The sequence below is a fragment of the Alicyclobacillus contaminans DSM 17975 genome (assembly GCF_000429525.1).
Taxonomy (GTDB): domain Bacteria; phylum Bacillota; class Bacilli; order Alicyclobacillales; family Alicyclobacillaceae; genus Alicyclobacillus_A; species Alicyclobacillus_A contaminans.
Genome location: NZ_AUCA01000001.1, coordinates 115,343 through 173,013, shown reverse-complemented (window position 1 = coordinate 173,013; position 57,671 = coordinate 115,343). Strand labels below are relative to the sequence as shown.

The following is a 57,671-nucleotide window of genomic DNA, read 5'->3' as shown; positions in this document are numbered from 1 at the left end:
TAGCAGCTCCCGCCGGGAACGGAGGGGTTGGTACACGTGAGGATGAGAAGGTTTCGGTTGAAAGTGATTTGGCTTTGGTTCATCCCGTTCCAGGTTGAAGTGGAAACGGAGACCACCGACCAAGCAACCGACCGTCGCCCTCAAAGCGCCGGCCGACGCCGGGGGTAACGGCCGCTTCTCTGCGAGAATACGGCCCGAGCGAGAGCTGTTGCAGGCCTAGTCCGACGTCCTCGTTCTTCGGAACGGGGACTTTTTTCTGCCTCCTGCGTCCTTGCCTCGGTCTACGCGTCCTCTTCACCATTGCGAACCAAGCCGCGCTTCCCTATGATAAAGGGATATGTGCGGATACCGGCCCTCAGCGCGACTGTCATGCCGCAGACCGCATTCCGCGCTTGTACAGCAAACTTCTTTGGAGGCAAAAAAATGGCCACGCAAGAACGCGAGATTGTGCGGACGGAAACGAACAAACGACGCACCTTTGCCATTATCTCACACCCGGATGCGGGCAAAACCACCCTGACGGAAAAACTGCTCCTGTTTGGCGGCGCCATTCGCGAAGCCGGTACCGTCAAAGGGCGCAAGGCCCGCCGGCACGCGACGTCCGACTGGATGGAGATTGAAAAGAAGCGCGGCATCAGCGTCACGTCCACCGTTCTGCAATTCACATACGAGGGCTGTCACGTCAACATTTTGGATACGCCTGGACACGAAGATTTCAGCGATGACACGTATCGCACGTTGACCGCCGCGGACAGCGCCGTGATGCTCATTGATGCCGCCAAAGGCGTGGAGCCGCAAACCATTAAGCTGTTCGAAGTCTGTCGCATGCGCGGCATTCCCATTTTCACCTTCATCAACAAATTGGACAGACAGGGCAAAGATCCGCTCGAGTTGCTGGAAGAAATCGAGGCCGTCCTCGGCATTCGTTCGTGTCCCGTCAACTGGCCTGTCGGCATGGGCGCCAGTTTCCAAGGAATCTACAATCGCATGACCCAAATCTTCGAACCGTTTGCGGGCAAGTCCGCAGAGGCGGCGGCTTCCCCCATCGTCGTTGACAGCGTCGAAAGCAGCACGCTGCGCGATGTACTCGGCGAGTCATCCCATCAAAAACTGGTCGAAGACATCACCCTGCTCGACGTCGCAGGCAACCCGTTTGACTTGGCCGCGGTCTCTGCCGGCCAGCTGACGCCGGTGTTCTTCGGCAGTGCCATCTCCAGCTTTGGCGTGCGCACCTTCCTTCAACAGTTCATCCAAATGGCGCCCCCTCCGGGACCACGGCGCACCGAGGACGGGACGCTGCGCGACATCACCGCTCCGTTCTCCGGATTCATTTTCAAGATTCAGGCGAATATGAACCCGGCCCACCGAGACCGCGTGGCGTTCCTGCGCGTCTGTTCCGGTCAGTTTGAACGCGGCATGTCGGTGCGCCATGAGCGAACGGGCAAATCCATCAATCTGTCGCAGCCGCAACAGTTTTTTGCCCAGGATCGAACCGTGACCGAGGTGGCGTATCCCGGCGATATCATCGGCATTTTCGATCCGGGACAGTTTCAAATCGGCGACACGCTGTCTGTGGATGGCGGATTTTCATTTGAATCCCTGCCACAGTTTTCCCCGGAGCACTTCGCTCGAGTGACAGTCAAGGACACCATGAAGTACAAGCAGTTTCACAAAGGATTGCAACAACTGGCGGAGGAAGGCGCGGTCCAGGTGTTCCGAATGGTCAACCGCACGGAAGATATGATCCTCGGTGTGGTCGGCCCCCTGCAGTTGGATGTCTTCGAGTACCGCCTGCAGTCCGAATACGGCGCCGAACTGCGGATTCAACACCTGCCGTACCGTTTCGCCCGTTGGCTGCAGGGGGAAGCGGTGGAAGCGATGCAGTACGATCACGCTTCCTGCTTGCTCGTCAAGGACCATCGGGATCGCCTCGTGATGCTGTTCCCGGACGAGTTCTCTCTCCGCTTTGTCGCGGACAAGAACCCAGACGTTCGCCTGTTGCCAACTTCCTACGGGCTGTAGCAACGGCCTCATTCCTTCGTGAACCAGCGATTCCACAAGGGCCTGGCGCCGTGCGCCTCGGCCTTTTTTTCACTTTCCAATCCGCATGGAACGCCTGCCGTCGTGCACACACTAGGTTGGCATCCATCGAGGGGGGATTCGGCGTGCAATACGACTGTGTCATCGTCGGCGGTGGCATCGCCGGGCTGCAGGCGGCGGTGCAACTCGGCCGCTACCGCCACCGCGTGCTGGTGATTGACGCGGGACACGGTAGGTGGAGCCTCTGTCAGGGATACCATAATGTACTCGGCTGGCCGGACGGCGTGAGCGGACAAACCCTCCGAGACCTTGGGCGCATGCAGGCGGCCGAACTGGGCGTGGCGTTCGCTGCGGACGAGGTGGTTGAGGCAACCGCGGTCGGCGACCAGTTCCGGGTTCTCTGTCAAAGTGGCAGTCTGTATCCGGCGAAAACCCTGCTGTTCGCAACCGGCATCGTGGACCGAATTCCCATCCTGCCCGTGGTCCGAGAATGTCTCGGCATCAGCGTGTACGTCTGTCCGGATTGCGACGGCTACGAGGTGACCGAGCGCCGGACGGTGGTCATCGGCGCAGGTAAAGTGGGGGCGAACATGGCGCTGACCCTGACGTATTGGACGGACGATATCGTCTACATCAACCACGAGATGACAGACCTCGACGCAGACGTGCGTGCGCAGTTCAACCAACGGTCCATCGAAATCATCGCCTCCCCCGTCACGCGGATTGACCAGACCAACGGACGGATCCAAAGCGTCGTTCTGCAAAACGGCCGGATGGTTCGGGCGGAAAGAGGATTTGTCGCCTTCGGCGGAAACACCGTGAATTCGCAGGTGGCTCGACAACTGGGCGTCACACTGCACACCAATCGCCACATTCTGGTGCATCCGAGAACCAAAATGACCAACGTTCCGAACGTGTGGGCAGCCGGGGACGTGGTTGCCCACTCAGAGCAGGTCACCGTCGCCATGGGAGAAGGGGCCCAGGCGGCCATTTGGATCCACAAGCGGCTGCTGGGAGAGGCCTGAACGTGGCGTGGTGGGCGAACCGGATGGAACGATACCCGGTTCGTCGGTTCCTCTTATCCGGTGACAGACGCACAAGTTTTTCACAAATGCCTTGACATCTCCACCCGACGGGGAGTAAAGTAAACTAAAATTTCAAACATAAAACGCTGTGATGGAGAGAGTACGCCAGTGGTTCGGCGCAGAGAGTCGGTGGTGGGTGGAAACCGACGTGAATCACGAAGCGGAAGTTCACTCCGGAGCTGTCAGGTGAACGCCTCGGGCAAGTAGTCTGGACCGGAAGCGCCAAACGCTTTCGTTATCTCAATGAAGTGAAGGTTGCAAGGATGAACCTTTCAGCAGGGTGGTACCGCGAGTCAATACCTCGTCCCTCGTCGGACGAGGTATTTTGATGTTCGGCGCGGCCATGCCGCCGAGTCCCTCGCGTTTCACCGACGGTCATCCGACCTTTCGCAGGGTGGTACCGCGAGCAACGCCTCGTCCCTCATTGGACGGGGTGTTTCGTTTTTTCCAGCCTGATCATCATGCCAAAAGCGAGGAGGAGCCAGCATGTCTCAAGCAAAAACTCTGCCGTACCGACTGGCGAGCCGCCAGAGCCGCGTGGAAAGCACCGTCGTCCGCGTCGGCAGCCATGCCATTGGCGACGGCGAGCCCACAGTCATCGCCGGCCCCTGTTCTGTGGAGAGTCGAGAGCAGATTTTGGAAAGCGCAGTCCAGGTCCAACAGGCCGGCGCCCACATGCTTCGCGGCGGCGCGTTCAAGCCGCGCAGTTCACCGTACGCCTTTCAGGGCCTGGGCGAAACCGGCTTGCGGTATCTCGCCGAAGCGCGGGAGCAGACCGGCCTGCCCGTGGTCACCGAGGTGATGGACATTGAACACCTGCCGATGGTGGCGCATTACGTCGACGTGCTGCAGATTGGCGCGCGGAACATGCAGAATTACCCGCTCCTGAAAGCCGTAGGCCAAACGACCAAACCGGTCATTCTGAAGCGGGGTCTGTCCGCCACCATTGAAGAATGGCTGCTTGCCGCCGAATACATCCTATCCGCGGGCAATCCGAACGTGATTCTGTGCGAGCGAGGGATTCGAACCTTCGAAACCGCCACGAGAAACACCCTGGACCTGAACGCGGTGCCCGTGGTCAAGCACCTCAGCCATCTGCCAATCTTGGTCGATCCGAGCCACGGCACGGGCGTCGCCCGCTACGTGCCGGCCATGAGCCTCGCCGGCCTCGCAGCGGGCGCCGACGGTCTGCTGCTCGAAGTGCACCCGAACCCCGAGAAGGCCCTGTCCGACGGCGCGCAGAGTCTGACCCCCGAGGAATTCCGCCTGCTCATGCGACGCGTGCAAACCCTGATGCAGGCGGAGTCCGCCGCGGTCTTTGCACCGACGCCGATGGCATTGCGCGGATAATGGGCGCCACCGCGCACGTTGAATGTCTCGGCACGTCTGTGGCCCCTTCACCGCCAAGCTGCCCAAAAGGGCAGCTCGGCGCCCTGCGTCGGTGAAGGCGCGAGCATCCGCCTCACCCCCGCAGCGCAGACAATTCCGCTTCAATGGCGGCGCGCACCTGTGCGAGGCACTCCTCCGGCGTCTTCGCGTGGATGTTCCGCCCATTGACCAAGGCGTACGGCCGAGCGCCACACAGCGCGCAAAAGCTCAGACATTCGCTGATGAGCACGCTCACCTCCGGGTAATCCTGCTCCAACTGCATGACGTCCAATGCCATCAGCCGATTCCCTTCACAGACTTCAACAACAATTATCCCAATCCGCGTCACTCCGTTACATATCCGGTGTCGGCAGGCTCAGATCCTGGGACGATTTCTGCTTCTCCCGGTGACGTTCCAGCGCCAGATGGATCAGCCGCTCAATCAACGCGCTGTAGGACAGACCCGTGGCTTCCCACAGCTTCGGATACATGCTGTATCGCGTGAACCCCGGCATCGTGTTGATTTCGTTCACCAGCACGCGCTGCGTGGCTTTCTCCACGAAAAAGTCGACGCGGGCCAAGCCGCTGCAGTCCACCGCCTGAAATGCCCGCACGGCCAACCGCCGCACTTCATTCGCCACCGCATCGGGCAGATTCGCCGGGATTACCAATGTCGACGCGCCGTCCACATATTTTGCATGATAGTCATAGAACTCGTTCGAGGGAATGATTTCCCCAACCACGCTCGCGACGGGGTGATCGTTTCCCAATACCGCGACCTCCACCTCGCGCACGTCAAGCCCTTGCTCAACGAGTATTTTTCTATCATAGCGTGCTGCCAGTTGGACAGCAGCATTCAATTGTGTCTCGTCTTTCACCTTTGAAATCCCGACACTCGACCCCATGTTGGCCGGCTTCACAAAACATGGAAACCCAAGGTTGTCGCGGATGTCCGCCAATACAGCCTCAGGCTCTTCCTCCCACGCGCGCCGGAGATAGTGCCTGTAACGGACCTGAGGCAGCCCCGCCTGGGCAAACAATTGCTTCATCACCACTTTGTCCATGCCCACCGCGGAAGCGAGCACGCCAGCCCCCACGTAGGGCACATCCAACACTTCCAGCAGCCCCTGCATGGTGCCGTCCTCCCCGTTGGGACCGTGCAGCACCGGAATCACCACATCCACCTGCGCGCTGAAATCGGGCGGCACGAGCGATCCGGCCGTGTCCCTCCGCACCAGCTCACCACCGGCGGCCGTCCCTTCGGCATTGGCCGCTGATTCCGCGCCCTCCGCAGGCGCGCCCAGGGCGATTTGCGCTTCGGCCATCAGCGCGGGCAGCGCGGTCGGACCCACAATCCAAGTGCCGGATCGGCGAATGCCCATGGGCACGACCTCGAATTTATCTGGACTCAAAGCGTTCATGATGGAAGTCGCGGACTGGATGGACACCTCATGCTCTCCAGACTTTCCGCCAAAGATCACACCGACGCGAATTTTCCTGTTCAATCAAGTCAACTCCTTCGTCACCTTACCCTCCCTAGCTTATGCCTAACACATAGGGATTGTCACGTACCGACCTATCCAGGCAGGCTTTCTAGCGGTAAGATGGAGAATATATGTGGTTTGGTGAAGCGAAAGGAGGAAACAGATTGGGCGTCGGCCAAAACCGCCGCACCAACGGCAGACTGCGCCCAATTCTGTGCATGGATTGATGGAGAGAACGGCAGGGGAACTTTGCGCACTCGTCGAGGGACAGTGGCTGACTGGACAGCCTCATCTGCGTGTGACAGGTCTGGCCATCGACAGCCGGCGGGTGCAGCCAGGCGACGTGTTCGTGGCCTTTGCAGGAGAGCGCGTGGATGGCCACGACCATGTGGCCGACGCCATTCAGCGCGGGGCGTGCGCAGCCATGGTGACGCGTCCGGTATCCCTGCCCGCGCAACACGACGCCGCCCTGATTCAGGTGGACGACGCCCTCGCCGCGGTGCAGCGCCTGGCAAAGGCAGAACGCCGCACATTCGATGGTCCGGTCATCGGCGTAACCGGCAGCAACGGCAAGACCACCACGAAGGATCTGCTGGCCGCCGTCATGTCCGCCGCCGGGCCGTGCCTGGCCACCACCGGCAACCACAACAACGAACTGGGTCTGCCGTTGACTTTGCTCGCCCGGCGGGACGAGCACCGGACGATGGTGCTGGAGATGGGGATGCGGGGCCTGGGACAAATCGCCGCACTGTGCGACATCGCCCGCCCGACGGCCGGAGTCATCACGAACATCGGACAGAGTCACCTCGAGCTGCTCGGCAGCCAGGAAAACATAGCGAAAGCCAAAGGCGAACTGCTCGAAGCACTGCCCGTCGACGGCCTGGCGGTGCTGACCCGGGACGATCCGTGGCTGCTTCGACTGGGCCAGAGCGCGCCGTGCCGGGTGCTTTGGCACAGCCTGGAAGATCCCGATGCAGACGGCTACGCGCACAGCATTCGCACCCATCCGCACGGCGTTTCGTTCACCGCCCGGGTGTTGGGGCAGTCCGCCACGGTGGACCTGCCGCTGGTGGGCGCGCACAACGTGCGCAATGCACTGGCGGCCCTCACGATGGGGGCGGCGCACGGCATTTCACTGGAAACGATGGCGGCCGCTCTCCGAACGGTGGAGATTACGAGCGGTCGGCTGCAGATGAGGCCGGGCCACAACGGGTGGACGGTGATTGATGATACGTACAACGCCAGCCCGCTGTCAATGGCGGCGAGCCTGTCCACCTTGCGGGATATTGCGCAGGGACGGCCAACCGCCGCCGTGTTGGGGGACATGTATGAACTGGGACAACTGGCGGAATCCGGACATCGCCAGGTCGGCGAGGCCGTGGCGGTCAACGGCGTGGAGCACCTGATTGCCGTGGGGCCCATGGCGGCTTGGATTGCCGAAGCGGCCGAAGCCGCCGGATGTCCCCGCGTCACGCACATCGCCGCGACCGAACAGGCGGTGGCGCAAGTACCTGCCCTGCTCGCGCCGAATGCTGTCGTCTTGGTGAAGGGATCGCGCGGTATGCATTTGGAAGACGTGGTACGCGCACTGTTATGACAAACAGCGGAGAACTTTTCCAGGGACGTTTCGACCGGCGTCGCCGCGATGACGGATACAATGGCGGAATGCGCGGGTGAATCCCCGGACTCGTATGCAGTTTGGAAAGGAGGAACCGCCATGTTACGTGAGTCAATAGAAAATTTGCAAAGCGCATTGAAGGAAATCGTGGACATCGACAGCGCACTGGACGAGGCGTTGATTGTCGCCATCACGGACCAGCGCGGCATCATCACGTTCGCCAATCGCAAGTTCTGCGAAATCTCCAAGTACAGCCGTGAGGAACTGATTGGGCAGGATCACCGCATCATCAACTCCGGCTACCACTCCAAGGAGTTTTTCCGGAACATGTGGCGCACCATCGCGAACGGAAAAATGTGGCGCGGAGAGATCCGCAATCGCGCCAAGGATGGCACCATCTACTGGATGGACACAACCATCGTGCCATGCCTCAACGAGCGCGGAAAGCCGTATCAATACGTGTCGTTTCGAATTGAGATCACGGAGCGGAAAAAGGCGGAGGAATACTTACGGAGAGCGGATCGGATGGAGGCCGCAGCCCAATTGGCATCCACCATTGCGCACGAGGTGCGCAATCCGTTGGCGGCCATCAAGTGGTCGCTCCTGTCCCTGGAGTCCTCCCTCGAAGACCGGCGGGACGACATTCGGCTGCTGCTGTCTGAAGTGGACCGGATTGACTCCATCATCAGTGAATTCCTGCGCTTGGCAAAGCCGCACTCGGTGCCATTCAAAGTGAAGGATGTTCGCCAACTGCTGCAGGACACTCTGTCGCTCATTCGGTTGGCGGCAAAGCAACAGAACGTGCGCCTGCGCACCGAATTCGCCGAAGGAGTTCCCCTGGTCGTCTGTGAAGAGAACCAGCTCAAACAGGTGTTCATGAACGTGCTCAACAACGCCATTGAAGCGATGCCGAACGGCGGCGAGATCCTCGTCCAGGTGGACGCCAACGACCAGGGCGGGGTGACCATCCGCGTGACCGACGAGGGCGTCGGCATTCCAACGGAACTGTTGAAGAAACTCGGTGAACCGTTTTACACCACCAAGGAGAAAGGCACCGGGCTCGGCCTGATGGTCTGTCAGCAAATCATCAATCAACACGGTGGCACTGTGACCTTCGACAGCGCGGTGGGCCAAGGCACCACCGTGGAAATCACCCTGCCCGGCAGCGACGCAGCCGCACTCGGCTCGGCGCAGTCGAACCCGCCGGGGCAATGAGCCGCCGTTCACGAATCGTGCGGCGGCTCCATCACATACCCTTCGCGAATGGCGTACGCCGCCGCCTGGACGCGGTTGCTCAGGTGCAGCTTCTCCAGGATGTTGCGGACGTGATTGCGCACCGTGTTCTCGCTGATGTACAGGGCTGCGGCGATATCGCGGTTGCTCGCGCCCACGCTCAGGTGCCGCAGCACCTGCATCTCGCGGTCCGTCAGCGGATCAACCTGCTGTCGGACGGTCGGCACCGCCGGCTTCGCAAACTCCGAGATGATCTGCATCGCCAAATTGCCGGGAATCACCGGTTCCCCTGCGTACACCCGGCGTACGCTGTCAATCACCTCATCCGGACTGGCACTCTTGAGAATGTATCCCGAAGCCCCGCATTTCACGGCGTCAAACAACATCTCCTCCGTGTCGGAGGCCGTGAGAATCAGAATCTTGACGTAGGGATGCTCCCGTTTGATGGTGCGAGTGGCTTCCAGGCCGCCGAGCACGGGCATGTGGATATCCATCAACACGACGTCCGGCAAATGCTCGCGGCACTTTTCAATGGCCTGTTGTCCATCCTCCGCCTCGTCCACCACGCGAATGCTCGGACTCCGATTCAGAATGGCGCTGACGCCATGCCGCAGCAGTTCGTGGTCGTCCACCACCAGAACGCGGATTTTTTCCTGCCCCTGTTTCGCTTCCGATGACTGTTCCATGCACTCACCCCCGGTGCTCACAGATCCCCCTATCATGATAACCTGTTCTCCCAGTCTGACGCATGGCACAATCAGGGGATATTGAACTAGTCCTTTCAGACTATGCCGGAGGCAAAGGGAAGGCGCCGTGCCGGCCCGCGACCGCAAAAGAAAGACCGCGCCCCGAACGTGTGCAGCCCAACGCCTCCGAGGTCGGTGTTGACCGCAGGCGGCAAAACTTCCACCACCTGGACGGACGTGCCTTGGAGTTGCCAACGCAAGGATTCGCTGAACGAATGCAGCCCCGCTTTGGTGGCACTGTAAATCGGAGCCCAGACCGCCACGGTGCAACGCGGGCGGCGACCTGTCGAGTTTCAACGGGATTTGTCACATTCGCTCCATCGTTGTCGTCTACTTGACAGAGACGAAAGGAGTCACCACACCATGCCTCAACCCACCAACCGCCAACACCGGTACATTGCTTCTCTGGACGGTCTGCGCGCCATCGCCGTGCTCGCCGTCATCGCCTATCATCTCAACCTTCCGTTTGCACCCGGTGGCCTGCTCGGCGTCGGCGTGTTTTTCGTCCTATCCGGCTATCTGATCACTGATCTACTCATGGCCGAGTGGCGGAACAAGCGACGCATTGACCTCACCGGCTTCTGGATGCGCCGTGCACGCAGGCTGCTGCCGGGCATGCTCGCCATGCTCGTGCTGGTGATTGCCTGGATGACGGTGTGGCACCGCACACAACTGCCCACCGTTCGGTCGGACGCCATCGCCGCGGCACTGTACGTGAGCAATTGGTGGCTCATCTTTCACCACGTGTCCTACTTCCAGAGCTTTGGCATGCCGTCCCCGCTCGGACACCTGTGGTCGCTGGCGGTGGAGGAGCAATTCTACCTGCTCTGGCCGTTTCTGCTTCTGCTGGGCCTCTTCGTGTTCCGCCGGCGCGGCAGGCTCGCCGGCGCAACTCTGGTGCTGGCCCTGTTGTCGGCGCTCTGGATGGCGGTCCTGTACCAGCCAGGAATGGATCCCAGCCGGGTCTATTACGGAACGGACACGCGCGCGTTCGCCCTGCTCATCGGTGCGGCGCTGGCCATGGTGTGGCCCAGTGACAAACTGAGCGACAGACTCCCCACAGGACACCGCACGGTTCTGGATGGCATCGGGTGTGTCGGACTGGCGGGCATTGTCTTCGCGATGGCCGGAACCAGCGAGTACAGCCCGTTTCTCTACGATGGCGGAATGGTGCTGGTGGCGGTGGCGACCGCGCTTTTGATTGCGGCGATTGTGCATCCCGATTCCTGGCTGGGACGCGCGCTCGGCCTGGGTCCGCTGCGCTGGTTGGGAGTTCGGTCATACGGCATTTACCTGTGGCACTACCCGGTGATTGTACTCACCAGCCCTGTGGTGAACACGGGTGGCATTCATCCATGGCGGTGTGCGGCACAGGCGGCGGCGAGCATCCTCCTGGCCGCGCTCTCCTGGCGTTGGCTGGAAGATCCCATCCGCCGCGGCGAGTGGGCGAAGCGATGGCCATCCCGGCCATCCAGCTCCCGCCGCGCGAAACGCCGCAGACCCTGGTTGGTGACCAGCGGGGCGTCTGTCGTGATGGGGTTGTTCTGCGTCGGCATGGTGATGCCAACGCCAAAATCGAAGAACGTGCAGCCGATGGCGGCGTCCGCAACGAGTGGCGCGACGCCCTCCAGCCCATCGAACCGTCCGACGCCATCCGCCCAGCCAAGTCCACGCAATCTGATCCCGGACGCCGTTGACACAACTGCGTCGAACCACGGTGCATCGCCCGACGCGTCGAATCCTCCGGCATCGAGCGGAGTCTCCCGGCACACGTCTTCGGGGAACCTTCGGGTCAGCGCCGTCGGGGACTCAATCATGGTGGACGTCACACCGAATTTGCAAAAACTCGTTCCCGGGATTGTCATCGATGGCAAGGTTGGCCGTCAGTTGTACCAAGCTCCGCCAGTCCTCGCCCAATGGAGGGCGGACGGGAAGCTGGGCAACATCGTGGTGATTGAACTGGGAACCAACGGTCCCTTCAGCCAACAGCAGATGACGTCCCTGTTGGCGGAAGCGGGCGACGCCAACGTGATTCTGGTCAACACCCGGGTGCCTCGTCCGTGGCAGGACGTGGTCAACCAAGCCCTGGCTTCGGTTGCCCGCAAGCGTCCACACACGGAACTGGTGGATTGGTACCGGGCCAGTGCCGGGCACGCCGAATACTTCGCCCCGGACGGCGTCCATCTCACGCTGGCCGGCGCCCGCGTCTACGCGAACCTGGTGGCGACGGCCATCCACAACTTTGAGACATCATCCGGACAATGAAAGGACGCCACCTCGCCCAATGGGCGGGCGGCGTCCTCAGCCCCTCGCTTTCGGCTCCTTCGACTCATGATACCCCCGGTTCCGTCATTACATAATTTGTCGTGTCCTCCGGGAACCAGGCGATGCCAATGCTCGGCGCTCGGCCATCGCTGGCGTTGTGCTGCACCAGTTTATCCAGAATCGGACGGCCCGCCAGTTCCAGCACCGTCCGAGCCGGGTTGGTGGTGTAAAACGTCAACCCGCGGATTTCGTCCAGCGTCGGAACATGCCGGCCAAAGACCGGATCGGCGATGGCGGTGATATCGATGTACGCCTTGCCATCCCTGTACGTCACCGAGTATCGCACGTACTGTTGCGCCACGTTGTAATTCAACAATCGGCTGGTCCTCGCCACCAGAATGCGGCCCTGGTGATACTCATTCGCCAGCAGGCGCAGGGCGTTGACCGCTTCCTTCGGCAGCGGGAACGGGGTGGTGGCGCCGTCGAGGTGTTGCGCAACCACCGAGTACTGATGCTTTTCCTCCAACGTGTGCAAATTCTGCGGCGTCAATTGTTTGTCTAGCGACCACACTGTCCAATCCCACAAGGGCCCGCCCTTGTTGTTGTAGGCGTAGTTGGTGTACCGGTTGAACCCCCACACGCGCCGTCCATCCGGAAGCCGGAGCGGATAGATGACCGAGTTCATGCCAAACGCGTCGCTCGATCCGTCCGCCCACACAAACCGAATACCGTACGGCAGCGTGACATCCGTATGGTAGTAGGGAGACCAGGGATTCGCGCCCTGCTGATAGCTGTCGAACGCCGACGCGCCATAGCGACCGAAGTTGTCCACGTTCGACTGGTTGCCGTGGTCCGTCCAGACCTCAATCTCGTCGCCGTTCTGCTTCAGGGCCTGAATCGCCTGAACGGCCAGCGTGCGGCGAAACAAGGTCTTCGACGAATTGACTTCGCTGAAGTCGCCGTATGTGTGCATGGTGTCTATCCATCCGACCTGGATGTAGTGGTTGATCACCGATGCCGCGTACGGAACGTTTGACACGCCTTTGAAATACGACAATTCGCGAGACATCGGCAGTCCGTGGATGTCCACATACCCGGACTGGTTGTTGCCGTTATACATAAAGAAGGAATCGGCGAAATCCAATCCGAGCCCCCGACCCACCGGCGTCATCGCTGTGGTGTTGATGAATTCGTGGACAAGGTTGAACTTCCGCAATGTTTCACTGTCCGCGTCGGAGGACAGGGCCAGCATGGCGTCATAGGGATACGGGAACTTCCGCTGCCCGAGCACCCGCGGCGCCGTGTCCGTGTTCCGCACAGAGACGGGTATTGGACGCGACTGCGGTGTCGCCCATGCCGTGGTGGTCGTGGGATGCTTGGGCTCCACCTCGCTGGCCTGGTTTCGGCTGCACCCCACCAACGCGGTGGACGCGGCCAGAACACTGAGGAGACACAGCATTTTCATGCGCAGGTTCTTCATACACGCGCCACACCTCCTGCATACCCAAATGGAATGCTGGAGAAATCATACGCCGTAGGTGTGGGATTCGCGTGAAAACCAGTTTACAATCTGATGAGGATATGATGTGAAATGGAAGACGCCGGTCAGGGATATGCTACGCGCTCGCCTGCTTCGGCAGCCACACCGTGAACACCGTTCCTTCGCCCACCGCGCTCTCGCACGCGATGGTTCCACCGTGCGCCTGGACGATGGCCTGCGAAATGGACAGCCCCAGCCCCGCGCCGCCGTGCTTTCTCGACCGCGCGCTGTCTACCCGGTAAAAGCGCTCAAAAATGTGCGCCATCCGGTCGGGCGGAATCCCTTCGCCATTGTCCTTTACCTCGAGTCGAATGCCTGTGTCCTCATCGCGGAGTACGATGGCGATGCGGCCAGTCTCTGCGGACGTGTGCTGTACCGCGTTCTGGAACAGATTGAGGACGACCTGCTTCAACTTGTCTTTATCCCCCAACACCGCCGCGGAAGCCGGCAGCTCCAGCGCAACCTCGCGCTCACCGGCCAAGAGGGCCAGCTGCGGCTGCATGTCGCGCAGGATGTCTGCCAGGTCACAGGGAGCGCGCAGCAGTCCCGGCGTTTGGTCGAGCCGGGCCAGCGTGAGCAAATCCTGCACCAGTTTGGTCAACCGCTGCGACTCGCCAAGCATGCTCTTCAGCGCCCGCTCCAGCTGCTCGGGCTGCTTCGCCGCACCGCGCAGCAACACTTCGAGAAAACCGTGGATGGACGTCAGAGGGGTCCTGAGCTCGTGGGACGCGTCGGCCACAAACGTGCGCATCTTTTCCTTCGCCGCCCGTTCCGCTTCGAACGCCTGCTGCAGCCGATCCAACATGTCGTTGAATGACTTGGCCAGCGTGGCCACCTCGGTCTGGGCCCCGGCGACCGTGACCCGCTCATCCAGGTTGCCCGCGTTGACCCGACTGGCGGAATGCACCACGCGCGCCAGGGGCACCAGCGTTCGCCGGACAGTGGGCAGCAGGGTGACGACCGCGGCCACCACGGCAACGGCCGCCAGAACAACAAAAATCAGCAGTTGCTGAACCAACATGTGCTGCAGTGATCGGACGGGCATCGTCACCTGCACCACACCGCTGGGCAGATCCGGCGGTCCCACGGGAACCAGCACCACCAGTTGCCGTGTTCCCGCGGCATCAGTCACCACCTGATACGACCGATCCCGCGTGTGATAGGCGAGAGCCGCCTCGTAGTCCTGCGCGGGCAGTTCAATCGGAGGGCTCTCCGTCTGGTCCATGTCCATCGGTCGATTCACCACCGAGTAATTCCCTGCCGTGTCGATGAACGACACCGTGGCATCCGGCAGTGTGAAAGACGCCGGGAAATGGGGAGAGCCGTAGGCATCACCGTCGGGAACGCGCCCGAATAGCGGGTGACTCCACATTTGTTGAGGCATGCTCCAGATTTGGGATCGAATCGTCTGGGCGGTATTTCCGTACAGGAACTTGCTCATCAACACGTATTGAAACACGCCGATCAAACACAGCAACCCGCACAGGATGAGGAGGGTGCGCGTCAACAGTTGATATTGCAGCGATTTCGGCCAGAGATTCCGCCACCCGCGCTGCAATGAGCTGCCCACTCGCCGTGCCCATGCCTGCACGGCCGGCCGAAGACGCGCCGCGTTCATAAGTCCACCCGATATCCGAGACCCCGGACCGTGCAGATGACCTGGCGGTTGGTGTCGCGGAGTTTTTCGCGCAGTGCGCGAATGTAGACCTCGACGATGTTGTCCTGGCCGCCAAAGTCGTAGCCCCACAGTTCATCGAGGATCTTGGCTTTGCTGAGGACGATGCCGTGGTTCAAGACCAGATAGCGCAGAAGATCGTACTCTTTCGAAGACAGGGACAGCAGTTCGCCGTGATAACGAATCTCCTTGCGGGCGTCATCAATGCGAAAAGGTCCCACCACCACTTCGTCCAACAGGTGCGGAAACTGGTTGCGCAGCCGGGCATGGATGCGCGCGAGCAGTTCCTGAAAACTGAACGGCTTCACCATGTAGTCATCGGCCCCCGTCATCAGACCTTTGACGCGGTCATCCACCTCATCCTTCGCCGTCAGCATAATCACCGCCAACGGCCCCTGCTTCTTCAACAAACGACACACTTCAAACCCGTCCATGCCCGGCATCATGACGTCGAGCACCGCCACGTGCGGCTGAAAGTCACGCGCCACGTTGACGGCCTGAATGCCGTCCTGAGCCGTGCGTACCTGGTATCCCTCGCCCACCAGTCCGAGTTCCAAAAACTGAAGGATACTCTCCTCGTCATCCACCAGCAAGATCTTGATGTCCTCCGGTCTGTACATCGTCCGTACCTCCTTCAGACGCTGCAGCCTCCGCAGAGGGAGGCGCTCCGTCCGAACGAAACACCCACCATTTGTTTCCCGAAAAGTTCAGGACCAGTGTCAACAGGTTGACTCCGGCCTTATCCAACCACAGCGGCGACGCGGTGTGACTCAATCCGTACAGCACCGCCGCGGAAACTGCGTACGACGCAAGGTTGACCCACACAAATCGTACCAGGTGGCGAGTTCGAAAACGAGCCCCTTCTCCAAACGTCACGCGCCGATTCCAAAGGAAGCTGTTCGCCACCCCGCAGACATACGCGATGGTCTGAGCCTCCAGCACGCCCCAGTGCATGAGCCAGAGCAGCAGCACGAACAATCCCCAGTCCACGCCGGTGTTGAGCAGCCCAACCGCGCAGAAGCGCACGAACTGACGATGGGACGGGTGTGGCAGAACGGGCGCTGGACGCCGCTTTCTCCCCATCATCAGCGGCGCCTTCATGAGTTAGATCCCCTGTGAAAACCGCGGGTGCGTTCCACAATGTACAACGGCCGCTGCAGCGCTTGCTCGTAAAGTCTCCCCACGTACAGCCCGATACAGCCAATGGCGGTCAGGATCAACGCGTCGCCGGTGAGGTTGGCGAGGCCCCACAACAGCCGTCCGCTCGCACCGTGCCAGGCCACGGCGGCCAACAGCGCGTACACCCATCCGCCCCCGCACAGCAGCAGAAGCAGAAGGCCGACGGTCAGCGCCCACCGCAGTGGTTTGTCGGAAAAGGACGTGATGGCGTCGGTGGCCAGGCGGATCATCCGGCGCAGTGGATACTTGGTCTCTCCCGCTTCCCGCGGCGCCCGCACATACTCGACAGCGGTCTGCTTGAATCCGGTCCAGGCCACCAGCCCTCGGACGAATCGATGCTTTTCAGGCAAACTCGTCAACACGCGGCAAACGGACTGATCCAGCAGGCGGAAATCCCCCGCATCGAGGGGGATCTCCACGTTGGCCATTCGGTGCAGAATTCGATAAAACGCAGCCGCTGTCCACCGCTTGAACCAGGTCTCGCCTTCGCGCTGAATGCGCCGCGCATAGACGACCGCGTAGCCCGCTTGCCACTGCCTGACCAGGTCAGGAATCACCTCCGGAGGATCCTGCAGATCTGCATCCATCACAATCACGGCTTTTCCTGAAGCGTACGCCATCCCCGCGCTGATGGCCACCTGATGGCCAAAGTTGCGGGAGAAGTGGATCACCCTCACCGCGTCGTCGCGAGCGGCCAACGCGTCGAGTTGCTCACCGCTCGCGTCGCGGCTTCCGTCGTTCACAAACACCAGTTCATACGGCTCCCCCAGTGTGTCCAACACCGCTTTGACGCGAACGTACGTCAACGGGAGCACCTCTTGCTCGTTGAACACGGGGATCACCACGCTGTAGGTCACATCCCGTGCAGACATGTTCGACGATGCGAAATCATCCTCAATCACCGGTGTATTCATACAGGGTTGCACCTCCAAAGCCCCGTCCGAAACCGGACATGCCTGTGGAATCATCGCTTGTCGATCCGTTCGATGCGGCGGCGGCAGGGTTCCACTCGCTTTCCGGAACCTGTTTGCAATGCTGCTGAATCCATTGCATGACGGCGGATTGGCCCGTTCTTCCCGGCATCCGCATTCCCTCAACCAGGAAGTACTTCAGCTTCCCGGCCTTGGTCAGGGCCTCCAACTCACTCACGGTCAGGGCTGGATCGGACCCGCTGAATCCTCCCATCGCCATCACCGGCAGACCGGTTTCAATGATGATGGGCGCTGCCGTGTTGGCGTTCTCGGTGGCCACGAGATAACTGCCCGGGCTCGCCTGATAATGCTTTTCCAGGTACTGAATGAGCGCGCTATCCACGCCACCGTCCATGCCGTTGTTTCCGAAGGACATCGCGCGACCGCCGAACCCTTGACTGGCGGTGGGGCCCGCAGCGGGCATCGAGGTGTTCACGCCGTAGAGAATCGGCGTCAGCGACCAGAAGCCTGGCCCCACCAACAGCGCCGCCAGGCTCAGCGCAATCCCGGTCTGGCTGCCGATACCGCTGCGCCACCACGACACCAGGAACAGGATTCCGAGCGCAGCCGCCACAGCGGTGCCCACGAGCAACGGGGCGCGAACCGACGGATACGCCTGCACAATCAGCAGTTCAAACGCGATATTCAGCAAGAATACGACGAGCAAGTACCAGCGCCACCGGCGTTTCACCCGCAGGTCCTTCCACATCCGCACCAGCCCGGCGCCGGTCAATGCTGCAATCCCAGGCGCCATGGTGATGAGGTAGTACTGGTGGAAGAAGCCAGCGATGCTGTAGAACGCGGCCATGGGCAACAACCACAGCCCCCAGTACAGCGCGCCGGTCTCTTTGCGCGTCAGTTTCCGCCGCCAGCGTACGCGCCGAAGCAACGGTGCCAAGGAGAGCAAGGCCATGGGCAGCAGCCAGCTGATTTGGTCTCGCAACGAACTCTGGAACAGCCGCAGCACACCGGGTTGACCCGTGTTGAACATGCCACCGCCGCGCATGCCCTGCGGGGCACGACCATTCGGGCCGCCGGTAAAGCGATACCCGTTATCCATCATCCCGCGTCCATCGCCACGCCACGGGCCGTCCCCCGGGGACATCGCGCTGTTGCCGCTGTCGGAATTCCCGGACGAATTGTTGCCGCTCGCCGCGCCCAAACGGTCCCCATTCGACCATCCTTCCGCGAAGCCCCGGCCCCCCGGCCATCCGTACCCAGGGATCTCATTCGCACCGTTGGCCACCGTCCCTGTGCCGAAACGATGCGTGCCACCCCCCATGCCCATGTTGCCCGTGAGTCGAGACAATCCGTTGTACCCGAAGATCAATTCCATTTCACTGTTTGTCTGACTGCTGCCCACATACGGTCGGTCGGCGGCCGGCGTCATGTCCACCGCCATCGGCCACGAAAACGACACAGCGGCCAGCACCACCGTGAATACGCCCAGATGAACCAGCTTGCGCCGCCAGCCACCGTGGGTGGCGAACCAGTACACGAGGTACAGGGCGGGCAGAATGAGATACGCCTCCATCATCTTGACGTTGAATCCGACGCCTTCCAACACGGCAGCATAGATCAACCACCGCAGTCGGCGCGTCTCCAAGGCGCGCCAGAAACACCAGGTGGTCAACAGCATGACCAACACCAGCAGCCCGTCGACTTCGTTGGTCCGCTGCACCGCCACGGCAATCGGCGTCAGCGCGAGGACGGCAGCGGCGATGAGGCCGGCTGACACACCGAACACCCGCCGGACGAGGACGTAGAGCACCGCCACACTACCCACGCCGGCCAACGCCTGCGGCAGCAGCAGGGCCCAGCCGTGATATCCAAACACCCACGCAAAGAGCGCCTGGATCCAGAAGTCGACCGGAGGTTTGTCAATGGTAATAAAACCGTTCGGATCGAACGAGTTGTAGAAAAAGTTGTGCCAGCTCATCAACATGCTCTTGATGGCGGCTGCGTAATACGCGTTGCCGTATCCTTCTTTCTGCAGCGCGTACAAGTTCAGAAAAGCGCTGACCGCCAGAATGATGGCCAGTACGGTATGATTCCATTGCCAACGTTTCCGTTTCACGAGATGTCCTCCCCAGTCCTCTCTTTTCCCTCCCATCCTCTCCGAAGAAACTGAAGCGGGTATAAGTCGTAGCTGAACGTTCCCTGAAAAAATCAAACAGGCAACAGGGCGGGCATCTCCATGCGCGAGTGTGAGCCACCCGTGGCCCCGGAAAGCCGAAGTCCGAGGGGAGGATAAAACGCGAGCCGCCCGCACGGCGGACGGCTCGGTAGGATGCTTCTTGAAATCGAAGACGCGCGGCTCAGGACGCGGATGCGCCGCTGGTCTTTTTCATCACACCGGCGGCTTTCGCGAGGCGCCGCGGGTTTTCCGGCATGAATGGACGCAGCAGATAATTGTACACGGCTCCGGCAATGACGGCGCCGACGATGGGGCCGACAATGGGCACCCACCAATATCCGCTCGGACCCGGAAACGCGTTGTTGCCCCAGCCAGCCAGCAGGCCGAACAAGCGCGGGCCAAAGTCGCGCGCGGGGTTGAGCGCCCACGCCTCCAACTGGCCGCCAAAACCGCCGACCATGGACACGAGCAGACCAACCATCAGCGGCGCGGTGTTCGCGCCGGGGCGATTGGAGTTGTAATTGTCGCTGATGGCGAGAATTCCGATGACGAGCGCAGCGGTCAGAATGATCTCGTCGACCAGTGCGTGTCCCGTGGTGATGCCCGTATTCGGATGTGTGAAAAAGATCCCCGACGTGGTCAGCCCTCCGAGCGCTGCCCGGGTGGTGTGGTGCGCCGCGTTGAACGCGTTGATCACGGGCGAGAAGAGTTGATAGGTCAACGCCGCACCGAGAAAACCGCCTATGACCTGAGACACAATGAAGCCGGGAACTTTCTTCCACGGGAAGCCGCCGTACATGGCAAACCCGATGGTGACGGCGGGGTTCAGGTGCGCACCGGAAATGGCCCCCGTCAGATACACCGCCATGGTGACGCCAAGCCCCCAGAGAATACAGATTCCCCAGTAATCTCCGCTGAACGCGTTGTACAGAATCGCCATGGCGGCGACACTGTCGCCAACCATCAACAGAAATGCAGTACCAATCAACTCGGCGAGGTATTCACCCCATATGGACTGCCTCATGTTCTTCCCCCCATTTCACCTATTGAATCCGCTTACCCGATTGGCCGGTGCCACTGCGGAAACCGCGTCGATGCCGTTTTCACCTCCCGAAAGACAATAAAAACCACAAGGCCAGGATGCACGCATCCGAGCAACTTGTGGTTCTCCGAGTCTCAGTGGACTTTTAACTTTTCCCTGCTGTTGCCATAGAAAGCGCATTCAAAGTTCTGATTAAGATTATTTTACGACCGAGGGAGGCCCGTGTCAACCAGCCGCCGCTGGTCTTTACACAACCTCCTTCGTTTATCCTCGGCGCCGGGCCGCCGTCCAGCGCTCCAGCGTGAATCCGAAAAACAACAGCAGAGGAATGGCGTAGAGGAGCGCCCCCATCACGGTGCGAGAATCCGTTCCTCCGAGCAGCCCGTGGAGCGTCACCGCCACGAACATCGGAAACGCCAGCAGGTGCAGCGTACGCCACACGCGAACCGTGAGCAGCGACTGCAGGTAGGAGCTGACCACCAGGACGACCACGGCATACAAACTCAAAACGCCCAATGCGGTGGCCAGCGGCGTGACGCGGGACTTCCCCGGAATCAACAGGTCCGCCAGCGTGAAGGGAACATCTGTGTCCTCATACAGGCCGAACAGGTGCAGCGCTGTGAACGGCAGGATCAACAGCGTCGCCAGTTGGTGCAGCAATCGGACATGACGTCGCAGCCCCATCCTATCCCAGACACCGGACGTCATGGAGACGCCGAGGATGGCGCTCAATGCGAGCACCTCATAGGCCACCAAACCTGCGGCTCGGTCCAGCAGCCAGAAGTCTTGGTTCACCTGGACTCGGCTGCCGACAGCCACCCCCCGGCTGAACACTTCCGCGATAAGTACCACCACCACAGCGAACACCGCCACAAACCACAGAGGAGCCCGCTGCTCTGGTTCCAGCGTCATGGTCTTACTCAGTCGCTTCGTCATCATGACGCCCCCGATTGCACATCGGGACTGCCCCCAGATGCCAGAGAAACCCCGCCGTGGCGATGGACTCGAAATCCTTCGTCTCCGCCGTAGGAACCATCGGGATTCCCGGTGCCTCCGGACCACCCCGACCAGCTGTCCGAAGCATCCCCCGTTCCTCCGCCGACGTCATCGCTGCCCCCGTTGGAACTTCCTGCAGCCGCCGATGCGGTGCCTTGGGATTCGCTCGTGGTCGCTGTCGAAGCGTTGCCTCCGGATGCGCTTGCGGTTGCAGCTGATGCGGACTGCAGCCACTCCCAGGCGCCGACAAACCCAATCACGGTGGCCAGTGATGTGATCCACGAAAAGGCAATTAACGCGCGCTTCCCCCGCATCGGTTTTCTTTGTCCATTCGGCCTCTCTTCGTTCCCACCGTCTGCCATGCCCATCAACCTCCGCAAAACGTTGTTCCGATGACCGTTCCATTCAGGATTCAAGGGTACGAACCCATCCTGCCCCCGCTAGCTGAGGTACACATGAGGCAAAGCTGAACAGTTGCTGAAGAGCTAGCGTTCCGGTCCTGCGGCACGGTGATGTTCCAAAAAGGGATGGGTGGTCAGGCGCACGCGGGGCCTCGCGCAGTGGCAGGATTTCACCTGCAGGTTGACGCGTTAAAAATCGGTATAAATGAACTTCGACTCCACACCGGAACTGCACAGCACAATGGCCGTCACCAGCACTATCCAAAAGACGCAGCTGTAGACCGCGTGCCAGAAGTTCGCCGACTGCCAGAATTTCATCCCGGTCACCCTCCCACGATACCGAACATTTTCAGTACAGCGTACGCCGCCGTGTGAACGCTCGGACAGTAAAACAAAATCCACCCGAAGCACACGAATTGGAACGTCGCGAGAATCGACAGCACATCGCGAATCCCCGCAATGTGAGGCCGTTTTAATCCCGCGGTCCCAATGGTGACTCTCGCAAGAAATTCCGGGGCTTGGCCTGATTTCTTCCAGTGCCCGTAGTATCGCATCCAAACGAGACCCAGGCCGTGGTACACGCCCCATAGCACGAAATGCCAGGCCGCGCCGTGCCAGAGACCGCTGATGGCCATGGCAATCAGACTGTTGCGCGCGGCAAACGCCACACTGCCGCGATTGCCGCCAAGGGGAATGTAGATGTAATCCCGGATCCAACTGGACAAAGACATGTGCCAGTTGTTCCAAAACGTCGCAATGTTCTTCTGCAGATACGGAAAATTGAAGTTCTCCGGCACCTGGTATCCAAACAGGCGGGCGCTGCCAATCGCGATATCCGAGTACCCGGAGAAATCGAAGTAAATTTTCATGGCGTACGCGTACATGGCCAACCACAGCTGCCCTGCTGTGGCCGCATGCGGGTTCAAAAGCGGTGCGGCATAAGGTGTCATCTGATCCGCAATGATCACCTTTTTGCCAAGGCCAATCAGGATTCGCGCCAGCCCCTCGTTCAGATACTCCATTCGGAACCGCTTCATTTCAAACATCTGGTTTACAAAAATTTGGTATCTCTTGATGGGACCCGAGACCAGCGTCGGAAAGTACATGATGAACACCGCAAATCGGAAAAAGTTCACGCGCTGCGCCTTGCCCTGGTACGCGTCGACGGCGTAGTGAATAAATTCAAAGACGAAAAACGAAATGCCGAGCGGGACCACCATCGATGGGATGGCGTAGGTTTTGTGAATGTCGGCAAGGTGAAGCAGACCGTTCAGGCTGGCGATGGCCATCTTCAGATACTTGTAATAGGACAGCGTTCCCACGCAAAAGACGATGATGGCAATCATGTACAGCTTGGGATGTTGGTACCACCGCAGTGGATCCCCTCGGCGAAGCGCGTCCCGGTATCGGAAGATGCCGAGCGACAGCGTGTACACCACCACCGTCATCCCAAAGATCAGCAGCGCATGCCACGGATAGTGATAGGTGAAAAACACGTAGCTGGCCACCAGAAGAACCGCGGATCGCCATCGGGGGGGAGAGACAAACCAATAGACGAGAAACGTCAGCGCGCAAAACGCCCCGTAAGTCCACGTATTAAAGATCATGATAAACTCCCTGTCGCAAAGTAAGGTGTCAGATCCTTCATCAGTTGGTTCGCCAAAATCTCATTGCCCGCACGGGTCGGATGCAGACTGTCGATGAAGTCATCGCTCGGGATGAGGTATTCGTAGTCCCGATAGATGGCCCCGGCGCCCAGCATGGCAGCCTTGAGACGTGCGATGTTCTGCTTGTATTTCGGCTCGTCTATCATCTGGTACTGCGCCATCATCTTCTGATTCAGAGGGATGTTGTACACGAGGATTTTGGCCCCGTGTGACCGTACATCCTGAATCATCAAGCGGTTGAACGTAAGCGCTCCGTCGTTGTCATGAAACACGTTGCTGCCGCGTTTCCACATGCCCTTCGTCTGCGCGGTCCAGTCCTTGGTGTACCACGGCGGTGGATCCGGTGCGTGCTTCGTCGAGGAAGCCGTGATGGGCGGACCTCCACCCCAGTTTGCGAGATAGGTTTTGACAATCCCGCGATACGCAAACAACTTCCAGTGGTTGTTCACGAAGCGGCGCAGCCAATCCTCGACCGGATCGACCAGCGCGGTGGATTTGGTATGCACAGGCATCGGCACGAGCATCGGCGTGATTTCGCGAAAGCGAACGGGACTGACGCCGTAATCGCCCACGTTCATGTCATACACGACGAGATCTTTTGAGGTGAGCCGCAGCGATTTGACGATGGCGTAGCAATCCCCGGGTTCCGCGCCTTCAATGCCGAAATTGTATACGTGATAAGCGTATCCGGCCCGGGATACATTCTGCTGCAGGTAATGCGAAATGGTCTCGTCGCCGTTGGCAACCCCGCCGCCCTGCGTGATGGAGTCGCCAACCAGGATGATTTTCGGGGACCGGTCCCGATTGACCTCCTCGATGAACGCCTTAATATCCGTGTAGTCCACTTTCGTCCGGTAGTCGGCATTCGGCACCACTTCATGGGCCAGAATGGGCGGTATTGCGAGTTGATCGATAACCACAAACACCGCCACGACCACCGCCAAAATCCACAGATTCAGCTTCGGTAGCAGAAACGTCCAAACTCTCGTGGGCGTCATAGTCCCTCCCTGAACTACCTTTGTTTCAATGTACGAAACAAGTCCTGTAGCGATTATACACCAGCCGCCTGTCCACGGTGAGCACGGCGCGGAAGTGCGCCGTCGAAAAGGGTCGGATGGCGCGAGTGAGACATTCCGCCCACAGACACGTCTATTCAGGCAAGGGGGGTGAGGTGGTGAAAAAACCATGAGTGCGGAAGCTTCAGCCAGACGCGTGAATTGCTGGACATCGGCGATCCGGCCCCGCCCATGGACCTAATGGTGGAGGTTGCAGCCTCGCTGCACCAACTGAACCCCAGCTATCGCCAGGTCGTGATCCTGCGGTACGTGGAAAACTTCTCCGTACCGGAGACCGCAGCGATTCTCGGTTGGTCCGAAAAAAAGGTGCGGAATTCAACGCATCGGGCCATGCTCAAACTCCGTGACCTACTGGGGGAAACATCAAAGGAGGTGCACCGGTAAGATGGCATCTGACGAAGACGTGCGCAAGAGACTGTCCATGGTCTCCGAGATTCGTATGTCTCCTCAAAAGGAGAAAGCAATTTGGCTGGCCATCGAACAGCGAATGAACCCATCCCCTCCCCCCGGTCGCCGACGCGGACGGTTCGAAACGTGGCCATCGCTTGTCGCGGCTACGGCCGCGGTCGCCTGCCTGGTGGGTGGCGTTTACGCGGTCTCCCATCGCCAAGCGCCACACGGCACACAGGCCGAAAATACGACAGCCTCGGCGCAACATGTTCTGTCATTCCCTGCGCCGTCGTCCATTCAGTCTATATCTGTGGAAACTGGTCCAGGTTTTATGCTATGGCATGCGGCAAGTCCCCAGCGTGTCGCCACGCAGGTCCTGTCGTGGCTCAACCGGGCCTCCCTGTTCCTCGGGGACATCCCCGCGTCGGATCGGAGTATTGTCCTACAGGGAAACATCGGTCCGGCACAGTTGCGCATGGTGACGGTGAACCATCAAACCATGACACTCTGTCCGACCTCGTACCTCGTGCAGGTGAGTGCGCATCAGGTCCAGATTCGGTACGTGCAGGACGTGGTGACCTGCGTCTCAGGAGATCAAACCGTGTATTTGAAGGCACCGCAGCTGTTCCATTGGCTGAAAGACGGTGATTGGGAAGGGGAGTTCACCCAGGCGCATTCGTGAACTTTCGCCGGAAAGGCCAGTCATGACGCCCCCTGAACAGGCGGGCGGCCCATGGCTTCACGGCTCAGATCCCGAGGCGAAGGTTCGCTCGAGCTCGTCCACTTTCCAGTGGCCATGCACGGATTTCAAACGCACGGTGAACTTCATCTGGTTGGTGGGTGTGACCACGCGATAGTGGTCGCCCTGCCAACCGGCCCCGGCACACCAGGCCACCCCGCGCCCGTGGAGCACCGCGGTGCCCGTGAGGACGTTGACGTGAACGTCGGACCACCGCAATTCACCGATACCGCCGTCCATCTGCAGATGATCCGGCGATTCACTGGCTACGATGCGCGGAAACATTCCGCGCGCTCGCTGCAGATACGGCCCGTCTTCCGTGAAAATCTGACGCGCGATATCGTTGAGGCGCCGGAGATGGGTGGCTCGGTCGGCGTCCGTCAGCGAAATCCTGCGCGTCAATTCGAGAGGACGGGGAAACGTCAGCACCCATCGCGCGTCGTCCGGCCCCTTCGCGGTCACAGGAAGTTCCGACGCGGGAGTCAACTTCATGTCCGCCTTTGAGGTCGCCGCTTCCATTCGAAACAGCGATGCCTGGTTCACATCAAACACGACCGCCTCACTCGCGATGGCCGTCGCCTCATCCTGTGTCACCTCGTTCGCGTACACGGCGATGTCGAACGCAAACCCGGCGATGGACAACATCAACACAGCCACCACCGTTGCCACAGCCATGCGTCGCATCGATATCCCCTCCCAGGTGTGATGCACACAAGAACCACCCCGTTCTTGGAAAAACGTTGCATTGCACCGAGAATGGTTCCACATCTGGAATGATACAGAATACTGACGATTGGGGAAACTATGTGAAACCGGCCGTGATTGGGGAGAACCGTCCGTCATCAGGGGGGGAGCCGGTGCTGAAATCACGGGAAACCTCTGCTGCTGCTTGCCTGTTTTGCTCCAAACCACCTGATGAACCCACGCAGGCCCCCGGATCTCGCAGTGGCGCCACGCGCGTGCCCATCACGTCCCGGACAAGTCCGCGTGGCGCCATTGCATCCAACGCTCAGGCCAAGACCTCCACCTCTGCTCGTTCCGAACGCGCCGAGTAGGTGTCCACCAGGCTGGTCACCGTCAGTTGATCCCGCAACTCCGACAGCGAGAGCGGCCGGCTGAGGGTCTGCTTCGACAGCAAAATCCGCCGGGTTTCTCCTGCTGATACATCAAAGTAATTGTCGCTGAACACGCCGTCTGCATCGGACAAATCCAGCTGGACGTACTTCGCGAATTGATCCGCCGATACGTCGATGACAAAATCATCCGCAGCTTCGGTCACCCGGCACCGCAGATGCGGGGATGCCAGCCGCAGGTACTTCGCCTTGCAGAACAACACGGTGCCTCCGGATACCTCGTCGCCATCCACCCAGATCCCGTACCTCAGATACACATCGCGCGCAGTCTCGCCATTCACCCAATCGGACACATCCAGCGCGGCCACCGGCCAAGCTTCCAGGGCAGGTACGTCAATCCGCACGGATCCGTCGGTCAAAACCTCGCCGTTGAACCTGCAAAGCTGCCAGCGCAGCTCCCCGACCACGCGGCGCCGCGTATCGTTGGTCACGTACAGATCCACGCGAGGGCCGTTCTCGCAGGCTGATGCGAGAACGGGCGCGAAGAAGCGGCGGGCAAAATAGTGCAGGGCTTTCCAGCGGCCGAATGCGTCGATGCTGGACCAGGAGGCCACTGGCCAACAATCGTTCAACTGCCAGTACAGCGCGCCCATGCATCGTCCCCGGTGCCGCCGCCAGTGCTCGACGCCGTAGCGAATCGCCTCCGCCTGCAGCACCTGTGAGACGTAGCTGAGCGCAGCCAGATCCTTTGGATATTGGAAGTTGTCGGAGAGATAGTAGAGAATTTTCCCGTTGGCGGCTTCGTTCTTCTGGTGCTGTTCCATCACATACGAGAAAATGTTCCTATCCTCCGGCTCAGTGAACCATTCGATGGTTTTCATCGACGGAAACGATTGAAAACCAAACTCCGAACAGAAGCGGAAATGGTACTTCCGATACTCCGTGAATGGCTTCAAGCCGTGCCACACGTCCCAGTAGTGGACATCTCCCGCGTGTTCGCTGTTCGGTTGCACAAAGCCGCCGCCGGATGACGGCGAGGCCGGCCAATAAAAAACATCGGGCGCCACCTCCCGGCACACCTCGGGCAGGTGATGCTCAAACAGTTTCAAATAGTCCACGCGCAGGGAGACGGGCTTCGGAAAGTTCCATTCCGCCCACGCGACTTCCATTTCGTTGTTCCCGCAAACCAATGCCAGTGAGGCATGGTGGCGAATACGCCGCAGGTTGTCGCGCACTTCCTCGGTAACCGTGGTCAGGAACGGATCGGTCAAACGGTACACTGCGCACGCGAACATCAGGTCCTGCCAAACCAACAGGCCGAGTTCGTCGCACAGGTCGTAGAACGCGTCGTCCGGGTAAATCCCTCCCCCCCACACGCGAATGGTGTTGAAATTCGCCGCAACGCAATCGCGAAGCAGCCGCTCGGTGCGCGCCCTGGAGGTTCGTCCCAGCAGGTTGTCCTCCGGAATGTAGTTGGCGCCGCGGGCGAACAGCTGCACTCCGTTGACGGTGAGGGCAAAGGATTCCCCCCACGCATCCGGGGTCCTCGTGACCGTCACTGTCCGCAGACCAATTCTCCGCGTCCAGTCGTCCACCGGCAGCCCGTCGCTGAGCAACGCCACGGACACCGTGTACAACGGCTGCTCCCCGAGGTCATGGGGCCACCACAAGTGTGGGTTTTCGATGGTGAGCCGCGCCTGTCCAGCGCTGTCCGCGCAGGGGACTTCCGCCTGCCACGAGAAGCCGTCCGGCGCCGTCACCCGAACCGCGAGCCTGCAGAGGGCCGCTGACTGAAACCGCTCCACCGCGGCGGTCACCGTGAGTTCAACGACTCCCTCCCGGTGTACCTGTTGGACGCGGACGTCCGTCAACCGCGCGACATGGTACGCCCGCAGCTCCACCGGCCGCCACATTCCGGCGTCCGGCAGCCTGGGCCCCCAGTCCCACCCGAACATGTAATGCGCCTTCCGCAGGTGCGGAAAGCCTGCCAGGGTATGATCCGGCCCCCACAGCGGGAACTCGCGCTGCCGGGCCGCCACGTAGGCGGCCGCCGAGTCGAACCGAACACGCAACACGTTGTCCGCCGGCCGCAACAGATGCCGGACATCCCACGCGTACGTACGGTGCATGTTGTCGGCGGTCCCCACTTTCACATCGTTCAACCAAACGGTGGCCAGGGTATCGAGCCCGTGGCACATCAATTCCACACAATCGGCGGCGAGCAGGTCCTCCGGCACGGAAAACGTCCGCGCATACTCGTACGCTGCATCCAGCACCGCAGCGACCCGGGTTTCATTGTCGCGGTAAAACGGATCTGGTACAGCACCCGCCCGCAGCAGGTCCTCAAGTACGGAACCCGGCACGCGCGCAGGCAGCCACACCTCGCTGTCCACCCGCCGCATTCTCCAGGCCCCGCCCAGGTCGAGGGTTTGCTTGGCAGTCATCTCGTCCTTCCCCCTTCCCCTCGTCCAACACCCGTCGTCATTTTCATTCGGCAGTCGGTGCCGCGTGTTGGTGGGCAATCTGCCCGCTGTACCACCTGGCGCTGTCTTTCACCGTTCGCGCCTGTGTCTCGTAATCCACATGGACGATGCCAAACCGTTTGGAATAGCCAAACGCCCACTCGTAGTTGTCAAGCAGCGACCATAGGTAGTACCCTTTCAACCGACCGCCCTCGGCGATGAAGCGCTGTGCTGCCGCCAGGTGATCCGCCACGTAGTCAATGCGCCGCACGTCGTGCACGGCGCCATCCTCCACGGCGTCGTCGAAAGCCGCCCCGTTTTCGGTGATGTACAGAGGTGTCCCCTTGGTGTAGTTGCGCTCAATCCAGTGCAGCAACCGGTACAGCGACTCGGGGTGTATCTCCCAGCCCATCTCCGTCTGCGCCTCTTTGGGCGGTGCAACATGCCGGACCTGCAGCCAGTCTCCGTTGGGCTGATGCGCCACCACATTGCGCGTGTAGTAGTTAACCCCGAGAAAATCCACCGGCGTGGAGATGACGTCCAAATCCCCCGCTTTCACGAAGTCCATGGCGCCGAAGCGCGACTCCACCAGCGCCGCGACGTCCGTCGGATACGTGCCGGAAAACACAGGCTGGATGAACCAACGGTTCGAGAACCCAGCCACGCGCTCGGCGGCCGCCACGTCCTCTGGCTGCGTGGACGCCGGGTCAATCCACGTGAAGTTCAACGTAATTCCAACCTCTCCGCTGCCGCCCGCCGCGCGGTACGCCTGCACGGCCCGACCATGGGATAACAAAATATGGTGCGCAGCCGTGAACGCCTCCCGCCAATCGGTGTGGCCAGGAGCGTGGACGCCCAAGGCGTATCCGAGAAATGAGGAGCACCACGGCTCATTATGCGTGATGACGCGCGGTATGAGGTCGCCGAGCTCGCGGTGGACCAACTCTGCGTACTCAGCGAAATGCTCCGTGACATCCCGGTTCAACCAGCCTCCCAAATCGTCCAGCCATTGCGGCAAATCCCAGTGGTACAGGGTGACCGCCGGCGTAATCTCCGCCTCGTGCAGCGCGGTGAGGAGGTGCTTGTAGAAGTCAATGCCTTGCTGGTTTTTCACCCCGCGCTCCGGAACCATCCGCGGCCAGGCAATGGACAGGCGGTAGGCCCGGATGCCCAGTTCCTTCATCAGCGCGATGTCCTTTGGATAGCGGTGGTAGTGATCGCAGGCCACATCCCCCGTGTGCCCTTTCCACGTCTTGCCCGGGGTATGAGAGAACGTGTCCCATATGGACGGGGTGCGGCCGCCTTCGTCGTGCGCCCCCTCAATTTGATAGGCTGCGGTGGCGACCCCAAACACAAAATCTCTCGGAAAATCCAGGAACGGTCTCGTCATACTTCCACGTCCTTTTTCGCTGGTTGTGACGCGGGTTTTGCGCCGCGATGGTTGTTGTGCACCATGGACGGGTGCGTGGAGAACGTCTGCTAATTCAACACTTCAGCCAAGTGACACGCCACCTGGTGATCGCTGGTCAGCGCCCGCAGCTCCGGCGTCTCCTCCCGGCACCTCGCCTCCGCAAAGGGGCAGCGATGCGCAAATGGACAGCCAATGCGACCTTCCAACAGGTTCGGTGGTTCGCTCCGCGTCTCGGGGAGCGGTGCATTCCAGCGACTGCCTGGCGTGGCGGCAAACATCAAGCGCGTGTACGGATGCAGTGGGCGTTTGAGCAGTTCCCGAGACGCTGCGGTCTCCATCACGCGGCCGCCGTACAGCACCATGATGCGATCGCCGAAGTAGCGCGCCGAGGCCAGGTCGTGCGTGATGTACAAATAGGACAGCTTGAATTCCCGCTTCAACTCATTCATCAGTTCCAGGATGCCGGCGCGAATGGAGACATCCAGCATGGAGATGGGTTCGTCCGCCACAATGAAGCGAGGATTCGCGGCCAATGCCCGCGCAATGGCCACGCGCTGCCGCTGCCCGCCGGACAGTTCATGCGGATACTTGCCGCGAAACGTCTGAACCGGCGAAAGGCCGACTCTTTCCAGCAGCCCGTCCACCGCGTCGGACAGCGCCCGGCCGCGGTAGCCCTGAAATTTTTTCAACGGCGGCGCCAGATGTTGCTCCAACGTTCGCACCGGATTCAGGCTGCCGAACGGATCTTGAAACACCATCTGCGTCACACGGCGGTACTGAGTGAGCGCGCGCCCGCGCAGATGCGTCACGTCCTGTCCCCCCACGGATACCCGCCCGCCGCTCGGCTCGAGAATGCGCACCAAGGTGCGGCCAATGGTGCTTTTGCCGCTGCCCGATTCACCCACCAGCGCGAGCACCTCGCCGTCGGCAATCTGGAAACTGACGTGATGGACCGGGGTGATGAACTGCCGTCCGCCGCGCGTTCGCACGGGAAACCGCAGAATCAGGTCGTCCACTTCGACAAAGGGGCTGGGCTGGGCCATCCGGGAGCACCTCCTTCGGTCGGATGAAATCGATGGCACGCCGCCAGGCCGTTCGGATGCGGATGCAACTCCGGCTGATGGCTGCTGCAGATGGGCGCAACGTACGGACAGCGCGGCGCGTAGGCGCAGCCGTTTGGCAAGTCCAGGAGATCCGGCGGCTGCCCCGGGATGCCCTCGATTTCCACGTCTTCGTGTGTCAACCGCGGAATGGCGCGCAACAGACCTTCGGTGTACGGATGGTGCGCAACGTCCAGGTGAAGCGATTTCGCATCGGCCACCTCCACGATGCGGCCCGCGTACATCACGGCCACCTGCCGCGCCAGTTCCGCCACCAGACTGAAGTCGTGGCTGATGAACAGAATGGCGAATCCCTGCTCCGCCTGAAGCTCCTGAATCTGCTGGAGGATGGAGCGCTGCACCACCACGTCCAGCGCCGTCGTGGGTTCATCCATAATCACCAGGGACGGCTCCAGCGCAATGGCAATTGCAATCACCACCCGCTGACGCATGCCGCCGGACAGTTCATGCGGGTAGCTGCGCAGGTGCTTCTCGTCGATGCGCACCATGTGCAGAAGCTCGCGCGCCCGCTCCCGCGCGGCACGGGTGGAGAGATGCGGGCGGTGGCTCTTTAGGGTATCCACAATCTGCTGCTCCACGGTCATCACTGGATTGAGCGCTGTCATGGCGCTCTGAAACACCATCGACATGGTGTTCCAACGGAACGTCCGCAGTTCCCGGGGACTCAGGGCGTACACATCGGTGCTCATCACGCGAATGGTGCCTTCGGCCAGCCGCGCGTTCCCGCGCAGCAACCGCATGATGGCGTTGCCGAGCGTGGACTTGCCGCACCCCGATTCCCCAATCAGCCCCATGATGGTCCCGGGATACACTTTGAGGCTGACATCGCTCACGGCCCGCACCGGCCCCGCGGACGATTCGTACACCACGGATACCCTGTCCAGTTCAAGCACCGGTTGTTCCTCCACGCCGCTTCCTCCTTTCCACCCGCAGCCGCGGATTGGTCAATTGGTCGATGCTGAAATTCATCAGGACCAGCGACAGGCCGACCAGAGCGATTCCGAGCCCGGGCGGTACAATCCAGTACCATGCGCCGTTCAGGAGCGCGCCGCCCGTCTGCGCCCAGTACAGCATCGTGCCCCAGCTGACCGAGTTGACACTTTCCAGCCCCAGGAACGCTAGGCCGGATTCCGCGAGAATCGCGCCGAGGCTGGCGAAAATCACGTTGGACGCAATCACACTGGTCATGTTCGGGAGAATTTCCGCGACCATGATTCGCAGGTGTGACGCGCCGGACAATCTTGCGGCAATCACAAATTCGCGGCCGCGCAGCGACATCGCCTGCGCCCGAAAGACGCGGGCGCCCCACGCCCATCCGGTCAACGCGATGATGAGCCCGTTGATCCAAGGGGTGGTGTTGTGAACCAAGGCCTCAATCACAATCAGCAACGCCAGACTCGGGAGCACGAGAAAGATGTTGGTGATGAAGTTGAGCACCGTGTCGACCCAGCCGCCGATGTACCCGGCGGTGACGCCGAAGGCGAGTCCCACGACCGTGGACAGCAGACCGGCGCCAATCCCGACCGCGAGCGTGGTGCGCGTGCCGTATATGAACTGCGAAAAAATGTCCTGGCCGGTCGCCGTGGTGCCAAACCAATGCGCGTGGCTCGGCGGCAGGTTCATGGGAAAATTCGTTGCCAGCGCATGATACGGCGCAATCCACGGCGCAAACAGGGCGACCAACACAAACACGAGAAACAGCCCCATCCCCACGCGGGCCCTGCCGTCCGCTGCCAGCGCCCGGAACAGCCGCGATGTCTTCGGCCGCGTCGTCCTCACCATGGGCAGCCCGGTGGCCGTCACCGATTTTTCCATCATGCGGCCACACCTCCCGTTCGCACGCGCGGATCGAGCCGGGCGTAGAGCAGGTCCACAATCAGGTTTGCCAACAACACGGACACCGCGATGATGAGAAAGGCGCTCTGAATCAGCGGATAGTCCTGCTGCAGCACGGCCGCCTGCAGCTGCAAGCCAATACCGGGATAGGAGAAGACCACTTCAGTCAGGATGGATCCGCTCACGATGTTGCCAATGGCAATGGCGAAACTGGTGATTTGCGGAAGAATCGCGTTGCGGGCGGCGTACATCAGCATCAGCCGGGATGGTCGCACGCCTTTGGCCTCCGCAAACACCACGTAGTCTTCGCCCAACGTGACCACCATGTTGTTGCGCATCCCAATCAACCAGCCACTGAACGATCCGAGGAAAATTGTGAGCGCTGGCAGAATCCCGTGGCGCAGAGCGGACAGAATGAACGCCGCGCTTGCGGACGGTTCCACCGAATCCCCGTACCCGTGGGACAAGGGAAACCAATTGAGCTTGAAGCCGAGAAAATACACAAGCAACAGCCCCGTCCACATGTACGGTGCTGCCTGCACGAACAGGGAGGCAATCGGCAGCGTGTTATCCAGCCAACCGCCTCGCCGCCAGGCGGTGTAAATGCCGAGTGCCGTACCGAGAAACACGGACAACAGCGTCGTGATCCCCACCAGTCCGATGGTCCACGGCAGGCTCTGCGCGATGACCGTCGTGGTGGGCGTGGGATAGTAGGTGAACGACAGCCCCCAGTGTCCTGTCACCAACCCCTTCAGGTACGTGAAGTACTGCTCAATCAGAGGCTGGTTGCTGAAGCCAAATTGCAGTTTCAGCGCCTGCATCGCCTGCGGCGTCAGGTTGTTCTGGAACTTGGCGAACATGGCGTCCGCCGGATCTCCCGGCATCATGCGAGGCAGGATGAAATTGATGGTCACCGCAGCCCAGACGGAGATGATGAAAAACAACAGGCGATTGAGTACGTACTTCATGTCGTTTCCTCCCAGACGTCCTCTGTGAGCGCCGATGTGGGGGCGGCCAGCGGCCGCCCCGCGCCACTCCGCTTCAACCGTTGACGGGTTTCAGGTGCATCAGCACAATGCCTGCCGCAGGCCACGACCATGGCGCGGGAGACACGTACGGATTGTCCTGGCTCGGCCAACCGGTGTACTTGGAGGTGTTGTACTCATACCAGGTGCCGCCGTAGAAGAGCGGAATGGTCGGCAGTTTCTCCGCCACAGTCCGCTCGATGGTGTACATGGCCTGTTTTTGCTTCGTTTCGTCCGTGGTGGATTCAAACTGGGCAAACGCCTGGTCCGTCGCTGGATCGTTCCATTGTTCGTAGTTCAGACTGCCGTGGGACTGGTACACGTTCTCGTCGATGTAGTACGGGTTCGGCCCGCCGCCGGAGGAGGCGATGGCAAGGTCGAACTTGTGGCTCTGCAGCGCCGCCTCATAGCCGGCGTACTGCATCTGCTGCACATCGACCGAAATGCCGAGCTGCTGCAGGTTCTGCTGAATCAACTGCGCGTCTTCATCCCAGTCGGTCCAGCCGGACACCACAGCCAAGCTGAACTTCAGCGGTTTGCCGTCCGGCGTCTGGAACACGCCGTTGACCTTCTTGTAACCGTTGCTCTCCAGAAGCTGCGTCGCCTGGTTCAGGTCGTACGTGAACTGCTGGTCCTGCGTCGGCAGGTTCGGATCTATCCAGTCCTTGTTGGTGGGCAGAATGGTGGTCGGGCTGGCCACATCCACGTAACCGTACTCGCCCTTCTTGGCGAGATCGTCTCGGTTGATGGCGAGACTCATGGCTTTGCGCACGACCTCCTGGCTGAGGATGGGATTCATCAGATTTGGCACCAGACTGACGACATTGTTGGGCGGGAACCAGTATTTGTTGTTGGGGCTCTTCGATGCATAGACATTGTCGATGTTGTTGATGAACTGTCCACCCCAGTCCACCGTCCCCTGCGCCAGCGCCAGGTTCGCGCTGTCGTTGCTGTTGTAGGCAGGGAAGTTGATCTCAGGCACCGGCGGCTTGCCGAGGTAATAGTTCGGATTCGCCTTCAACTTGTAGTCCTGGGCGGAGAAGGACTCCAGCACGTAGGGCCCGGTGCCGACCGGATTGCTGTTCAAGTACTTGGACGGATCACCCACGGACGACCAGATGTGTTCCGGGACAATGGGTTCCTGAACGACGTACAGGCCGAAGGGCACGTCCGGTTGTTTGAACGTGAACACCACGGTGCCGTCGCCCTGCGCCTGGACGTCGGAAAGCTTGGTCCAGATGCCGGAGGTGTCAATGGTCGGGTACTTCTTCAACAGGTTGAAGGTGAAGACCACGTCCTTTGACGTGAAAGGTGTGCCGTCACTCCACTTGGCGTTCGTGTTGAGCTGAACGGTCAGTGTCTTGTTGCCGTTGCTCCACGTCTGACTCTTGCCAAGCAGGCTGTAAACGTTGGGACTGACCAAGCTGTAATAGAAGAGCGGCTCATAGATGAGGCCAAACGTACCGGCGTTTGCGGTCGTCTGGTACTGGAACGGGTTGAAGTTGTCCTGGAAACTGCCGTAGGGTGCGGGCACAACGGTAATGGGCTTGCCAACGCCGCTCGCGCTGTCCCCTCCCGGCTGGTTCGATGCGTTTCCTGTGGATTGGCCGCATCCGGCGGCAGCCAGCGCAAGTGCCACCACGGTGCCGGTGATGACCCCCAACTTCGAAGTGCTCTTGTTCACACCATGTCCCCCCTCTTTGAGATTCCGTTACAGCTACGACAACGCACAGCACAAACCGATGCTTCCGTCCCGCCCATCACCTCCTTCACGGACTTCTCATGATGAATCCGCTTTCAAAATTCCGAGGCATTCTCTCTATCCAAGAGCGCTCGCAGAGCCTGTGGTCACAGGATTGTCCGGGTTCCTCCCCTCTCTTCAAGAAGGCGATGACCGAAAGCGGTTCCGGAACATCGCGCAGAACACATGGGCCTCCCCGGGGTGCATTCCGCCTTCCGTCAACTTCCGCCGCACGGGGTGGTCAAGCGCTTCACACTCTCCCGGATCACCAATTCCGTATCCACCGTGATTACCGTCGGAAGCTTGTTGTCATCAGCCATCAACGCCAGCAGTTCGTGGGCGGCCTTCCCGCCCATGGCCTCCTTGTTTTGGCGAATGGTCGTCAGACTCGGCGTGACGTAACTCGCCAACAGCACATCGTCAAACCCGACCAGCGAAATGTCGTCTCCGGGCTTGACGCCCGCCGCGTTCATTGCGTGAATCCCTCCGATGGCCATCATGTCGGATGCGTAGAAAATCGCAGTGGGCCACTCCGATTGTTGCAGGAGCGCGCTCGTCGCCCAATACCCGGACTCCTCGGTGAAATCGCCTTCAAGCATCCAGTCGGATCGGAAGGGTAGATTCCACTTGCGCAGCGCTTCCTGGAAACCCACCATCCGGTCATGCCCAGGCTTCGTCCCGAACTTGTCGCCGACGAACGCGATGTTGCGATGGCCGCACTCCACCAGGTGGCCGATGGCCTGAAGTGTTCCGCCGATATTGTCCGATGCCACGTAACTGGCCTTCGGTCCGAGCAGGTCGAGGTCGACGGACACAATGGGAATTCGACTTCTCGCCAAGGCGACCAGTCCCTGATCCGTCCGCGGCACGCCGAGCAGGAACAGTCCATCCACGTCTCGGTGACGCGCTTTGGCCTCAAATCCAGCTCCCTGCATATTGGCGAAAAACAACAGATCATACCCGTACTCGCCGACCACGTCCTTGAAACTCGCCACCACATCGTGCAGAAAGGGATGTCGAAAGCCGCTGTTCACATGGTCCTGATAGAACACGCCGATGGTCATCGATTTCCGCGTGGCCAACCCGCGCGCGACAGCGCTCGGTTGATAGCCGAGTTCAGCCGTGATACGCTGCACTTTTTCACGCGTCCGCGGACTGACGTCCGGGTACCCGTTGAGCACCCGCGACACGGTCGCAGCCGACACGCCGGCACGTTTCGCAATGTCGTAAATGGTGGTCATAGCCAAACTTCCTTCTGGTTGCAGTCCTTCGCGCGTCCGCTCAGAAGGGGATTCAATCCGAAAGCGGTTTCGCTTAGCACACTATATTCAATGTTTTCTGAAGATTTCCTGCTGGGTTGGTTAAAAATTCTTTGTGGAATCACCGTGCGGTTCTCGCCGTCGCGACAATCCCGAGCCGCGTCGCCGGGCAGGGCGGTTCCCGGTATACTGAAGAGGAACGAGTACGTGCGAAGCAAATCCTGCGCAATGGTTTCGGTGATACGATGACTCCACGGCGCAAAGGAGCGGATGGAAGAGATGGCTGACAGCGTGGCAACCGTGTTGAATCTGTTGGATGCCCCCATGCTGCTGGTGGACGAACGCGGCTTGGTGGTGTTCGCCAATGAGTCCGCGCAGTCTCGACTGGGCGTGTCTTGCATGGAGCAACGCTGGTCTGACATTCAGGACAAGCTGCCGGCAGATTACATCTATCGGTTTCACGAAGTGCCGGACACCCTCCTGGACATTCACAAACCATCGGTGACAGGTCGCGCCCAGACTGAATACCCCGGATGGGAGCCGGGCCACCCACAGCCGGAGCGTCCGCAGTCCGGGCGGTGGATGCTCGTGGAGTGCACGGCCCGGTCGGACACGTCGATGGCGGAGGAGCTTCGCCGACTGCAGCAGACAAACGAAGAGCTGGAGCGCATTTTGAACACGTTGTTCGACGAGGTGTTCGTGACCGACGGCAGCGGCATCACGGTGCGCGTGGATCGGATGGTGGATGTGAATTACGGGCTGACTGCGGACGAGCTCGTTGGCAAATCAGTGTTCGATCTCGAGCGGGACAAGGTCTTCTACCCCTCCGTCACCGCCATGGTGCTGCGTGAGCGCAAGCGGATCACCGCCCTGCAGACCACGCGGCTCGGCCGGCGCCTGATTGTCACCGGAAATCCGGTGTTCGACGCGAACGGAGACATTGTCCGGGTCATTTCGTACACGCGCGACATCACCTCGCCCACCGACTCGGAATGGACCGCACCCTCGGCCTCCGAGGAAACGCCGGGCCCCGCCTTTGTCGCAGCGGATTTGGCGATGCAGCGCGTGCTGGCCCTGTGCCGACGGGTCGCGCCCACTCAGGCCACGGTGCTGCTGCTGGGGGAAACCGGCGTTGGCAAGAACCGCGTCGCGCACCTCATTCACACCCTGAGCGGGCGCAAAGACGGCCCGTACGTCGAAATCAACTGCGCCACCATTCCGGAATCTCTGTTTGAAAGCGAGCTGTTCGGATATGAACGAGGCGCGTTCACGGGCGCCCGCCGCGAGGGCAAACCGGGCAAGGCGGAACTGGCGGACGGCGGCACCCTGTTCTTGAATGAAATTGCCGAGGTCCCGCTGCACATCCAGGCGAAGCTGCTGGACCTGGTGCAGGAACACGTCATCACGCGCGTGGGAGGAGAGCGGCCAAGGCGCGTGAATCTTCGCATCATTGCCGCCACCAATCAAGACCTCGAGACGCTGGTTCAGGAAGGCCGGTTCCGCAGAGATCTGTATTACCGACTCAACGTCGTCCCGGTCACCCTGCCGCCGCTGCGAGAGCGGCCAACGGATATACCACACCTGGTCCACTCGCTGCTGGATTATTTCTGCAGGCGCAATCAAATTCCGACCAAGGTTATGCACCCAGACGCCCTGGACTGCCTCAAACGATACGCGTTCCCGGGCAACATCCGAGAGCTCGAGAACCTGCTGGAACGCCTGGTCATCACCGTCGAAGATCCGGTGCTCCTCCCGGAACATCTTCCGCCGAACGTGTTGGCCACAGCGGCGCCCAACCGACCACAGACAGCAAAGCCCGTTCCGACTCCTCTGGTGGGCGCTCCATACGGAGGTCTGCGAGCCCAATTGGAAGCGGTGGAGCGCGCACTCATCGCCGATGCCGCGGGTCGCTGTAGAACCACGTACGAGATGGCCGCGCAACTGGGCATCAGTCAATCCACCGTGGTCCGCAAGCTCAAACAATACGGCATTCATCCGCCCGATGGAGCCGCAGAGTGAAAAAAAAAGGGGGATTGTTCACCACAATCCCCCTGAAATATGCCGACGCTCAGAGCCGAATGGATACGTATTTGACCTCCAGGTATTCCTCGATACCGTATTTACCGCCCTCCCGGCCGAGGCCGCTTTCCTTGACACCGCCGAACGGCGCCTGCGCGACCGAAGGCAGTCCGTCGTTCACGCCGACAATCCCGTACTCCAGTTGTTCGCTGACGCGGATGGCCCGTGACAAGTCCCGCGTGTACAGGTATGCCGCCAAACCATACGGCGTCCCGTTCGCTTTCGCCACCGCCTCTTCCTCAGTCCGGAACACCTGCACCGGCACCACCGGCCCGAACGTCTCCTCGTGCAGAATGACCGAGTCATCCTGCACGTTCGCCAGAATGGTCGGTTCGAAGAAGTGAACGCCGCGATCCACGTCGCTGTGCCGCCGTCCGCCCAGCACCAGCGTCGCGCCCTTGTCCACCGCGTCCTGTACGTGTCGATCCACTTTTTCCGCAGCCGCTCCGTCAATCAACGGTCCAATCTGCACGCCGGGTTCCAGCCCGTTGCCCATCTTCAGCCCGCGAACCACATCGGCCAGCGCCGCCGTGAAGGTGTCGGCGATGGATTCGTGCACGTACACCCGATTGGTGCAGACGCAGGTCTGGCCCGCATTCCGAAACTTACTCGCGGCCACCTCGCGCGCAGCCCGTTCGATGTCGGCGTCCTCGAACACCAGGAACGGCGCGTGGCCGCCCAGTTCGAGACTGATGCGTTTGACGGTGTCCGCCGCTTTCCGCATCAGAATTTTGCCAACCTCCGTCGATCCGGTGAATGTCAGCTTCCGCACGCGCGCATCGGCCAACAGCGCATCGCCCACCGCCTGCGGCTGGGTCGTGGCCACCAGGTTGAGCACACCCGCCGGCAATCCCGCCTCCTCAAACAAATCCACCAACCGACAGGCGGTCAGCGGTGTCTGCTCGGCCGGCTTCACAATCACCGTACAACCAGCGGCGAGCGCGGGACCAATCTTGCGAGTGATCATCGCCGCCGGGAAGTTCCAAGGCGTGATGGCTGCGACCACGCCCACCGGCTGACGCAGCGCCAGCAGCCGCTTGTCGGCATGGGATGCGGGAATCGCCTCGCCGTAGACGCGCTTGGCCTCCTCGCTGTACCACAGGATGAAGTCCGCCGCGTACTGAACCTCCCCGCGGGCTTCTTCCAGCGGTTTCCCCTGTTCCCTCGTCATGATTTCCGCCAACTCGTCGCGATGGGCCACCATCAGGTCGTACGCCCTGCGCAATATCTCCGAACGCTCTTTGGCAGGCCGCGACGCCCATTCGGGAAAGGCGCGAGTGGCGGCTTCCACCGCGTCCAGGGCGTCTTCCGCCCGGGCATCGGCCACCTGTCCCACCACCTCGCCGGTGGCTGGATTGTGCACCGGGAACGTTTCACCCCCGCGAGCCGCCCGCCACTGGCCATCGATGTAAAGACCGTATTCTCGCAACATGGATGGTTCCTCCTTCCAGTCCTACTCGTCGTCCACGTCAGCCGAGGAGGTCCGCAAAGACGCCGCGAAGGACGGCGAACGCTTCCTCCAACTGCGCATCGGTGATGACGAGCGGAGACAGAAAACGAATGACATTCCCGTACATGCCCGCATTGAGGAGCACGACGCCGCGCTGGTAACACTCGGCGAGAATCCGCTTGGTCAACTCGGGATGCGGTTCCTTGGTCACGGGATCTTTGACCAACTCCATGGCCATCATGGCTCCGAGCCCCCGCACGTCGCCAATCACCGGATATTGCCGCTGCAGCTGCTCCAGGTTGGTGCGGATGATATCGCCGATGACATTGGCCCGCTCCACCAAATGCTCTTCTTGCAACGTCCGGATCACTTCGAGCGCCGCCACGCAACCGAGGGGGCTGCCGCCGTACGTACCGCCAATTTCGCCGGGCTCCGGCGCATCCATCACATCCGCCCTGCCCGTGACGGCACTGATGGGCAGTCCTGCCGCGATGGACTTGGACATGGTCATCAGATCCGGCACCACACCGAAATGTTCGACGGCAAACAGCCGGCCCGTTCTTCCGAACCCGGTCTGCACTTCGTCGGCGATGAACAGAATGTCGTTTTTGCGGCAGATGTCGCGCACCCCTTGGACAAAGCGGCGGGACGGAACGATGAAGCCCCCCTCCCCTTGCACAGGCTCCATAATGACCGCGGCAATCTCCTCCTTCGGAACGTCGGAGATGAAAAATTCCTCCATTCGCGAGAGCAGCGCGTCATCCAATTGGTCCGGCGTCATGTTCAGAGGCGCACGGTAGTAATTCGGATACGGCAGCCTGTACACGTCCGCGGCAAACGGGCCAAATCCAAATTTATACGGCTTCACCTTGCTGGTGAGCGACATGGCCAAGAGGGTGCGCCCGTGAAATCCGCCACGGAATGACAGCACCCCGCGGCGTCCCGTGAATTTGCGCGCAATCTTAACCGCGTTTTCCACGGCTTCGGCCCCGCTGTTCAGGAAGAACGTCCGCTTTTCGTGATCTCCAGGCGTCAACGCGTTCAACGTTTCCGCCAAGCGCACGTACGGTTCGTACATGAGCACATTGAAGCCAGGATGGATGTATTGGTCGAGTTGCGCCTTCAGCGCGGCGACCACGCGCGGCGGGCAATGCCCCGCGTTCAGCGTCCCGATGGCGCCCGCCAAGTCAATCATGCGATTGCCGTCGACATCCACCACCACGGCGCCCTCGGCCTTCTCGACGAATACCGGTACACTGTTGGAAACGCCCCGCGGCACATGTTTTTGGCGGAGCGCCAGCAACTCCTGGGAATGCGTCCCCGGAATGGACGTGTGCATTGCAATGGTGGTCTTGTCTGTGCTCTGCATATGTTCTACCTTCCTCCCGCATCATAGATGGACCTGCGTTGCCCGCGCCCCAGACAGGGCGCGGTTCGGATCGAACCGATGAGACATGCAAGTTCCATGCCAACGACGGTGCATACCGACCGTGCCGTGCGACGGCCGCGTCGCGGATGCGCGCAGGCATTCGCCGTTCCCCGGATGTTCCGTGGTTTTATCCAAGTTTCGATGCATATCTGCATCACGCGCATTCACGATTGCATCAATTCCAAGACAAAATACCGACGGACTCAAAGGCCGTCGGTACTTTCCCATGTGGTGCGTGCTCCCGGGGTCCCGTTGCGCAAAAGGAGAGACACGTTGTACGTAATGCAGGTCACCAGCGCGAACAGAATGACGAACAGAGAACTGACGTGGTTCATCGCCGCCGATCTTCCTCTCATGCGCAAGATGGTGGACACCGGTTCATCCTGAGACGAACACCACCTGTCCGTGCAACGGGTGACAGCCCCTCCCATTCGGACTGATACCAACATAGCACATCCTCACCCGCGCCGTCAGCCACCCTCCGGCACCCCTTCCGCCGCGCTCACCCGCAGCGAAAGGCGCGCCGCTTACAGCACCACAATCCCAACGTACACCACGATGGCGCTGACCAGCGCGATGAACGCGAACAGAGCCACCTTCTGCTTTTGCGTGAGTTCCTCGTCGTGCATCGTCTTTCCTCCATTTCCGTTCAAATGGCGAGCGTATTCACCAATCGATACAACGACGGTTCCACCGTGTGCCGACCCTGAAACACCTCTTCGAAGTCGACGGCGCAGAGACTGCCGTCTCGCACACACACCATTTGCCCGGTTGCCCCGTCGAGCAACCGTTGAACCGCTAGATTTCCCAATTGACTGGCCAACACCCGATCCCGTGCGGTCGGCGCGCCGCCGCGCTGGATATGCCCGAGCACCGTCGCGCGGACGTCAAATCCGGTGTGACGCGTGAGATACGCGGCGACTTCTGGTCCGGAAAGCGTCCCCTCGGCCACCACCACAATGGAGTGCCGCTTTCCGCGCTCCAGCCCCCGGTACAGCCGAGCCACCACATCGTCCAGGTCAACCGGATATTCCGGCACCAACACGGATTCGGCACCGCCGGCCAGAGCCACGTGGAGCGCGATGTCCCCTGCATTCCGTCCCATCACCTCCACCACGGAGACCCTGTCGTGCGATGCGACGGTGTCCCGGATCTTATCCACCGCCTCAATGGCTGTGTTGACCGCCGTATCAAAGCCGATGGTGGTGTCACAGCACGGAATGTCGTTGTCAATGGTGCCCGGGATGCCAACGGTGGCAATCCCTCGCTGTGACAGCGCCCTGGCACCGCGAAACGATCCGTCCCCGCCAATCACCACAAGTCCCTCTATGCCAGCGGCGCGCAGGCGTTCCACGCCCTGCGCCTGTCCTTCGTCTGTCTTGAACGCTTCGCACCGCGACGTGAACAGCATCGTGCCGCCTCTCTGGATGATGTCCGCCACGGATCCGAGCCCCAGCGGGACCATGTCTCCCTCCAATAGCCCTTGAAAGCCATGGCGAATGCCCAACACTTCCACCCGGTTGTATATCGCGGAACGAACCACAGCGCGAATGGCGGCATTCATGCCCGGTGCATCACCGCCACTCGTGAGTACGCCAATTCGTCGCATGCTCCATTCCTCCTCGCACACCGCACCCGACAGCGCTCCGCGCCAACGCCGCTTCTCTGCGAAACGCGACGCCCAAAGGCACAATGGCCGCAGGTGTTGCACCCATTATGCAGCCGGGTACAACGCTGGCAGTAGTTCCAAACCGCCTAGTCCATGCGGACCGGCCGGGGAGGCGCCGGCACAGTCCTCGCACCTGAGCATCCCCCGCGCCACACCGCGCCGCCACGTGACAAAATCCTGAATCTGTGGCTAGAAATAGTCCGTTTGTACTACGCCATTCGGATGGGGTTTCCTTACAATGAGGTCGTACCCTGTTTTCGTGCGTTGCCACGGCTCATAATCGTCCATGAAACCGAGGTGAGGACCGAGTGAAACGCAACACGGCGAATCCAGTGGTGAAAACGGAAGAACGGCTGTCCGTGGCCATCTTCCAGGCGATTTTCGAATGCTCTGCGGACGGCTTGGTACTGTTGGACGCATCGCGGCGGGTGGTCTACGTCAACGCGGCCGCCAAACGGATGCTCGGCAGAGAGTCTTTGGCGGGCTGCTTTTGCGGACATCTCTTTCAGTGCCACGACCCTGCCAACATTCCCATGTACGAACAGAACTGCGTGGGTCAGTGCGCGTTGACGGCAAAACAGCCAATGACCAATGTGGAAATGAATATTCAAACGAAGGACGGACGAACTCTTCCGGTCTCCGTCACCTATTCTCCGATTGAAGTGAATGACGCTGACTCCTATCTGCTGATGTCCATCCGCGACCTCTCCGTGCAGAAACGGCTTCAACAGGAACAGATGCGCAATCAAGAGCTGCACTACACCCTGCAGGAACGCGAACGGATTGCCCGGGACATTCACGACGGAGTCGCACAGGACATTGCTTATGTGAATTTGCAAATCAAACTGATGCTGGACGATGTTCGCCGCGGAGAGGCCGTGGACGCCGCCCAGTTGGAGAATCTCAGCCGCGTCTTGGACAATAGCCTGGTGGATCTCCGGCAGGCCATCTACGACCTGACCTTTCGCGTCACGGGGCATTTCGTTCCGTATCTGCAGCGATACGTCCTGGAGTTTGGAAACCGGCATCACATCCATACGGAATTCCATCACCGCGGCGACGACATCACCGTTCCGCCGTACGTGGCGAACCAGGTGGTCAAAGCGATGCAGGAAGCACTGAACAACGTACGGAAACACGCGTCGGCGACGCACGTGGTGGTGCACTTGGAGACGACGCCCGCCACGGCCAAGCCGTCCCTGCTCAGGCTCGTCATCCAAGACGATGGCGTGGGGTTCTCCACTGCGGAGAAAGCGACGTCCGATCACTACGGCCTACGCACCATGCGCGAACGCTGCGAACTCATTGGCGGTCGCCTATCCATCGACTCCGCCCCGGGACAGGGGACGCGGGTGACGCTCACCATTCCTTTGCACTGACCCAGGAAAAGCTCGGACATCCTGGCCCCGTCTGTCACGCATTCATACAGCATACAGTCAGACGGCAGACCTTCCGACCCATCGCCGCAGCAGGTGGGCACGCAAGGTCTGCCGTTTCCCGAACCGAAACCCTTACCCCGGTTGGTCTCAGTAAGTGGACGCGTTCTGACGTCCCCCGTGGATGGCTCGGAGATGCGTTGTCTTTTTTCGTATCGGTTCTCCGCACACCTGCAGAGACAGATAGCACATGGAAGCGAACAGGCCGGTGACAATCGTGACGTGCGTGAGAAACGCCTGAATGCTCAGGCTGGTGGCGATTAACAGCATGCCGCTCAGCGCTTGCAGACAGACGCAAATCAGCGCTGTGAGCGCTCCGCGAAAGAGGTCGGGGCGCTGCCGCCGAAATTGCCACGTCCAACGAACCCCCAACAGCAGGTTCAGCACCAACAACAGCGCCAGCGTCCGGTGCAGTACGTCGAGCTCGAACGCCCAGCCGGCCACCTGGTACGTTTCTGCCGGCAGCGGCCATCCTTGAAATCGACCGCCGGCGCCCGTGCTGGACACGAACGCCCCGACGTACATGGCGATAAACGTGAACACGGTGGAAAACCAGGCCCACAGCCGAAATCGCAGGTCGGGCAGCTGCGGGCGCAGCACAACACGCCCCCCCGTCCGTTCCGCCCGCTGGATTTGGCCAATGACCACTGTGGCCAGCAGGACAGACGTCAGCGCGAGCAGGGAGACGCCGAGGTGAATGGCCAGTACTGCGGGCGGATCGTGGGGCAACAACACGCCAAGCGCCCCGAGGAACGATTGCAGAATCGTAAACAGGATGGACAGGCCGACCAGGCTCTTTACCTCCGTCCACTGCCTGTAGCGAACGAGTGCGCAGACCGCAAACACCGCGAGCAGCAGCACCACCACGGCCACGATGGCGCGGTGCAGGAACTCAATCAACGTGTGCAGCCCCCACACCGACGGGATGACGTTGCCGTTGCACAGCGGCCAGTTGTGCCCACAGCCCAACGCCGAGCCGGTGTGCGTGTCGACGAAGCCCACAGTGTTGACCCAGAAGAACCCTACGGTGACCACAACGCCCAGCCAAAAGGTCAGGCGCGCGAATCCCCTCGTCTGCGTCACACCCCTCTCCCCCTTTCATGGTCGCGCCCGTCAGAGCATCCCGCGAACGCCGAGAACAATGGCCAGAAACCAGACCGGCAAATAGAGCAGGGATGACAGAAACAGACGTTTTGCCCAGATCATGCTCGTGTCCGGTTCGCGCAAACACCGCCAAGCGAGCATCGAAAACAGTCCGCCGAGCACGACGGTGGGCACCGTGTAGACGAGCGTCGCCGTTCCGGTGAAGCTCGGAATCAGCGTAGCCGTCAACAATACGACGGAATACGCGAACATCTGCCGCTTGGTGGACCGAAAGCCGCGCACCACGGGCATCATGGGAACGCCCGCGCGGACGTAGTCCTCGTTCTTGTACAACGCCAACGCCCAAAAGTGCGGTGGTGTCCACAGGAAGATGACCGCAAACATGAGCCACGCCAACCAGGACAGATGCCCCGCCACCGCCGCCCAGCCGACGAGGGGCGGAATGGCGCCCGCGCCGCCGCCGATGACGATGTTCTGGGGCGTCCGCCGTTTCAACCAGATGGTGTAAATCAGCACATAATACACGAAGCCAAGGAACGAGAGCAGCGCCGTCAATGGATTGACCAGCCCGTACAGCAGCGCGAACGAAGCGGCTTCCAGACCAATGCCGAACACCAACGCGTGTCCGGGTTTGACAGCGCCGGTCGGCAGCGGGCGGCTGGATGTCCGCCGCATCAGGCCGTCAATGTCTCGGTCGTACCACATGTTCAACACGGCCCCCGCCGCAGACGACAGCGCCAATCCCACAAGCGTCGCGGCGGTCAGAAACGCCGAAGGCACGCCGCGGTTGGCAACGACCATCGCGCAGTAGCCGGTGATGAGAAGCATGACGAGAATTTTCGGCTTGGTCAGAGCAACGTAAGCCTGTACGGTTTTCCAAACCGAGCGGACAGAGTCCGCTTGGTTTGGAATCGCATGGACGTCACCGGAAATCATGGACATGTTCGTGCCTCTCTTCCCGCTGTGTCGTCAAGCAACCTGGGAACCGAACGACATAATCCAGATGGTCCCCGCCACCACCACGAAGGTGAAGAAAAATCCGAGACATATGGTCCACACGTGCGCCCGCGTCCCGTCACTCTCCGTCAGATGCATGAACAGGAACAGCTGAACCACAATCTGCAGAACAGCCATCGCCAGAATTGTGACAATCAGCGCACTACCGCGCAGATGATATCCCAACGCGCACCAGAGCGCGGCCCCCGTCAGCACCAGAGAGAGGACATACCCGATGATGTGCTTCCAGGGAAACGCCTCTTCATGAAACTGCGGCTCCAGATTCGTGGATTGACTGACGGCTGAATTGGCCATTCATCTCACCCCCATCGTGTACACAACCGTAAAGATGAACACCCAAACGATATCGAGGAAGTGCCAGTAGAGGCCGACCACGAACAGTTTCCGCGCCCGCACCGCGTCAAAGCCGCGGCGGGCAATTTGGAAGAACAGCGACGCCATCCAGAGAATGCCGAGCGACACGTGCGCTCCGTGCGTGCCCACCAGCGTGTAGAAGGCACTGAGAAACGCGCTGCGCTGCATCGTGGCGCCGTCCGCCACGTCCTTGGCGAACTCGCTGGCTTCCAGTCCCACGAAGGCCAGCCCCAGCGCCATGGTGATGGCCAGCCACGTCAACGCCGCAGCTTTCGCATTCTTCCGCATCGAATAGGTGGCCAATCCGCACGTGAAACTGCTCGTCAACAAGATGAACGTCTCCGCCACATAGCCGGGGATATCGAAGATCCCGGCCGCCGTTGGCCCGCCATCGGTATGTGTCTTCAAAATCAGGTACGTCGCAAACAGCGTGGCGAACACCATCAGGTCGGTGGCGAGGAACAACCAGAATCCCAAGATGTTCACGGAACCGCCGTGCGTGTACTCCAGCGGCTTCCTGTGCTCCCCGGCGCCGTGGAGATCTTTCAGCGTTTGCTCCATGACCGCCATGTCAAGCCCTCCCCAGCGAGATTTCCGTCTGCTGCACTTCGCTCACCGGAATGTGGTAATCGGTCTTCTCCTGCAGCGACCGAGCCAACAGGCAGAGGAACACACCGGCAAACCCGATAATGGCGACGACCGTCCAGCCAAACACCAAGCCAAATCCGCCGACGAAGAATGAAACACCCATCAGGAACGGTATCCCCGAATTCTTCGGCATGTGAATCGGCTCCAGTTCGTTCAGATTGACTTTGCGATACGCGTCCGCCAGACCGGCCTGCTTAATCCGCCACCACTCATCCCGCTCTTGCACATGCGGAATCTGCGCGAAATTGTACGCCGGTGGAGGCGACGGCAGAGACCACTCGAGCGTGCGGCCGTTCCATGGATCTCCGGTGAGGTCGCGCTGCCCGCGGAAGATGCTGTAGACAATCTGCGCGCCAATGAACAGGAAACCAATACCCATCAGGTACGCCCCGATGGTGGAGATGAAGTTGAGCGTCGTCCAGCCCATGTTGGCGGGATATGTGTACATTCTCCGCGTCATTCCCATGAAGCCGAGCTCGTATTGCGGCATGAAGCAGACATAGAAACCGATATTGAAGAACCAGAACGCCCATTTGCCGAGCCGTTCATCGAGAACGAAGCCGAACAGTTTCGGCCACCAGTAATACATGCCTGCCAGCATGCCGTACACCACGCCGCCAATCAGCGCTTGGTGGAAGTGGGCGACGAGAAAATAGCTGTTGTGATATTGATAGTCGCCGGGAGCGGCGGCCAGCATGACGCCGGTGGCGCCCGCCAAGGCGAAGTTCGGGATGAAGCCCAGCGTCCACAGCATGGGCAAATTCAGCCGGATTCGACCGCGGAACATGGTCAACAGCCAGTTGAACACTTTAACACCGGTCGGAATGCCGACGCACATGGTGGAAATGGCGAAGAACGCGTTCACGTCAGCACCCGCACCCATGGTGAAGAAGTGGTGGACCCAGGTCAGATAGCCGACAACGGCAATCGCCATCAGCGAAAACACCATGGACTTGTAGCCAAACACGCGCTTGCTGGAGAACGTGCTGACCACTTCCGAGTAAATGCCGAACGCCGGTAGCACGACGATGTACACTTCGGGGTGACCCCAAATCCAGAACAGATTGATGAACTGCATCGGGTTGCCGCCTGCCAGCATCGTGAAGAAATGTGTGCCAACCACCCGGTCCAAGGTGAGCAGCAGAAGCGCGCCGGTCAACGCCGGGAACGCGAACAGAATGACGATGCAGGATGCCAACACCGACCAGCAGAACAGCGGCATCTTCATCAGGGTCATGCCGGGCGCCCGCATCTTGAGGATGGTCGCCATGAAGTTGATGCCGGTGGCAATACTTCCGAAACCGGAGATTTGCACCGCCAGCAGGTAGTAGTTTTCGCCCGGGCCCGGATCGAACTGTAACTCCGTCAAAGGTGGATAACTGGTCCAGCCAGCATCCGGAGATCCGCCGATGACAAACGAAATGTTGAACAGCAATGCGCCAAAGAAGAACAACCAGAAACTCACCGCGTTCAAATACGGGAAAGCAACATCGCGCGCGCCAATCTGCAATGGCACTGCGGCGTTGAACATGGCGAACAGGATGGGCATCGCCATGAACAGAATCATGATGGTGCCATGGGTCGTGAAAATTTGGTCATAGTGCTCGGCCGACAACAGATGGTTGTTCGGGACGGCCAGCTGCGTCCGCATCAACTCGGCATCCACGCCGCCGCGGAACAGCATGAGAATGGCGCAGATCAGATACATGATGGCGATTTTCTTGTGATCCACGGTGGTCAACCATTCACGCCACAACCAACCCCATTTTTTGAAGTAGGTCAGGGTGAAGATGATGCCCACCAGCACCAGGACAATCAACACGTCCGAGGCGTAGATCATTGGGTCGCCGGTGACAAAGAAGTTTTTCACACCTTCTGCCCCTTTCGTCGAAGAATGTACAGCGTACCTCCGAGCCGGCGTTATTTCATGCCGGCGTCGTCACCCAACGACTGCATGGTCGACATGGTTTGGCTCATGTACTTCCCGCCATTTTCCATAACCGTGTCCATGAACGAGTTCGCGGGGTAGGACGAATACGATGCTTTCGACACGACACTCGGATTGGTCAGGTTCTTGTAGCCGGTCTCCGTGAGCGGAGGCGCTGTCTGCTTCACCTGATTCTCCCAAGCTTCAAAGTCCGACTGGGATTTGGCGATCACGTCAAACTGCATGTTGGCGAACCCTTCACCGGTGAAGTTGGCGCCATGGCCGTAGTACGTTCCGGGTTTGTCCGCCTGCAGCCACAACCGCATCGCCATGCCCGGCATGGTGTACTCTTGCCCGCCCAACTCCGGCACCCAGAAGGAGTTCATGGGCGCGTTGGCCGTTAACACGAACTGAATCGGACGGCCGGTGGGAATCACGCAGTAGTTCACCGTGGCGATGTTTTTGTCCGGATACTGGAAAAGCCACTTCCAGTTGAGCGAAGTGACCTCCACCGTGTACGGGGTGGTGTTCTGTTCCGGCGGCTTCGTCAGCGAATACGTCTCCTTCGCTGTGGCCGCACCGAGAATCCCGATGATGACAATGGGGATGGCCCACCAAATCACTTCGAGCGCTCGGTTTTCAGACCATTCGGGTTTGTACGCCGCCTTATTTCCCGGCTTGTCGCGATACCGCATCACGATGAACATCATCAGCACGATGACGGGCACCACAACAATCAGCACAAGGATGATGGACAAATAGATGAGGTGGGCTTCACTGCGCCCGACGGGACCGGCCGGATGGAGCACGATGTTCCTTCCGCAGCCGGTCGCCAGCAGCAGTGATGCCAACAACCCCGAGAGCAGTACCCCTGCTCTGCGTACCCTTACGTTCATCAGGCTAAGCTCCTTTCAATAGACTCTGGTGGCCTTCTTACCCGACTTCACTATAGTCCCGCGCCTGTACTCGCAAACAGGCACGTTCTTTCTATTTGCCACTAGTACACACGGGGGAAAGATGTAGTCGGTATGGACTATGCAGGCAATGGTCCAAAGCAAGACCCCGAATGGACCGCCGCAACAGCCCCTTCCACGCAAAACCGCGGTGGGGCATGCCCCACCGCGGCGAATCATTGCTGTGGACCGAATCGGTCATTGTGGCTCAATCCAGCCGAAATTTCCGTCCTTGCGTCGGTACAGCACGTTCATCTCGTCCGTCTCGGCATTGGTGAACACGAAGAAATCGTGGCCGAGCAGTTCCATTTGAAGCATCGCTTCTTCGAGCGCCATGGGTTTCACGGCAAAGCGCTTCACGCGTACCACCTTCGGCCCATCGTCATTCCGCGCTTCCGGATCTCCCGGCTGGACGTCGCGCCGTTGCCCATCCCGCGAATGCCGATGCAGCCTGGACTTGTACTTCTGCACCTGGCCGCACAGCGTGTCCGTCGCCAGATCGATGGATGCGTACATGTCCGATGAACGCTCCTCCGCCCTGAAGGTGTACCCGAAGAGCGTCAGCGTGATCTCCACCTTGTGCATGCCGCGTTCCACCGAAAGAGCGGCATGAACCTGGGTATCCGCCGGAATCTCCACGTACCGCTCCAATCGACTGAGTTTTTTCTCCAGATACTCCCTGAGGGCATCCGTCAATGGAATGTGATCCCCGTACGTCTGTATCAACATGCGCTGTCAGCTCCTGTAAGCTTGCAACGTAATCAACGTCTAGTGGACTGCTTTGTTGCCGCGCACCACGTGCACCTGAACTTCCTTGTGAACCCGGCGAAACACGTGCTCGCGAAGCCAGGGAATGACCCAGCGGTCTCCGCCGAAGTGACCCGCGTTGTATCCGGCCACGATGATGAAGATGCCAATCAACACGTCCATTGGATTGCTGGACACCGTGCCGGCGAACATGTACACGAAGTTCATCAGCATCCCGAAGAACACAGCGGCGGTGGTCAGAGTGCCCAGGATGAGTCCAACGCCGACAAGCAATTCTCCCCACGGCACCAACACGTTGAACAGTCCCACGTGCGGCAGGGCAAAGCCCTTCAGGAACGCGTTGAACCACGGATATTGAACGGTCTTTTCCGGCGTGAGCACGGGGTGTTGAATGCTGTTCGCGAGGAATCCCGCCGCGTTGAACGGCTTGGAGGCGGTAATCTTCTCCCAGCCGGCGTGGAGGAACTCCCATCCCAGATACACGCGAAGGATGGTGAGAATGCCGGCAGCCCACCGGTTGGACCTGAGCCAGTTCGTGAACATATGACCATCTCCTTGCATTCATCCAGTCGGCGATGCATCGCTGGATCTTCGCCTTGCACGTTCATCATCTCAGAGCGCGGCGCGCCGGTGCAGACCCGTTTGGACCGTTTTGTCGTACGAATGGACTAGTCTGAAGGCGGTCCCGTTCAGAACCAGTCCGGGTGCAGAGATTCGACGGCGGCGATGCGGTCTCTGAGCACCTGCGCGGAGGCGCGCAACTGTTCCAATTCCGCGGCGGTCGGCTGCAGGTCAATCACTTCGCGAACCCCGTCCCTGGCGACCACACTCGGTACGCCCATGTACACGTCGGAGATGCCGTGATAGTCGTTCAGCAGCGTGGAGACGTTCAACACGGCGCCCTCATCGCGCAGAATCGCCGTGCAAATCCGGTCGATGGAGAGGGCGATGGCGTAAGACGTCGCCCCTTTGGCCTGGATGATTTCGTACGCCGCGTTGCGCGTGTTTTCGAAAATGGTTGCGCGCGCGGATTCCGGCAAGTCTATTGGCACGCCGGCGATGTTCGTGCGGCTCCAGACCGGCAGTTCGCTGTCCCCGTGCTCCCCGACGATGTGCGCGTGCACGCTGCGCGGGTTGACGTTCAGCTGCTGGCCGATGAAGTACCGGAAGCGCGCGCTGTCGAGGAGCGTCCCCGTACCAATCACGCGTTCCGCGGAAAAGCCGGACAGCTTCCAGGACAGGTGGGAGAGCACGTCGACCGGATTCGTCGCCACCAGCAGAATGGCATTCTGGTTGTATTTCACAATCTCATGGAGGATGGCGTGAAAAATCACCGCGTTTCGGTCGAGCAGAGCCTGGCGCGTTTCGCCCGGCCGCTGCGCAACCCCCGCGGTGATGATCACAATGTCCGCCCCGGCACAGTCTTCATAAGAGCCCGCCCAGACTTTGGTCGCCCCATAAAATGGCGATCCGTGCGCCATGTCCAGCGCGTCACCGCGCGCTTTGTCCGCATTGACATCAATCAACACAAGTTCCGTCGCGCGTTCGCGCAAGAGCAGCGTGTACGCCGTGCTGGAGCCAACGGCCCCGGCGCCGACAATCGCGATTTTCGTTGGAATCCTCGTATCCATGCATCCTCACTCCAGCTCTGATTGGGTGGCAAAGACAGTTGACGACCCGGGACGGGTCGCCACAGAACGACCGAGTCCGCCCGTACAAAGCGTTTCCGTGGACGGGCGCCGCCGTTCAAGATCAGGGTATGGCTGAGACCGGGACAGCGGAAGTTCCAAACCGACGATTTGACTGGTGCAAATGGACCATGCGCCAGCTGTATGGTAGTGATTCCAGGCGATGACGTCATCGTCCAATCCGCGCGTTGCGCCAACCGCAGCGCCGACCATCTGCACTTACTCCAACCGACCTCCGGGCCCGAATGCCCGCGCTCCCCGCTGGCGCAGGACTTCCACAAAAAAGTCTGCCGTGTTCCGCATGGCGAAACGACGCCCTACTCCAACCGCGGAAACCGCGCTATGCTCTGTGGTAATAGCGCTTACACCTGACCATCCCCTTCTCTCAGCACCGGTTGTGTATGCGCTTTCATCCGCAAAGGAGGATGAATATGGCGGACGTGCCTCGCTTGCGTCGGGATGTGTTGCTCGAGGTCAAAGCGAAGATTCAACAGGGGGTGCTGCCTCAGTGGGTGTTTGCCGACCCGGACGTGTACCGTGCGGAAGTCCATCAGATTTTCGCGAAAACATGGAACTTTCTCGGACACGAGTCGGAGATTCCGCGGCCCGGCGACTACGTGACGCGGTGGATTGTCCACGACCCTGTGCTCTTGCTTCGCGATGAACAGGGCGAGATTCAGGCCTATCTCAACTCCTGCACACACCGCGGCACCAAACTGTGCACCGCTGATTTCGGACAGCGGAAGACGTTCACCTGCCCCTATCACGGGTGGACATTCAACCTGAACGGCGACCTGGTCGGCGTGATTGCCGGGAACAAGGTGTACGGACAGGAAATGGACAGGAGCCAGTGGTCACTGCGCAAACTTCCGCGGGTGGCCAGTTACCAGGGGATGATCTTCGGATCGCTCAACCCCGACGCGCCATCCCTGATGTCGTTTCTCGGCGACTTGAAGTGGTACCTCGACATCATGCTCGGCCGCAGCGACGGAGGAATGGAGGTTCGCGGCGTGCCACAGCGCTGGATCATCCACACCAACTGGAAAGTGAGCTCTGACAATTTTGGCGGCGATCCGTACCACACCGCGATGACACACCGTTCCACCGTGGAGCTCGGCATCAGCCCCAAAGACCCCATGTACGCGAGCTATGGACACCAAGTTGTGCTCAATCACGGCCACGGCATCAACCTCATCACCGCCAAGGCCGGCCTCAACGTTCCGCCCTACCAGGGGCTGCCACGCGAGATGTGGCCCATGTTCGAACGGAATCTCACCCCCGCCCAACGCCAGGTGTTTGAAAAGACCATGATTATGGTTGGGACCTGCTTCCCGAATCTATCGTTTGTCAGTCCCATGCACGGCACGGGCGGCCCGGACGAACCGCTGACGTCCTTCGTCAACTTCCGGGTGTGGCGTCCTATCGGACCTGCGAAGATTGAGATCACCTCCTGGTTCATGGTCGACAAACAGGCTCCGGAAGCTTTCAAGGAGGCATCCTATCTGAGCTACATTGGCTCTTTTGGACCTGCGGGCACCCTGGAACAGGACGACGCTGAGATTTGGACGCGCGTGGTGGAAGCGAGCCAAGGCACCATGGCTCAGGACAAAGATGTGCACTACAACAACGTCCTCAACTACCTGATGGGCCTTGGCCGCGTGGAACCAGATCCCACCTGGCCCGGTCCGGGGATTGCGTATCCCACCTGTTATCTGGACGCCATCTCCAGAGCTTTTTACGAACACTGGATTGACGCACTGCTCGCGGAACAGGACACGGATGTTCTCGTGCCCAATCGGTGATGCCAGTCTGTTTTGGAAAGGAGGGCTTGTATGGATATCTCCTACGAGGACGTGGTTCAATTTTTGTTTCGCGAAGCCGCCCTGCTGGATCAACGGGAATATGAAGCCTGGCTCGCATTGTTGGACGAAGGCATCCGCTATCGGATGCCGGTGCGCGTTACCCGGGATTTTGGCGAATCGGACGATTTCATAGATGACATGACTTTTTTTGACGAAACGAAACGCAGTTTGCAGACCCGCGTCGAACGCTTCCGAACTACCTCCGCCTGGTCGGAAAATCCCCCCACGCGGACGCGGCACATCGTCTCCAACATTCGCGTGGTGAACAGGGAACGCCCGGATGCGGTGCAGGTCGCCAGCTATTTCCTCATCCTGCGGAGCATCCGCGATAGCTCCGAGAGTGCTCACATCTTCGGTGAGCGCGTGGACACCATTCACCGGGTCGACGGGCAGTTGAAGTTGGCGGAGCGCACCATTTACCTTGACCAGACCGTGTTCCCCATGTTAAACCTGAGCATTTTCATCTGAGTGCTGCCATGCCTGATGCACCGGATGCCGGGGGCGAAACCGCCCCCGGTATCCCTCGCTGACGCACCGGTCAAACCGTCGCATCGTGATGAATCTGCGCCTCGGCCGAAGCGTCCCCCGTCTCTTCGGCCCTCCAGAGCGCTTCCAGCCGCCGCTCAATGACGCCAAACAGCGTGTCCGGCGAGTAGGGCCGTTCATCGCCCGCCACCACGCCGGTGAGCAGTTCAATGCCCTCTCGAATGGTCCGCACGGGCCAAATGTGAAATTGGCCTGCGCGAACGGCGTCCACCACCTCATCGGACAGGAACAGGTTTTTCACGTTCTGGTGCGGAATGATGACACCCTGACGGCCTGTCCACCCCTGCGCTTTACAGATATAGAAAAAACCCTCGATTTTTTCGTTCACGCCGCCAATGGGTTGAATATCCCCGAACTGGTCCACCGATCCCGTGACGGCGATGTCCTGCCGGATGGGCACGTTCGCCAGCGACGACAGAATGGCGTACAATTCCGTGCTCGAAGCGCTGTCGCCGTCAATCGTGCTGTACGTCTGTTCAAACACGATGCTTGCGGAAATGGACAGCGGACGTTTCTGAGCAAACTCGCCGGACAAAAAGGCACTGAGAATCAGCAGCCCTTTGTCGTGAATGCGGCCGCTCATGGCGGTCTCGCGCTCCACATTGACCACGCCGCGCCGTCCCGTGTACGTGCGCGCCGTGATGCGGTGCGGCTGTCCGAACGCCATGTCGCCGCTGCTCAGCACCGCCAGACCATTGATTTGGCCCACGCGCTCACCGCTGGTGTCCACGTGGATGGTGCCGTTGAGAATTTGCTCCAACACCTTTTCCTTTATCAACTCGGACCTTCTGCGCTTGGCAGTCAACGCCCGTTTCACATGATCCGCCTGCACCACCGCGGCCTCATCCAATCGCGCGAAGTGGCTCGCCTCCGTCATCAGTTCGATGACCAAGCTGAAACGCGCGGACAACTTGTGGTGATCTTCGGTCTCTCGCGCGCTCTGCTCGACCACGAGGCGGACCGCATCCCTCGAAAACGCGGGCAACCCATGCTTGCGCGTGTACGACGCAATGAAGTTGGCCAGTTCCATGCACGTCTCGGACGTTCGCGGCATGTCCGGGGCAAATTCGGCCTTGACCTTGAAGTATTTCTGCACGGCGGGATCGTTCGCGTACAACCAGTGAAAGAGCTCGGGCGTGCCAATCAGAATGACCTTCATCC

The 57,671-nt window shown here is 60.3% G+C and carries 49 protein-coding genes, 1 pseudogene and 1 other annotated feature (1 of these 51 cut by a window edge); of the genes and pseudogenes, 12 read left to right on the top strand and 38 right to left on the bottom strand.

Annotation, left to right across the window (positions count from 1 at the left end; translation table 11 throughout):
* Window positions 1-423: 423 nt before the first annotated feature.
* The 3 genes from G463_RS0100825 (at window position 424) to aroF (ending at window position 4,475) form a co-directional block, all read left to right on the top strand.
* Window positions 424-2,022 carry a peptide chain release factor 3 gene (locus tag G463_RS0100825; protein WP_026973692.1) on the top strand — a complete coding sequence of 533 codons (1,599 nt, stop codon included), beginning with the start codon at window positions 424-426 and terminating at the stop codon, window positions 2,020-2,022.
* Window positions 2,023-2,165: 143 nt separating this feature from the next.
* Window positions 2,166-3,065 carry an NAD(P)/FAD-dependent oxidoreductase gene (locus G463_RS0100820; protein WP_026973691.1) on the top strand — a complete coding sequence of 300 codons (900 nt, stop codon included), beginning with the start codon at window positions 2,166-2,168 and terminating at the stop codon, window positions 3,063-3,065.
* Between the two features lie 139 nt (window positions 3,066-3,204).
* Window positions 3,205-3,437, top strand: a binding site (T-box leader).
* Between the two features lie 174 nt (window positions 3,438-3,611).
* Window positions 3,612-4,475 carry a 3-deoxy-7-phosphoheptulonate synthase gene (gene aroF, locus G463_RS17900; protein ID WP_084171095.1) on the top strand — a complete coding sequence of 288 codons (864 nt, stop codon included), beginning with the start codon at window positions 3,612-3,614 and terminating at the stop codon, window positions 4,473-4,475.
* Between the two features lie 112 nt (window positions 4,476-4,587).
* Here aroF and G463_RS0100810 read toward each other — a convergent pair whose 3' ends face one another.
* On the bottom strand, window positions 4,588-4,842 hold the full coding sequence (locus tag G463_RS0100810; RefSeq protein WP_342663807.1) for a YuzB family protein: 255 nt from the start codon (window positions 4,840-4,842) through the stop codon (window positions 4,588-4,590).
* A gap of 4 nt (window positions 4,843-4,846) precedes the next feature.
* Entirely contained in the window at window positions 4,847-5,998 is a 1,152-nt protein-coding gene (locus G463_RS0100805) for a D-alanine--D-alanine ligase (RefSeq protein WP_026973689.1), read from the bottom strand.
* Between the two features lie 205 nt (window positions 5,999-6,203).
* Here G463_RS0100805 and G463_RS0100800 point away from each other — a divergent pair, with 205 nt between their 5' ends.
* Together G463_RS0100800 and G463_RS17895 are read left to right on the top strand one after the other, a co-directional pair.
* Complete coding sequence (locus tag G463_RS0100800; protein ID WP_051321741.1) at window positions 6,204-7,574, top strand: UDP-N-acetylmuramoyl-tripeptide--D-alanyl-D-alanine ligase; 1,371 nt, start codon at window positions 6,204-6,206, stop codon at window positions 7,572-7,574.
* Between the two features lie 120 nt (window positions 7,575-7,694).
* Window positions 7,695-8,810: an ATP-binding protein gene (locus tag G463_RS17895; protein WP_051321740.1), complete on the top strand. Its 1,116-nt coding sequence runs from the start codon at window positions 7,695-7,697 to the stop codon at window positions 8,808-8,810.
* Between the two features lie 8 nt (window positions 8,811-8,818).
* Here G463_RS17895 and G463_RS0100790 read toward each other — a convergent pair whose 3' ends face one another.
* The gene (locus G463_RS0100790) at window positions 8,819-9,514 is read right to left on the bottom strand and encodes a response regulator (protein ID WP_026973687.1); all 696 of its coding nucleotides are present in this window, start codon (window positions 9,512-9,514) and stop codon (window positions 8,819-8,821) included.
* A gap of 161 nt (window positions 9,515-9,675) precedes the next feature.
* Window positions 9,676-9,840, bottom strand: a pseudogene (locus G463_RS17890) (SDR family NAD(P)-dependent oxidoreductase); the annotation flags it as partial.
* Window positions 9,841-9,937: 97 nt separating this feature from the next.
* On the opposite strand from G463_RS17890, the gene G463_RS0100785 reads away from it, so the two are divergent.
* Window positions 9,938-11,839: an acyltransferase family protein gene (locus tag G463_RS0100785; protein WP_026973686.1), complete on the top strand. Its 1,902-nt coding sequence runs from the start codon at window positions 9,938-9,940 to the stop codon at window positions 11,837-11,839.
* Window positions 11,840-11,903: 64 nt separating this feature from the next.
* On the opposite strand, the gene G463_RS0100780 is transcribed toward G463_RS0100785, so the two are convergent.
* The 12 genes from G463_RS0100780 to G463_RS0100725 form a co-directional block, all read right to left on the bottom strand.
* A complete protein-coding gene (locus tag G463_RS0100780) occupies window positions 11,904-13,319 on the bottom strand; it encodes a hypothetical protein (RefSeq protein ID WP_026973685.1) in 1,416 nt (471 codons plus the stop codon).
* A gap of 136 nt (window positions 13,320-13,455) precedes the next feature.
* The gene (locus G463_RS0100775; protein WP_051321739.1) at window positions 13,456-14,997 is read right to left on the bottom strand and encodes a sensor histidine kinase; all 1,542 of its coding nucleotides are present in this window, start codon (window positions 14,995-14,997) and stop codon (window positions 13,456-13,458) included.
* Window positions 14,994-15,674 (bottom strand): response regulator transcription factor, encoded by a 681-nt coding sequence (locus tag G463_RS0100770; protein WP_026973683.1) that lies wholly within the window; start codon window positions 15,672-15,674, stop codon window positions 14,994-14,996. The genes G463_RS0100775 and G463_RS0100770 overlap by 4 nt, the downstream gene beginning before the upstream one ends.
* Window positions 15,634-16,155, bottom strand: coding sequence for a GtrA family protein (locus tag G463_RS17885; protein WP_051321738.1), 522 nt, complete (start codon window positions 16,153-16,155; stop codon window positions 15,634-15,636). The genes G463_RS0100770 and G463_RS17885 overlap by 41 nt, the downstream gene beginning before the upstream one ends.
* Complete coding sequence (locus G463_RS0100760; protein WP_245575644.1) at window positions 16,152-17,147, bottom strand: glycosyltransferase family 2 protein; 996 nt, start codon at window positions 17,145-17,147, stop codon at window positions 16,152-16,154. Before G463_RS0100760 ends, G463_RS17885 begins: the two co-directional genes overlap by 4 nt.
* Window positions 17,128-19,281 carry an ArnT family glycosyltransferase gene (locus G463_RS0100755; protein WP_026973681.1) on the bottom strand — a complete coding sequence of 718 codons (2,154 nt, stop codon included), beginning with the start codon at window positions 19,279-19,281 and terminating at the stop codon, window positions 17,128-17,130. Before G463_RS0100755 ends, G463_RS0100760 begins: the two co-directional genes overlap by 20 nt.
* Before the next feature lie 241 nt (window positions 19,282-19,522).
* Entirely contained in the window at window positions 19,523-20,365 is an 843-nt protein-coding gene (locus tag G463_RS17880) for an MIP/aquaporin family protein (protein WP_035484833.1), read from the bottom strand.
* 282 nt (window positions 20,366-20,647) lie between these two features.
* Window positions 20,648-21,319 (bottom strand): ferric reductase-like transmembrane domain-containing protein, encoded by a 672-nt coding sequence (locus tag G463_RS0100745; RefSeq protein WP_169725394.1) that lies wholly within the window; start codon window positions 21,317-21,319, stop codon window positions 20,648-20,650.
* Complete coding sequence (locus G463_RS0100740) at window positions 21,319-21,741, bottom strand: hypothetical protein (RefSeq protein WP_156900033.1); 423 nt, start codon at window positions 21,739-21,741, stop codon at window positions 21,319-21,321. Before G463_RS0100740 ends, G463_RS0100745 begins: the two co-directional genes overlap by 1 nt.
* A gap of 228 nt (window positions 21,742-21,969) precedes the next feature.
* Window positions 21,970-22,098 (bottom strand): hypothetical protein, encoded by a 129-nt coding sequence (locus G463_RS23765; RefSeq protein WP_281171040.1) that lies wholly within the window; start codon window positions 22,096-22,098, stop codon window positions 21,970-21,972.
* Window positions 22,099-22,103: 5 nt separating this feature from the next.
* Entirely contained in the window at window positions 22,104-23,387 is a 1,284-nt protein-coding gene (locus G463_RS0100730) for an MBOAT family O-acyltransferase (RefSeq protein WP_026973678.1), read from the bottom strand.
* Window positions 23,384-24,445 (bottom strand): SGNH/GDSL hydrolase family protein, encoded by a 1,062-nt coding sequence (locus G463_RS0100725; RefSeq protein ID WP_026973677.1) that lies wholly within the window; start codon window positions 24,443-24,445, stop codon window positions 23,384-23,386. Before G463_RS0100725 ends, G463_RS0100730 begins: the two co-directional genes overlap by 4 nt.
* A 249-nt stretch (window positions 24,446-24,694) precedes the next feature.
* Between G463_RS0100725 and G463_RS17875 the strand changes: the two genes are divergently transcribed.
* Complete coding sequence (locus G463_RS17875; protein ID WP_156900038.1) at window positions 24,695-24,907, top strand: sigma factor-like helix-turn-helix DNA-binding protein; 213 nt, start codon at window positions 24,695-24,697, stop codon at window positions 24,905-24,907.
* A 1-nt stretch (window position 24,908) separates the two neighbouring features.
* On the top strand, window positions 24,909-25,595 hold the full coding sequence (locus G463_RS0100715) for a hypothetical protein (RefSeq protein WP_026973676.1): 687 nt from the start codon (window positions 24,909-24,911) through the stop codon (window positions 25,593-25,595).
* A 57-nt stretch (window positions 25,596-25,652) separates the two neighbouring features.
* On the opposite strand, the gene G463_RS0100710 is transcribed toward G463_RS0100715, so the two are convergent.
* The 9 genes from G463_RS0100710 to G463_RS0100670 form a co-directional block, all read right to left on the bottom strand.
* Window positions 25,653-26,336: a hypothetical protein gene (locus G463_RS0100710; protein ID WP_026973675.1), complete on the bottom strand. Its 684-nt coding sequence runs from the start codon at window positions 26,334-26,336 to the stop codon at window positions 25,653-25,655.
* Between the two features lie 325 nt (window positions 26,337-26,661).
* The gene (locus G463_RS17870; RefSeq protein WP_051321735.1) at window positions 26,662-29,169 is read right to left on the bottom strand and encodes a beta-mannosidase; all 2,508 of its coding nucleotides are present in this window, start codon (window positions 29,167-29,169) and stop codon (window positions 26,662-26,664) included.
* A 43-nt stretch (window positions 29,170-29,212) separates the two neighbouring features.
* The gene (locus tag G463_RS0100700; RefSeq protein ID WP_026973674.1) at window positions 29,213-30,577 is read right to left on the bottom strand and encodes a GH1 family beta-glucosidase; all 1,365 of its coding nucleotides are present in this window, start codon (window positions 30,575-30,577) and stop codon (window positions 29,213-29,215) included.
* A gap of 89 nt (window positions 30,578-30,666) precedes the next feature.
* Window positions 30,667-31,641 (bottom strand): oligopeptide/dipeptide ABC transporter ATP-binding protein, encoded by a 975-nt coding sequence (locus tag G463_RS0100695; protein ID WP_026973673.1) that lies wholly within the window; start codon window positions 31,639-31,641, stop codon window positions 30,667-30,669.
* Window positions 31,602-32,627: an ABC transporter ATP-binding protein gene (locus G463_RS17865; protein WP_051321734.1), complete on the bottom strand. Its 1,026-nt coding sequence runs from the start codon at window positions 32,625-32,627 to the stop codon at window positions 31,602-31,604. The genes G463_RS0100695 and G463_RS17865 overlap by 40 nt, the downstream gene beginning before the upstream one ends.
* Complete coding sequence (locus tag G463_RS17860; RefSeq protein WP_084171092.1) at window positions 32,605-33,537, bottom strand: ABC transporter permease; 933 nt, start codon at window positions 33,535-33,537, stop codon at window positions 32,605-32,607. The genes G463_RS17865 and G463_RS17860 overlap by 23 nt, the downstream gene beginning before the upstream one ends.
* Entirely contained in the window at window positions 33,534-34,523 is a 990-nt protein-coding gene (locus G463_RS0100680) for an ABC transporter permease (RefSeq protein WP_026973672.1), read from the bottom strand. Before G463_RS0100680 ends, G463_RS17860 begins: the two co-directional genes overlap by 4 nt.
* 73 nt (window positions 34,524-34,596) lie before the next feature.
* Window positions 34,597-36,264, bottom strand: coding sequence for an ABC transporter substrate-binding protein (locus G463_RS0100675; protein ID WP_051321733.1), 1,668 nt, complete (start codon window positions 36,262-36,264; stop codon window positions 34,597-34,599).
* Window positions 36,265-36,539: 275 nt separating this feature from the next.
* The gene (locus tag G463_RS0100670; protein ID WP_026973670.1) at window positions 36,540-37,562 is read right to left on the bottom strand and encodes a LacI family DNA-binding transcriptional regulator; all 1,023 of its coding nucleotides are present in this window, start codon (window positions 37,560-37,562) and stop codon (window positions 36,540-36,542) included.
* Between the two features lie 297 nt (window positions 37,563-37,859).
* Here G463_RS0100670 and G463_RS0100665 point away from each other — a divergent pair, with 297 nt between their 5' ends.
* Entirely contained in the window at window positions 37,860-39,599 is a 1,740-nt protein-coding gene (locus tag G463_RS0100665) for a sigma 54-interacting transcriptional regulator (RefSeq protein ID WP_245575643.1), read from the top strand.
* Window positions 39,600-39,648: 49 nt separating this feature from the next.
* On the opposite strand, the gene G463_RS0100660 is transcribed toward G463_RS0100665, so the two are convergent.
* From G463_RS0100660 to pfkA, 3 genes are all read right to left on the bottom strand, one after another.
* Window positions 39,649-41,088: an NAD-dependent succinate-semialdehyde dehydrogenase gene (locus G463_RS0100660; RefSeq protein WP_026973668.1), complete on the bottom strand. Its 1,440-nt coding sequence runs from the start codon at window positions 41,086-41,088 to the stop codon at window positions 39,649-39,651.
* Between the two features lie 40 nt (window positions 41,089-41,128).
* Entirely contained in the window at window positions 41,129-42,478 is a 1,350-nt protein-coding gene (gene gabT / locus G463_RS0100655) for a 4-aminobutyrate--2-oxoglutarate transaminase (protein ID WP_026973667.1), read from the bottom strand.
* Window positions 42,479-43,187: 709 nt separating this feature from the next.
* On the bottom strand, window positions 43,188-44,147 hold the full coding sequence (gene pfkA, locus G463_RS0100640) for a 6-phosphofructokinase (protein ID WP_026973666.1): 960 nt from the start codon (window positions 44,145-44,147) through the stop codon (window positions 43,188-43,190).
* Between the two features lie 368 nt (window positions 44,148-44,515).
* Between pfkA and G463_RS0100635 the strand changes: the two genes are divergently transcribed.
* Window positions 44,516-45,586 carry a sensor histidine kinase gene (locus G463_RS0100635; RefSeq protein WP_026973665.1) on the top strand — a complete coding sequence of 357 codons (1,071 nt, stop codon included), beginning with the start codon at window positions 44,516-44,518 and terminating at the stop codon, window positions 45,584-45,586.
* 147 nt (window positions 45,587-45,733) lie between these two features.
* On the opposite strand, the gene G463_RS17855 is transcribed toward G463_RS0100635, so the two are convergent.
* From G463_RS17855 to G463_RS0100590, 9 genes are all read right to left on the bottom strand, one after another.
* A complete protein-coding gene (locus G463_RS17855; protein ID WP_051321732.1) occupies window positions 45,734-46,726 on the bottom strand; it encodes a COX15/CtaA family protein in 993 nt (330 codons plus the stop codon).
* A 30-nt stretch (window positions 46,727-46,756) separates the two neighbouring features.
* Window positions 46,757-47,689, bottom strand: a complete 933-nt coding sequence (locus G463_RS0100625; RefSeq protein WP_084171091.1) for a heme o synthase — start codon at window positions 47,687-47,689, stop codon at window positions 46,757-46,759.
* A 27-nt stretch (window positions 47,690-47,716) separates the two neighbouring features.
* A complete protein-coding gene (gene qoxD, locus G463_RS0100620) occupies window positions 47,717-48,058 on the bottom strand; it encodes a cytochrome aa3 quinol oxidase subunit IV (RefSeq protein WP_051321731.1) in 342 nt (113 codons plus the stop codon).
* On the bottom strand, window positions 48,059-48,679 hold the full coding sequence (locus tag G463_RS0100615) for a cytochrome (ubi)quinol oxidase subunit III (RefSeq protein WP_026973662.1): 621 nt from the start codon (window positions 48,677-48,679) through the stop codon (window positions 48,059-48,061).
* A gap of 10 nt (window positions 48,680-48,689) precedes the next feature.
* A complete protein-coding gene (locus G463_RS0100610; protein WP_051321768.1) occupies window positions 48,690-50,606 on the bottom strand; it encodes a cbb3-type cytochrome c oxidase subunit I in 1,917 nt (638 codons plus the stop codon).
* An 80-nt stretch (window positions 50,607-50,686) separates the two neighbouring features.
* The gene (locus G463_RS17850; RefSeq protein ID WP_035484827.1) at window positions 50,687-51,589 is read right to left on the bottom strand and encodes a cytochrome c oxidase subunit II; all 903 of its coding nucleotides are present in this window, start codon (window positions 51,587-51,589) and stop codon (window positions 50,687-50,689) included.
* A gap of 255 nt (window positions 51,590-51,844) precedes the next feature.
* The gene (gene hpf, locus G463_RS0100600; RefSeq protein ID WP_026973660.1) at window positions 51,845-52,375 is read right to left on the bottom strand and encodes a ribosome hibernation-promoting factor, HPF/YfiA family; all 531 of its coding nucleotides are present in this window, start codon (window positions 52,373-52,375) and stop codon (window positions 51,845-51,847) included.
* A gap of 39 nt (window positions 52,376-52,414) precedes the next feature.
* Window positions 52,415-52,957: a DoxX family protein gene (locus tag G463_RS17845; protein ID WP_051321730.1), complete on the bottom strand. Its 543-nt coding sequence runs from the start codon at window positions 52,955-52,957 to the stop codon at window positions 52,415-52,417.
* Window positions 52,958-53,103: 146 nt separating this feature from the next.
* Entirely contained in the window at window positions 53,104-54,045 is a 942-nt protein-coding gene (locus G463_RS0100590) for an L-lactate dehydrogenase (RefSeq protein ID WP_026973659.1), read from the bottom strand.
* A gap of 488 nt (window positions 54,046-54,533) precedes the next feature.
* Between G463_RS0100590 and G463_RS0100580 the strand changes: the two genes are divergently transcribed.
* Both G463_RS0100580 and G463_RS0100575 read left to right on the top strand, forming a co-directional pair.
* Complete coding sequence (locus tag G463_RS0100580; protein ID WP_051321729.1) at window positions 54,534-55,904, top strand: aromatic ring-hydroxylating oxygenase subunit alpha; 1,371 nt, start codon at window positions 54,534-54,536, stop codon at window positions 55,902-55,904.
* A 30-nt stretch (window positions 55,905-55,934) separates the two neighbouring features.
* Entirely contained in the window at window positions 55,935-56,432 is a 498-nt protein-coding gene (locus G463_RS0100575) for an aromatic-ring-hydroxylating dioxygenase subunit beta (RefSeq protein ID WP_026973656.1), read from the top strand.
* A 70-nt stretch (window positions 56,433-56,502) separates the two neighbouring features.
* Here G463_RS0100575 and G463_RS17840 read toward each other — a convergent pair whose 3' ends face one another.
* Window positions 56,503-57,671: the 3' portion of a Lon protease family protein gene (locus G463_RS17840; protein ID WP_051321728.1), read on the bottom strand. The gene runs 1,267 nt beyond the window's last position; 1,169 of the gene's 2,436 nt are visible here — the last part of the coding sequence; its start codon lies beyond the right edge, outside the window — the gene reads right to left on this strand; the stop codon is at window positions 56,503-56,505.

Bases quoted from the DNA above. Each gene is read 5' to 3' on its own strand.
- G463_RS17895 (WP_051321740.1), top strand. From the start codon at position 7,695: ATGTTACGTGAGTCAATAGAAAATTTGCAAAGCGCATTGAAGGAAATC.
- G463_RS17880 (WP_035484833.1), bottom strand. From the start codon at position 20,365: ATGAGGCAGTCCATATGGGGTGAATACCTCGCCGAGTTGATTGGTACT.
- G463_RS0100730 (WP_026973678.1), bottom strand. From the start codon at position 23,387: ATGATCTTTAATACGTGGACTTACGGGGCGTTTTGCGCGCTGACGTTT.
- G463_RS0100775 (WP_051321739.1), bottom strand. From the start codon at position 14,997: ATGAACGCGGCGCGTCTTCGGCCGGCCGTGCAGGCATGGGCACGGCGA.
- G463_RS0100665 (WP_245575643.1), top strand. From the start codon at position 37,860: ATGGCTGACAGCGTGGCAACCGTGTTGAATCTGTTGGATGCCCCCATG.
- G463_RS23765 (WP_281171040.1), bottom strand. From the start codon at position 22,098: ATGAAATTCTGGCAGTCGGCGAACTTCTGGCACGCGGTCTACAGCTGC.
- G463_RS0100745 (WP_169725394.1), bottom strand. From the start codon at position 21,319: ATGACGAAGCGACTGAGTAAGACCATGACGCTGGAACCAGAGCAGCGG.
- G463_RS0100785 (WP_026973686.1), top strand. From the start codon at position 9,938: ATGCCTCAACCCACCAACCGCCAACACCGGTACATTGCTTCTCTGGAC.
- G463_RS0100680 (WP_026973672.1), bottom strand. From the start codon at position 34,523: ATGAAGTACGTACTCAATCGCCTGTTGTTTTTCATCATCTCCGTCTGG.
- G463_RS0100700 (WP_026973674.1), bottom strand. From the start codon at position 30,577: ATGACGAGACCGTTCCTGGATTTTCCGAGAGATTTTGTGTTTGGGGTC.
- G463_RS0100725 (WP_026973677.1), bottom strand. From the start codon at position 24,445: ATGACGCCCACGAGAGTTTGGACGTTTCTGCTACCGAAGCTGAATCTG.
- G463_RS0100670 (WP_026973670.1), bottom strand. From the start codon at position 37,562: ATGACCACCATTTACGACATTGCGAAACGTGCCGGCGTGTCGGCTGCG.
- G463_RS0100800 (WP_051321741.1), top strand. From the start codon at position 6,204: ATGGAGAGAACGGCAGGGGAACTTTGCGCACTCGTCGAGGGACAGTGG.
- G463_RS0100695 (WP_026973673.1), bottom strand. From the start codon at position 31,641: ATGGCCCAGCCCAGCCCCTTTGTCGAAGTGGACGACCTGATTCTGCGG.
- G463_RS17885 (WP_051321738.1), bottom strand. From the start codon at position 16,155: ATGAAGGCGCCGCTGATGATGGGGAGAAAGCGGCGTCCAGCGCCCGTT.
- G463_RS0100590 (WP_026973659.1), bottom strand. From the start codon at position 54,045: ATGGATACGAGGATTCCAACGAAAATCGCGATTGTCGGCGCCGGGGCC.
- G463_RS17850 (WP_035484827.1), bottom strand. From the start codon at position 51,589: ATGAACGTAAGGGTACGCAGAGCAGGGGTACTGCTCTCGGGGTTGTTG.
- hpf (WP_026973660.1), bottom strand. From the start codon at position 52,375: ATGTTGATACAGACGTACGGGGATCACATTCCATTGACGGATGCCCTC.
- G463_RS0100825 (WP_026973692.1), top strand. From the start codon at position 424: ATGGCCACGCAAGAACGCGAGATTGTGCGGACGGAAACGAACAAACGA.
- G463_RS0100780 (WP_026973685.1), bottom strand. From the start codon at position 13,319: ATGAAGAACCTGCGCATGAAAATGCTGTGTCTCCTCAGTGTTCTGGCC.
- pfkA (WP_026973666.1), bottom strand. From the start codon at position 44,147: ATGCGACGAATTGGCGTACTCACGAGTGGCGGTGATGCACCGGGCATG.
- aroF (WP_084171095.1), top strand. From the start codon at position 3,612: ATGTCTCAAGCAAAAACTCTGCCGTACCGACTGGCGAGCCGCCAGAGC.
- G463_RS0100625 (WP_084171091.1), bottom strand. From the start codon at position 47,689: ATGTCCATGATTTCCGGTGACGTCCATGCGATTCCAAACCAAGCGGAC.
- G463_RS0100710 (WP_026973675.1), bottom strand. From the start codon at position 26,336: ATGCGACGCATGGCTGTGGCAACGGTGGTGGCTGTGTTGATGTTGTCC.
- G463_RS17860 (WP_084171092.1), bottom strand. From the start codon at position 33,537: ATGATGGAAAAATCGGTGACGGCCACCGGGCTGCCCATGGTGAGGACG.
- G463_RS0100715 (WP_026973676.1), top strand. From the start codon at position 24,909: ATGGCATCTGACGAAGACGTGCGCAAGAGACTGTCCATGGTCTCCGAG.
- qoxD (WP_051321731.1), bottom strand. From the start codon at position 48,058: ATGGCCAATTCAGCCGTCAGTCAATCCACGAATCTGGAGCCGCAGTTT.
- G463_RS17870 (WP_051321735.1), bottom strand. From the start codon at position 29,169: ATGACTGCCAAGCAAACCCTCGACCTGGGCGGGGCCTGGAGAATGCGG.
- G463_RS0100760 (WP_245575644.1), bottom strand. From the start codon at position 17,147: ATGAATACACCGGTGATTGAGGATGATTTCGCATCGTCGAACATGTCT.
- G463_RS17845 (WP_051321730.1), bottom strand. From the start codon at position 52,957: ATGTTCACGAACTGGCTCAGGTCCAACCGGTGGGCTGCCGGCATTCTC.
- G463_RS0100610 (WP_051321768.1), bottom strand. From the start codon at position 50,606: ATGATCTACGCCTCGGACGTGTTGATTGTCCTGGTGCTGGTGGGCATC.
- G463_RS0100615 (WP_026973662.1), bottom strand. From the start codon at position 48,679: ATGGAGCAAACGCTGAAAGATCTCCACGGCGCCGGGGAGCACAGGAAG.
- G463_RS0100770 (WP_026973683.1), bottom strand. From the start codon at position 15,674: ATGTACAGACCGGAGGACATCAAGATCTTGCTGGTGGATGACGAGGAG.
- G463_RS0100580 (WP_051321729.1), top strand. From the start codon at position 54,534: ATGGCGGACGTGCCTCGCTTGCGTCGGGATGTGTTGCTCGAGGTCAAA.
- G463_RS17875 (WP_156900038.1), top strand. From the start codon at position 24,695: ATGGACCTAATGGTGGAGGTTGCAGCCTCGCTGCACCAACTGAACCCC.
- G463_RS0100790 (WP_026973687.1), bottom strand. From the start codon at position 9,514: ATGGAACAGTCATCGGAAGCGAAACAGGGGCAGGAAAAAATCCGCGTT.
- G463_RS0100740 (WP_156900033.1), bottom strand. From the start codon at position 21,741: ATGGCAGACGGTGGGAACGAAGAGAGGCCGAATGGACAAAGAAAACCG.
- gabT (WP_026973667.1), bottom strand. From the start codon at position 42,478: ATGCAGAGCACAGACAAGACCACCATTGCAATGCACACGTCCATTCCG.
- G463_RS0100575 (WP_026973656.1), top strand. From the start codon at position 55,935: ATGGATATCTCCTACGAGGACGTGGTTCAATTTTTGTTTCGCGAAGCC.